This is a genomic window from Microbacterium dextranolyticum, assembly GCF_016907295.1.
Taxonomy (GTDB): Bacteria; Actinomycetota; Actinomycetes; order Actinomycetales; family Microbacteriaceae; genus Microbacterium; species Microbacterium dextranolyticum.
Genome location: NZ_JAFBBR010000001.1, coordinates 2682508 through 2740178 on the forward strand (window position 1 = coordinate 2682508; position 57671 = coordinate 2740178).

Genomic DNA, 57671 nt, shown 5'->3' on the forward strand with positions numbered 1-57671 from the left:
GGCGCCGAGGCGCCGCGCACCACCGTGATCGCGGGCACCGAGGTGCCGGTGGGTGCCGACCTGCTCTTCGCAGCGACCGATGTTCCCGGTCTCGTCGTGCACGCCGAGGTGTGCGAAGACGTGTGGGTGCCCATCCCCCCGTCCTCGACGGCAGCGCTCGCGGGCGCGACGGTGCTGCTCAACCTCTCCGGCAGCCCCATCACGGTGGCGCGCGCCGACGACCGGCATCTGCTGGCGAAGTCGCAGTCGTTCCGCTGCCTCGCGGCCTATGTCTACGCCGCCGCCGGGCAGGGCGAGTCGACCAACGACGTCTCATGGGACGGCCAGACGATGATCTACGAGGCGGGCGCCCTCCTCGCCGAGACCGACCGCTTTCCCGACGGGCCGCGCACCGCTCTCGCCGACATCGACCTCGACCGCCTTCGTCAGGACCGGCTGCGTCAGGGTACGTTCGACGACAACCGCGCCGTGGCCGCGCCTGCGGCATCCGCCGTCCGCCGCATCCCCTTCACAGTGGGCGTCGGCGTCGACGGGTTCGGCGCGGATGCCACCACACTCCATCGACCGCTCGACCGCTTCCCGTTCGTCCCGGACGACGCGGCGCGGCTCGACCAGGACTGCTACGAGGCGTTCACCATCCAGGTGTCCGGCCTCGAGCAGCGCATGCGCGCGATCGGGCAGCCGCGACCGGTCATCGGCGTCTCCGGAGGCCTCGACTCGACGCACGCCCTGCTCGTCGTCGCGCGCGCGATGGACCGCATGGGCCGCCCGCGCAGCGACATCCTCGCCTACACGATGCCGGGGTTCGCGACGAGCGACCACACGAAGTCGAACGCCGTCGCCCTCGCCGAGGCGATCGGCGCGTCGATCGAGACGATCGACATCCGCCCGATGGCGACCGAGATCCTGACGGGCATCGGGCATCCCTTCGCGCACGGCGAGCCCGTGTACGACGTCACGTTCGAGAACGTGCAGGCGGGCGCGCGCACCGACTTCCTCTTCCGCCTCGCCAACCAGCACGGCGGCTTCGTCGTCGGCACCTCCGACCTCTCCGAGCTGGCGCTCGGCTGGGCGACGTACGGCGTCGGCGATCAGATGAGCCACTACGCCGTGAACGCCGGCGTGCCCAAGACCCTCATCCAGCACCTGATCCGCTGGGTGATCGCCCACTCTGACGCGGATGCCGCCACCGACCTCTCCGACGACGCGAAGGCCGTTCTGCAATCGGTCCTCGACACCGAGATCAGCCCCGAGCTCGTCCCCGCCGGCCAGGACGGCAAAGTGCAGTCCACCGAGGACACGATCGGTCCCTACGCCCTGCACGACTTCGCGCTCTTCCACATCCTGCGCTACGGGCTGCGCCCGTCGAAGATCGCCTTCCTCGCGGAGCAGGCGTGGGGGGATGCCACGGCGGGCGCCTGGCCGCCCGGATTCCCGGATGCCGACCGCTACGCCTACGACCGCGCCACGATCGTGCGCTGGCTGCGGGTGTTCCTGAAGCGCTACTTCGGCTTCGCGCAGTTCAAGCGCACCGCGATCCCGAACGGCCCCAAGGTGCTGCCGGCAGGCTCGCTCTCGCCGCGGGGCGATTGGCGCGCGCCGTCGGACGGCAACGCACGGGTCTGGCTCGACGAGCTGAGCGCCGCGCTTCCCGAGCTCTCCGCCTGACGCGCGGCGCGGAAGCTCCGATCGCGCCGGGCGCCGGAGGATCGCCTGCTGCCCGCGTCGAAAACGCGTCGAAATATGTTGCCGACAACATCAAATCTTCATAGCGTGTGCACCACCAACCCACAGGCGTCGCTGTCGACGTAGAGGCGCGCCTCGAGCTGAAAGGTGTTCATCGATGAACTCGCCCTCCCCGCTCGCCCGCAGACGATGGGCGGTCGCTCTCGCGGCATCCCTCGCTGCGGGCGCACTGCTCGCACCGGCCGCCGCCGCTGCGGCGACACCGACTCCGGCACCGGTCACCGTCCTGTTCTCGAACTTCGAGCAGGGCCGCATCGCCCCTTGGGTCGCCTACGGCGACGGCGTCTCGCTGTCGAGTTATCACACGGTGCGCCTGAGCCACGAGACGAGCCTTCGGGTCGCGCAGCGCACGCAGTCCTCGCACGGCGTGACGACCGACATCACCGCTCTGACCTCCGCCGGACAGCGGTACACGGCGGGCGTCTGGGCACGCCTGGAGGCCGGCGCCGCGCCGACCCGGGTGACCATCACAGCCATCGAGAACGGCGAGCGTGCCGTCGCGGTCGCCGCGGCCACAACGGTGACCGCGGACGGGTGGACGAGCGTGGCGGGCGACTACACGCGCGCGGCCGACGCGACGCGAGTACAGATCGTCGTGTCGGCGGAGAGCGCGACCGACTCGTTCCTCATCGACGACGCCCTTCTGACCGCGTACTCGTCGACGGTCGGCGTCATCCCCGACACGAAGCCGCTGAAGGATGCCATGCCCTTCCCCCTGGGAGCGGCGACCTACCAGCGGTTCACCACCGGAGGCCCGGGCGAGGTCCTCTCGCGTCACTTCGATCAGGTGACGCCCGAGAACTACATGAAGCCCGAGGCCTGGTACACGGCCGACCGGTCCTTCGTCACGTCGAACCCCGAAGCCGACGCCCTGATGGACTGGGCGAAGAGCACCGGCGGGCGCGTCTACGGCCACGTCCTCGCCTGGCACAGCCAGATCCCCGGCTGGTTCTTCCAGAACGATCAGGGCGGCGCGCTCACGTCCTCCGACGCCGACAAAGCGGTGCTCCGTGGACGCCTGAAGGCGCACATCGACAACATCGCGAAGTACTTCGCCGACCGCTACGGGCCGTACGGGTCCGCCGGCAACCCGTTGACCGCGTGGGACGTGGTCAACGAGGTCATCGCGGATTCGACCTCCGCGTCCAGCAACGGCATGCGAACGAGCAACTGGTACAACGTCCTCGGCGAGGGCTTCGTCGACGACGCCTTCCGCTTCGCGGACGAGGCTTTCAACCACACCTATGCCGCACCCGGATCCGCGCGACCGGTATCGCTGTTCATCAACGAGTACGGCACCGAGGGCGGCGACAACGCCTCCTCCAAGCTGCAGCGCTACTACGACCTCGTCACACGCCTGCTCGCTCGCGAGGTTCCCGTCGACGGTGTCGGCCACCAGTTCCACGTGAGCCTGAACACCCCTGTCGGCAACCTCGACCTGGCACTGAAGAAGTTCGAGGCGCTCCCCGTCGTGCAGGCCGTGACGGAGTTCGACGTCGCGACCGGGTTCCCGGCCACCGAGCGCCTGCTGATCCGTCAGGGCACCTACGTCGGGCAGGCCTTCGACATCTTCCGCGCACACGACGCGAACAAAGATCTCTACTCGGTGACCGTCTGGGGCCTGGCCGACCTCGGCTCCTGGCGCTACTACGAGGGCGCACCGCTGCTGTTCGACGACTACTACCAGCCCAAGTGGGCCTACGCGGGAGCCATCGGCGCTCCGATCCCCGCGGAGCCGAAGGCGCTGTCGGTCTTCGGCGGCGATGTCGCCCTCGACGCCCACGCGTTCACCGCCCCCACCTGGAGCGCGCTGGCCCGCACAGCGATCCGCGAAGGTTCCGACTTCGCCGCGCGCTGGAGCGCAGATCACCTGACCCTGCATGTGCGCAGCAACGACACGAGCACGAGTGCGGATGACGCCGTCGTCGTGCAGGTGGACGGCGTCGCGTACGAGCTGCGGCGCGACGGGACGGGAGACCTGCCCGGCGTCGCCAAGAACACCGCAACCGGCTGGGAGACGGTCGTCCACGTTCCCGCAGCGGACCTGCGCGCCGGCTCGGCGCTGAAGTTCAACGTCGTCGTCCGCGACGGCGTGAACGAACAGGGATGGAACGCCCCCGGCATCAGCGGGGATCTGACCCTCCTCGAGGATCTGTCCACGGTCGACATCGTCCGCACCGTGTCGGCCCCCGACATCGACGGCTCCGTCGACCCCGCCTGGGCGGATGCCCACCCCGTCACCACCGGCAAGGCCGTGAACGGCACCGACACCGCATCGGCCGAGGTCCGGTCGCTGTGGAGCGGTAGCGATGACACTCTGTACCTGCTGGCACAGGTGACCGACCCGATGATCGACACCTCGGCATCCGCCGCCCACGAGAAGGACTCGGTCGAGTTCTTCGTCGACCTGGGCAACACGAAGTCGGGTGCGTACACGGCCGGCGACATGCAGCTGCGCATCAACGCGAACGGCGAGCGCAGCTTCGGCGCCGGTGACGCCGCGGCCCAGTCGGCACGCGTGGCCTCCGCGGTCGCACGGGTCGACGGCGGCTACATCGTCGAAGCGGCCATCGCCATGAACGGTCATGGCGGGCCCGGTGCGCACGTGGGCCTGGACTTCCAGGTCAACGACGCCGCCGACGGCCGGCGCATCGGGGTGCGGACCTGGGCCGATCCGACCGGATCGGGCTGGAACAGCACCGGGCGCTGGGGCGTCGGAACCTTCGTCACCGGTGAGGATGCCGCACCGATGGCGATCGTGCTGGGGTCCCCGTCCGTCGTCGCGGGTGGCGCGGTGAGCGCTCAGCTCTCGGGCTTCACGCCCGGAGACCTGTTGGAGCTCTCGGTGGAACCGGCCGCGGGCGCATCGACACGAGCGCTCGCTGCGGAGGCATCCGTCCCCGTGTCGACCGTCCCGGTCGCGATCGACGAGAACGGTGGAGCGAGCGTCAGCGTCCCGATCCCCGCCGACACGGCGGCCGGTGACTACACGGTGCGCGCTCGGCAGGTCGGCACACTTCTCGCCGATGCCGCGCTCACGGTGACGGCCCCGACGACTCCCGGCGACGGCGGCGGCACGGACCACGGTTCGGGCACCCCGGGTACGGGCGGCCAGCCGTCCGGAGGTCAGGCCTCCGGGTCGCTGTCATCGACGGGTGGCGACGCCTCGGGACTGATCGGAGCGACCCTCGGCGGCGTGCTCCTGCTCGCGGCCGGCGCACTCCTGCTGCGACGGCGGCGTCTCGTGCGCTGACCGAGCGCGCGCCGACGCTGACGCGACGACGTGCGACGGCGCCCCTCCTCGGCAGAGGAGGGGCGCCGTCTCGCGCGTGCGCGTCCGCGGGTCGCGACACGCCGTCGCCCGCGGACGTCAGTCCTTCGGGAGCACCCCGACGGCGATCGTGATGACCCAGCCGTCGCGCGAGGCATCCGTGAGCGCGTACTTCGCGTTGCGGTCGGGGATCCAGCCCTTCGCGCGGCCGGTGTCGAGCCGGACGTGCTCCGGCGGCACGCGCACGCCGCGGCCGTCTGCTTCGAGGACGGCCTGCACGCGCACCCAGTGCTGCAGCAGGTCGGGAATGTTCGTCTCATCCAGCAGCCGCGAGTGCTTCTGCATCTGCCGCACGTCGGCGGGCTCGGGATGCATGTCGCGGATGTCGATTCCCACGGGAAGCGCCGGGTCGCAGATCGCGACGACCGTGGCGGCCCGATAGCTCGCGGTCACGATCGCGATCGGCAGCTCCTCACCCCCGCGCGAGGCGATCAGGCGGGTGTGGTACCCGAAGCCGCGCGGCGCCTCGCGCTCGATCGTGACATCCTTCGTCTCGCAGCCGAGCTTCGCGGCGATGAGCTCCTTCGCGATGATCCGTCGCCGGTCGTGGACGCTCGTCCCCGGGTCCCACCCCAGGCGTGCCGTGACGCCGTCGGGCGCATCGAGGAGAACCGTCTGCAGGGCCATAGGGAGACTCCGTTCGTGGGGCCGTGGACCCGGGTGGGGGTCCGATCGTGACCATCATCGCGCACTCGTGCACCGCGCGACGACGACGCGTCCAGAAGAAAAAGCGCGACCGCGAGCTTCGGTGCGGCCGGGATGGCAGGATCGGAGGGTGAAACTCCTCGTCGCCGCACTCGCTTCCGAACTCGTCGCCTTCGAGCAGGACCCGGATGGATTCGAACGCCTCGTCACCGGCCCCGGCAAGATGCACGCAACGTATGCGCTGACGCGACGCCTGGACGCCGGGGGCGTCGAGGAGATCGTCGTCGTCGGGACCGCGGGCGCGCTGGATGCCTCTCTCACCGGCGTGTACGACATCGCCGAGGCCCTCCAGCACGACGTGTCGGACATCGACGGCGTCGTCGGCCAGCACGTCTCCCTCCCCGCGCGCGTGGTGACGGGGCGCGGGGACGCGGTCATCGCGACGGGCGACAGCTTCGTGGACGATGCGGATGCCGTGGCATCCATCCGGTCGCTCGGCGCGACCCTCGTCGATATGGAGACCTACTCGTACATCTGGGTGGCGCAGCAGTTCGGCGTACCGATCACGGTGCTGAAGGCCGTGTCGGACAACGCGCAGGACGACGCGATCACCGATTGGCGCGACGCGGTCGCCGCCTGCAGCGTCGTGCTGCGTCGCGAGGTGCGCGAGCGCTACGGGGTCTGAGGGGGACCGCCCACCTGGTTGACGGTAGCCTCGGAGTGCCGCCGCGGGCGCCGCGGCCCGATCCGGAGGACCCCATGTCGACCACCCCACCCACCGGCCCGTTCGATCCCTCGGGCGAGGCGGAGCGGAACACCCCGACGACGCCGTACGACCCGAACACGCCGTACACGCCGCCCACACCCCCGGCACCGAGCCCCGACGCGCAGCCCACCGTGGCATTCGGGCCGGCAGACGGCGCCCCGGCGCCGCAGGCCCCGTCCGCTCCGCAGATCCCGCCGGCAGCGCCGAACGGCTACCCGCCCACCGGCTACCCGCAGCAGCCCGGCTACGCTCCGGCGGGCTTCCCGCCGGCCGCCTACGGCGCTCCCGCTCTCGGCGCACCGGGGGCACCGGGAGCCCCCGATCAGCGGCCCAAGACCCTGGCCTGGACGGCGCTCATCCTCGGCGCCGTCGGCACGCTCCTCGCCCTCGTCGGCTTCGTCCCCGTCCCCTGGCTCGGACTGATCACCGTCTTCGTCAGCGGCTTCGTCCTGCTCGCGGCGTTCGTCGTCGCGTTGGTGGCGCTGATCTCGAAGCGACACGGCGGCACGGCTCTGAGCGTCACGGGTCTGGTCCTGTCCGTCCTCGGCGGCACGATCGGCGCGTTCGCACTGATCATCGCGGCGCTGTTCACCGGATTCTCCACGGCGAACGTGGTCGTCAACGACGGCCTGCCCGCGCCGGCGCCGACCGCGCAGGTCAGTCAGGACCCGTACGACGTCACCGAGACCCCGCTGACCTCCGACGAAGAGGCCTTCATCGCAGAGGTGCGCCCGCAGGTCAACGCGATCATGGCCGACATCGACCCGTCCCTCACCGCCGACATCGTCGAGCAGTCGCTGCCCGACAGCGCTCTGGTCGCGATCGGTCAGGGCCTGCTCGTCACCGGCGAGAGCGGGATCGACACGTACGCCGGACAGATGCAGGCGGGCGCCGGCGACTCCGTGAGCACGGATCAGCTCCGCACCCTCTTCGAGGCCATCTACCAGGCTGCGCAGACGCACCTGAAGTGAGCCACCCCGAAGGCCCGGGCGGCACGTGTCGACACACGTCCCGTCCGGGCCTTCGCGCGTGAGCGGAACCCTGCGCCGCTCCGCGTAGCGTGGAGGCATGAACTGGTCGCCGCTCGCCGCCCGCCGTTCGCCCCTGTTGCAGGTCGCGAAGTCGGCGGTCGCGACCCTGGTGGCCTGGCTCGTCGCCGGGGCGCTGGTCCAGGGCCCTCCCCCGGTGTTCGCGGCGATCGCGGCCCTGCTGACCGTCCAGCCGAGCATCAGCCAGTCGTTCGGTCGCGGCGTGGAACGCACGGTCGGCGTCGTGGCTGGCGTGGTCGTGGCCTCGTCGATCGGCATGATGCTCGGCGCCGGATTCGTCAGTGTGGCACTCGCGGTGGTCGCGGTTTTGCTCATCGCCTGGGCGCTGCGGGCGGTTCCGGGCACGGCGAACCAGATGGCGATCAGCGCGCTGCTCGTGCTGGCCATCGGCACCACCACCCCGCACTACGCCGTCGACCGCATCGTCGAGACCGTCATCGGCGCGGTCATCGGCCTCATCGTGAACATCGCGATCGTTCCCCCCGTGACCCTCGGACCGGCCCGGGAGCGGGTCGCCGCTCTCACCGCCGGCGTCGGCACAGCCCTCGACGACCTCGGCGACGCTCTGCTGTCGCCCCAGACCACGGGCGGCCTCACCGCACTGCTCACCCGTGCCCGCTCGCTGCGTGCCGCCGCGACGGCGGCCGAGTCCGCGCTGGCGGATGCCCGGGACTCGCTCACCCTCAATCCGCTGCGTCGCCGCCGGTCCGAGGACGTCGCCCTCCTCGAGCGCGACGTCCGGCGCGTGTCGGCCATCGCGACGCAGGTCATCGGCATGACGCGCGCGTTCGTGGACGAGTACGACGACACGGTCGCGGGCGACCCATCGGCCGCCGCGATCGCCGAGCAGCTGCACCGCGCCGCGCACGACGTGCGGATGAGCCCCTCCGGGACGACAGCGCCGCCCGAGGAGCCGCCCGCGCTGACGCGGCCTCTCGAGATCGTGCAGGCGCCGCCGACCCACTGGCTGCTGATCGGATCGATGCTCGTCGACCTGCGCCGCATCCACGACGGACTCGCCGAGGCGGACCACCGCTGAGACTCCAGGCCCGTCCGGTCGGGCACTTCGCCGCCGCGAACCCTCAGGCGGCCTCGACCCCGTCCTGACGGATGCGGCTGGGCCCCTCGCCGGTCGCCTCGACGAGCAGCTGCGCGGGGAGCTGTTCCTTCATCGCCTCGACGTGGCTGATCACACCGACGGTGCGCCCGCCGGCCCGCAGATCGTCCAGGGTGCGCATCGCGAGCTCGAGCGTCTCGGGGTCGAGCGAGCCGAACCCCTCGTCGACGAACAGCGTGTCGAGACGGATGCCCCCTGCGCGCGAGGTCACGACCTCGCCGAGCCCCAGGGCCAGCGCGAGCGAGGCGAGGAAGGTCTCCCCTCCGGAGAGGGAGTGCGGCGCCCTCAGCTTGCCCGTGTGCGCATCGAGCACGTCGATGCCGAGACCCGAGGCGCGGCCTCGTGATGCCCGGGCGTCGGAATGGTGGAGCGTGTACCGCCCCGCGGACATCTCCGACAGACGGAGGTTCGCCGCGGCGACGATCTCCTCGAGCTCGGCGGCGAGCACGAACGTCTCGAGATCCATCTTCATCGTGTTGGGGGCGCGCCCCGAGACGGTGTCGGCGAGGCGGCCGACGACCGCGGCCTCAGCCGCGACGCCGTCGACATCGGCCATCGCGTCGTCGATCTGCTGCACGAGCTCGCGCAGGCGGTGCGCGGTGAGATTGGCATCCCGTGCCGCGGCGATCGCCGCGGTGCGGCGCGCGTCGGCGGCCTCGACCGTTTCGGCGGAAGCTGCGACGCCGGCATCCGTGGCCTCCTCGCCGGCGTCGGCCAGGTCGAGTTCGAGCTCGAGCAGGCGCTCACGCGTCGCCCGCAGCTCGGCGGCGTGGGCAGTGAGGCGTGCGTCGAGCTCATCCCGCTCGGATGCCGGGAGAAGAGCCGCGCGCGCCGCGTCGACGGTCTCGAAGCCGCTCGAGGCCAGCCGCGTATCGAGGTCGGCGCGCGCCGACCGTTGCGACCGCTGCCGCTCGGCGGCGGTGTGCACGGCCTCGACGAGGGTGCGCGCGAGCGCGCGGGAGACCTCTCCATCGGCGACGCGCTCGGCGACGCTGCGGAACGATCCACGGGCGTCGGAGATCACGGCGTCGGCGCGCGCGACGTCGGCCCGTGCGGCGGCGAGCGCGTCGGAGCGCTCCGCACGCTGTTCGGCGACGGTCGCGCTCTCGCGTGCCGCGCTCTCGGCGAGAGCGGTGAGAGCCTCGCGCTGCTCCGCAAGACGCACGAGTGCCCGCGCGTCGGACTCCGCCGTCTCGAGCTCGTCGCGGATGAGCAGCAGGGCCGCCTCCACGGCGGCGAGCTCGCGATCGCCCGAGCGGGCCCGCGTCTCGGACAGGAGGTCCCGCGCCGCGCGGGCCGCCTCCGCGGCATCCGCCGCTGCGACCGCCGTCCGGTCGCGCCGGTCTTCGGCGGCGGCGAGGTGGTCGTCGGTGACGGGGTCGCCTGACCGCACCGCCGGATGCGGGTGAGCGAGGGATCCGCAGACCGCGCAGGGCTCGCCGTCGACGAGATGCTCGGCCAGTTCGCCTGCGGCTCCCGCCCACCGGCGGCGCAGCAGCTCCGCCACCGCCGCCGCGGCGAGGGCGGCGTCGTCGCTGGCCGCGAGGTGGCGGCGTTCGGCGGCGTCGCTCGTCTGTGCGAGCGCCGCGGCCTCGCGCGCGGCCTCGCATTGGGCGGCGACCTCGACGTGGCGTCGCCGCAGGTCGTCGACGCGGGCGGCGCCTGCGCGGGCTCGATCGATCTCCGCATCGAGCCGCGCGCGCTCGTCGGGGATCGCCGCGAGACGCGTCGCGAGCTCGGCGAGCGCCTCGTCGAATCGGGTGACCTCGGCGGCCTGCGCCTCGATACGTCCGCGGAGATCGGCCTGAGCGCGCTCGAGCGCGGCGGCATCCGCCCAGCGCGCGAGGTCGGCGGTCAGCTCGTCGATCCGTGCCGCGGGGTCGGCCTCCGGCGATCCGCCGGACGCGACCCACGCGGCGAGAGCGGCTTCGCGAGCCCTCTCCGCCTCCTGCCACGCGCGGTCGGCGCGCTCGAGCAGCTCGATCGGGGCCCGCAGCGTCTCTGCGTACCGTGCCCGATCGTGCCGCGCCCGGTCTGCGTCGATCTCGGGCGCACGCGCGTCCAGGTCGTCCAGCCGCTGCCTGAGCGCCGCCCGCTCGCGACCGCGCCGCGCCCGGTCTTCGAGCGCGGTGTGCGACGCCGCCGCGGCGCGCCAGGCGGCATCGCTCAGCTGCTGCTCGGTCACGGTCTGCTCGACGAGGTAGTCGGTGCGCGTCATCGCGTCGATCAGCGCGACGCGACGAGCAGAGAGGTCGTCGGGTCGGGCAATGGGCGGCGAGTCCGAGGCGGGGTCGTCATCGTCCGTGGGGTGCGGCCCGAGTGCGTGCTCGACGACGAGCGCGTCGGCGAGGCCGATGAGCGTTCGCGCATGACCGCCGGCGGCGTCGAGCCTCTTCTGGGTCTCGCGCCGACGCCGGTCGAGCTCGTCGCGGTACTGCTCGAACCGCCGCGTTCCGAACAGCGCGCGCAGCAGCGTCTGCCGTTCGTCGCCGGGGGCGAGCAAGAAGCGGGAGAACTTGTTCTGGGCGAGCAGGATGACCTGCTGGAACTGCTGCGCCCCGAGGCCGAGCAGCTCTCCGAGGGCGAGACCGACGTCGCGGGGCCGCGCGGCGCGACCGACCCACACGCCGCCGACGAGCTCGTCGAGTTCGGCCCGGGCGATCTCGGTCGTGAGCCCGCCCCCGCGCTTGGCGGGCCGCTCGTAGTCGGGCGATCGCGTCACCCGCCACCGGGCGTCGCCGATCGTGAACTCGAGTCGCACCTCGGTCGGATCGGTGAGAGCGCAGTGGTCGCTGCGCAGACGCTTGTCCGCGCCCTCGTAGCGCGGCACGGTGCCGTAGAGGGCGAAGCTCACCCCGTCGAGAATGCTCGATTTACCCGCCCCGGTGCGCCCCGTGATCAGGAAGACGCCGTCGTCGGCGAACGCGTCGAAGTCGACCCGCTGCGTCTCGCGGAAAGGACCGAACCCGGTGAGCTCGAGCGTGTGCAGCCTCACCCGGCGCCCCCCGCGCCGACATCGCCGCCCGCCGACACGGCCTCGACGGCGCCGGCCGGAATGCGCCCGAGAACGCTCACGCAAGCGCCTCCGCCCGGGTGCGCTCGTCGAGCACGTCGCGCAGGACGTCGCTCTCGCGATCACTCGCGCCCTCGCCCGCACGCACGTGCGCGAGGAACGCATCCACCAGCTCCTGATCGGTGCGCGCAGCGCGCACCCTCTGCACGTAGGTCCGCGCGTCGCCCGTCTGCGCCCCCACCGGTGCGTGCACGACCGCGGCGCAATGGGGGAACCGCTGCTGCAGCCGGCGCAGCGGATCGGCCTGCGGCAGGGCATCCGTGTACTCGACGCTGACCCAGGCCGCCTCCGCCTCGGCATGGGCGGTGTCGGAGAGCAGGTCGTCGAGCTCGCCCCGCAGCGTCATGAGACGTCGGGGCACCGGCAACGGCAGCCAGTGCGCCCCCGAGAAGCCCTCGGCCCCCAGCTCGATCAACCACGACCCGCGCGGTTTGTCGCCCTCACCGAAGGAGTAGTGCAGCGGAGCCCCGGCGTAACGGATGTGGGGCGCCAGCTGCTGTCGCCCGTGGATGTGCCCGAGCGCGACGTAGTCGACCCCGTCGAATGCCGCCAGCGGGACGACATCGAGACCGCCCTGCTGGATGTCGCGCTCGAGATGCGGGGTCGGCTCGACGCCCGCAGCGAAACAGTGCGCCATCGCGACCGACCGCGCGTGCGGATCCGAGCCGCGACGCTCCGCGAGATCGGCGCGGACGAGATCCATCGCGTGCGTCAGAACATCCGCCTGCGAGCGGACGCCCGCCCATTCGTGGCGCAGCAGCGCGGGCTCGAGGAAGGGGATGCCGTAGATGTGGACGGGACCGTCCGCGTCGACGACGGTGACCGGCTCGGCGATGCGGCCAGGGTCCGTGAGCACGTGGATGCCGTCGCGCAGGAGCCCCGCTTGAAACCCCAGACGTGCGGCGGAGTCGTGGTTGCCGCTGGTCACGACGACCTGAGCGCCGGTGTCCGCGAGCGCGCGGAGCGTGTCGGACAGCAGTGTGTAGCACCCCGCCGCGGGGGTGGCCGAGTCGAAGACGTCACCGGCGACCACCACGACGTCGACGTCGTGCTCGCGCACCTGATCGGTCAGCGCCTCGAGCACGCCACGGAGGGCATCGAGCGTCGCGTGGCCGTGGAAGGTCCGCCCGATGTGCCAGTCCGAGGTGTGCAGGATCCGCATGCTCCCACGCTATTCGGGGGCACGGACATCTCCGAACCAACCCGCGGCGATCGGCCGACGCCTCGACCGTCGCGGGGGTCGTGATCGAGCGGCGACGGGCGTTCAGCCGCGGCTCGCCGCGCCGCGCCGGCGCGAGACGAGGTCGGCGACTCCGAGCAGGAAGGCGAGCGAGACGAAGACGGCGACGGAGACCATGCCGTAGGCGTATGCGTCGTGGAACACATCGATGCCGTGCTCGTCCGCGGCCTCGTCGCGGTAGATCGCGGAGTAGAACAGCGAGAGGGCGACCGCCGTGCCGACGGCGGTGCCGATCCGCTGTCCGAGCTGGCCGACCGAACCGGCGAGGCCGCCGGAGCTCGTCGGGATCTCGGCGAGCGTCAGCGTCTGGTTCGGCGCCACGACGAGCCCCGCGCCCACGCCGGCGACGAGCATGACCCCGGCCATCGCATACGCGACGATCTCGGCGGGAACGGTGTAGGCGACCACGGCGAGCACGATGACCGAGGTGAGGACGATCCCCAGTCCCCACACGACGAGAGGCCGGCCCAGACGGGTGACGAGGTTGCCGCCGTACCAGGCGCTCACGGCGCTCGCCAGGGCGAAGCCGATCGAGACCATGCCGGCGAAGACGGGCTCGAGCCCGACACCGAGCTGCAGGAACAGCGTCGTCAGCAGGAACAGCGCCGGGATCGCGGTGAAATAGGTCGCGGCGATCAGCGTCCCGTTGCGATAGGACGCGATCGAGAACAGTCGGAAGGGCACGAGCGGTGCACGACCGGATGCCTCGTAGCGCCGCTCCCACCAGACGAACGCCGCGGCGACGACGCCGAACGCGGCGAGCGTCCACCATCGGCGGGGGTCGTCATCGGGCGAGCCGGTCGTGAACAGGAACGGCCACATGAGGCTGACGATCATGACGGTGAACAGCGCGAGACCGACAGGGTCGAGCTGCAGCCGCCCCGGGGTCGCGCGCCGGGTGGCCGGAAGCAGCCAGACGACACCGGCGAGCACGGCGAGACACAGCGGCACGTTGAGCCAGAAGATCCACCGCCATCCGTCGGTGGGGCCGCCGAGGGCGATCATCAGGCCGCCGAGGGTCGGCCCGATCGCCGTTGCGACGCCGATGGTGGCGCCGAACAGACCGAACGCGCGGCCGCGCTCCGCACCGGTGAAGAGCTGCTGGATGGTGCCGATGACCTGCGGCATCTGGATGCCGGCGGCCAGCCCCTGCACGAGCCGCCCGGCGAGCAGGATCTCGGTCGTGGGCGCCGTCGCGCAGACGATGCTGGTGACGGTGAAAAGACAGAGCCCGATGAGGAAGAGTCGCCGCCGGGAGCGCTGATCGCCGAGCCGGCCGAACGGCACGAGCGCGAGGCCGAACAGCAGCACGTATCCGGAGACGACGATCTGCAGCTGCGTGGACTGCGCGCCCAGCGCCTGCTCGATGGACGGGAGGGCGACATTGACCTTGCTGAGGTCGAGGATCGTGAGCGCCGCGACCGAGACGCACACCCAGAAGGCGCGCCAGCGCTGGCCGCGATCGAGCGGGATGCTGGCGGTCGCAGGAGAGGTCATCGCCCCCAGGCTACCTCCGGCGCGGACACCGGGGACCACCGCACCGGAGACGACGATGGGGGCGGGGCGGCCTGCGCCGCCCCGCCCCCATCTGCCGATCAGCCGCAGGTGGTGGCGTTCGCCGTCACCGTGAGGGACGTCGTGCCGGCATCGCCGGACGCCGTCGCGACGACCGAGACGGACCCGGCGGTCGTCGACGCGACGCGCGTCGAGAACGCGAGCGACATGCTCTTGCCCGCCGAAACCGTGACGGTCCGCGTGCCGTAGCGACCGGTGACGACGGCAGAGACCGACGTGGTGGACGCGTTCGTGACGGTCACGACCTCGACGACCTTTCCGGCCACGCACCGCGTGGTGACTGCCGCCGAGACGTCCGGGCCGAGCGCGAGCGGCGCCGAGGACGACGGCGAGACGCGTCCGTCGGTGTATCCGTCGTAGCTCGCCGTGACCGCGGCGACACCGGCGGGGACCTCGACCGAAGCGGCACCGCCCCGGACGGTCGCCGTCGCCGACCAGGTGCCTCCGGAGAAGGTCACCGTGCCCGCCACGTCGCCTCGGTCGGCGGCCGCGACGTGCGCGGTGACGCTGCGGCCCTCGTGCGAGAGCGTCGTCGTCGAGGCGGTCGCGGCGATGCCGGTCCAGCCGTGCATCGCGTCGAGCACGCCCTGCGAGACGCTCACGAACGCCCCGTGCCGGGGGCTCGCGGGCAGGCCGCCGGGTGCGCGGACGTTCCAGTCCGACCGACGCGAGAGACGGTCGTTCTGGGTGCTGGAGGCGATCGCGTCTCCGTTCGTGACGAACGCGCGATAGCCGCCGGCACTGTAGTTGTCGACGAGGAACACGTAGCCGTCGCCGGTGTTGTTCGGGTCACCGTCGTTGAGCTTGATGATCTCGGGGCCTTCACCGGCCTGGTTGGTCTTGAGCGAGGTCATCCGGGTGTCGACGAGCTGCCACGTCGTGGCCGGGTCGGCCGTCCAGCTCGACTCGGTCGTCGGTGCGGTGAGCACCTTCGAACGCTCGAGGAAGATGTCCTTGCCCGCCTCCAGTGGCCCGGCGGCGCCGTTCTCCTCGTTCTTGGTGAAGCGGTAGTAGTAGTCCCCGATCTTGGTCACCGTCGAGTCGATGCGCGAGTACCCGGTGTCCTGCCACGATGCCGGCGGCGCGGTGAACGTGCGGAAGTCACGAGTGAGCACGGCGAACATCCGGGCGTACAGCTTGTCGGTGTTCGAGTGGCTCGCATCCGAGTAGAGCCGGGAGGCGAAGAACACGACGTAGGACTGCAGATCGTCGTCCCAGTACGCCTCGGGCGCCCAGGTCATGCCCGCGGCCGGCTGGTTGACCGTGATGCCGGTGTTCTCGCCGTTGGTGCGCGTCCAGGTGACGAGGTCGGTGGACTCCCACACTTCGATCTTCAGGCTTCCCTGGGACTGGGCGGGGCCCCATCCGGTGCCGCAGCCGATGCAGAGGTCGGTGGCGACCATGTAGTACTTGTCGCCGTCCTTCGAGCGCAGGATGTACGGATCGCGCAGGCCCTTGGTGTCGGTGGTGGAGGTGATGACCGCCTTGCCGCCGTTGACGGGCGAGAACGTGAAGAAGTCGTTGCCCGACGTGGCCGCCTGGTAGATCTTCTCGTCGCTGTCGGATTTGAAGTAGGCCGCCGCGTAGCCGGCATCGGGCGCAGAACGTCCGTGCTCGGCGACGGTGACCTCGAAGGAGCGCTCCGCCGACGCGCCGTTGAGGTCGGCACGTGCCGTGAGGGTCACGGTGCGGTCGCCCGAGCCGTAGGCCGGGCGCGCGACGAGGCCGCCGCCGCGGTACGGATCGGCCAGTCCCACCGCCGGCGCGGTGTACGCGGCATCCGTGCCGGTCACGAGGGCCGGATCGGACGAGGACCAGGTGATCGCGGCGCCGTTGACGGGGCCGGTGGTCGTGAGCGGCAGGTTCTCGGTGGTCCGCGTCGCGAGGACGATGGCGTCGAGGTCGGCGGCCACGCGCGGCGCCACGACGGTCACGTCGAACGCGAGCGTCGCGCCGAGCGAGGTCGCGGCCGTGAGCGTCACGGGGGTGTCGCTGGTGACGGCCCGAGAGACGACGCCGCTCGTGGAGACGACCGACGGAGCGGAGGAAGACCACGTGAGCCCGACGCCGTTGACGGTCGCCGGCAGGGTGAGGTTCGACGAGACGCTGGTGAGCGAGGTGTTCGCGCCGAGCATCTGGGCGAGAACGTCTCCGCGCAGCAGCGCGGAGGTCGAGGCGCTCTTCTGCTGCGCCGTCGGCATGCTCGCCGTCACCTCTCCGGGGGTCAGGGCGACGTCCCAGAACTTCACGTCGGAGACATCGGCCCGCAGGAGCGGATCGCCCTGATACAACGACCGCCCGAGGTAGCCGAGCACCGAGCCGCTGGGGATGATGGAGCTGAGCGAGAGCGAGTGGGACAGCGTCGAGATCTGCTCTCCGTCGCGGTACAGCGTCAGGGTGTTGCCCGAGCCGACCATCGTCAGCGTGGTGAACCCGGGGTTGAGGCCCCCTCCGGCGGGAAGGCGCGTCTCGCCGTTGCTGCTGCCGCTTTTCACGCGGATCGCCGAGAGCACCTGGTTCGCGTAGCCGCCCTGCGCCGAGCGCGGGCTGAGGAAGATGTGGTTGCCGAGCTGCGTCGTGTTCCACGCGCCCACGCCGTCACCGATGACCCAGCCGAAGTGGTTCGCCGAGGTCTGGGTCGACACCGTGTACTCGACCGTGAAGTCGTTGTCGGATGCCGTGATCAGGCCCTTCGGGAGGGAGGCGTAGCCGTCGGCGCGGAAGCGCAGCACGGCGTCACCGGCGGCATCCGCGAACGACGCGTCGGTGAGTCCGGTCAGGGTGGCGTTGCGGCCGTTGCCCGACACGTCGAGCAACGAGGTTCCGCTGTGCGACATGTCGTAGTGCGCCGAGGGGGCAGGCGCGGTGTCGGCGTACGCCGCCGGCGCGGCGATTCCGACGCCGGTCAGCGCCAGGACGCCGCTGACCGCGGCCGCTGCCCACCGCCGCCCGGTGGATGCCCTCGAAGGGGAGGAAGGTGATCTCATCGTCGGTTATCTCCTTGTTGCCGGACGCTGCTGTGCGTCGATGTCCCGCGCGAAGCGGTCGTTCGCCCGTTGAGGCGGGGCGTCGCCGATGTCCGACATCGTGCGGTGCGGTGGATGCGCCGGCACCGCGCCGCAGGGTCGCCGGAGCGGCGATGACGGGCGCCGCGCGGGGCGGCGGGGACCGTGATGCGGTGGGGGAACCGTCTCATGTGAATGCGTGTACTTCTCTGCACGTCGTCGGACAGGGTGTTAGCGCTCACTTTACTCAGCGATGCGGCACTCCGTCCAGGGTTTCGAGAGTCACGTCTCGGTAACGACACGCCCAATTGTGAGCGGTAACGCGATACCGTGAAAAGTGATGCCCTCACCCCCAGGAGGGCATGGATCCACAATGGAGAGGTTCACATGGCAATGAAGTCATGGCGACGAGTGAGCGCGGCGGGAGCGGCGATCGCCGCCCTCGCCCTGAGCACTCTGGTCCCCGTATCGGCGCTGGCCGCCACGACCCCCGACCCCGACGTGCTCGTGCACTACGACTTCGCCGTCGACGGCGTCGTCACCGACGTCTCGGGTCACGGCAACGACGGCACGATCGTCGGCACGGGCGCGCGGGTGTCGGGAGGGGAGCTCACCCTGCCCGGCGGCGGCGCCGGCAGCGGTGCGGGCTACGTCCGCTTCCCGGCCGGCATCTTCGATGGCAAGGACACGCTCACCGTGTCGACCTGGCTGCGCAACGACACCGGCTCCGGAAACTACGCGGCCATGTTCTTCGGGTCGGGCACCGGTTCGGCCCCGGCGCAGTACTGGCTGCTGAACCCGCGCAACCCCGCGGGCCGCTTCAAGACGGTGATCACCAACGGCAGCCAGCCGTCGTCGCCCTGGAACACCGAGTACGGCATCTCCCCCACCACGGGATCGCAGGGCGTGAACGGACCCACCACAGGCAGCGAGTGGGCGATGTACACCACGGTCATCACCCCGACCTCGATCACCGGCTACTACAACGGGGCCCTGGTGGGCACCGTCGCCACGTCGCGCACCGTGTCGCAGTTCGGCACCGGGCTGGTGGGCTACATCGGACGCTCCACGTACAACGACCCGTACTACAAGGGCGGTGTGGACGACGTCCTGGTCGCGACCACGGCGTATTCCGCGGCACAGGTCGCCGAGCTCTTCCACGGCAACGAGCGCACCTCCGCGGCCCAGACCCAGGCTGCGCTCACCGCGGATGCCGACGCCCTCACCCTGCCGAGCGAGGCGACGAGCGATCTCACTCTGCCCGCCACCGGCGCCACGAACCTGTCGCACATCTCCTGGGCATCCTCGACGCCCGGCGTGATCGCCTCCGACGGCCGCCTCACGCGGCCCGGCGACGGCGAGGGGGATGCCACGGTGACGCTCACCGCCACTTTGACCCTCGCCGGACGCTCGCTCACGCGCGACTACACGGTGATGGTCCCGGCGCTCGACGCGCAGCGCGATCTCGAGCGCTCCGCCGATGCCTTCGACCTCGGCATCCGGGTGACCGCGCAGGACGTCGCCCTGGCATCGCAGTGGCAGGGCGCAACCGTCGGCTGGGCCTCGTCCGCGCCGGCGGTGCTCTCCCCCGCAGGCGCCGTCAAGCGCGGCGACGCGGACGCGACGGCGACCCTGACGGCGACCTTCACGCGCGACGGGCGCACGGCGAGCCGCACCTACGACGTGACGGTGCGCTCGCGCGACGTCGGTCAGGTCGCGGCGTATGTGCGCAGCGGCGACACCGCGCGCACCGACGTGCTGCACCTGGCCGCCGGAGCGGACGGGGCATCCCTCGTCGCCCTCAACAACGACAAGGGCGTCCTCTACCCGACCTACGGCACCGGCACCTCGCGATTCGCCAACCCGACGCTGTTCCGGAAGCCCGACGGCACCTTCGGCCTGGTCGCGAGCGACAACGCCAGCAACGGACGCATCTTCGTCTACTCGTCGAAGGACCTCGTGACCTTCACCGACCAGAAGTGGGCGCTGACGAACACGCAGGGCATCGTCGTCTCGCGCGCCGACGTCCGCTACGACAACGGCACACGGCAGTACCGGCTGACGCTGCGCACCCCGTCCGGTTCCGCGTACGAGGTGACCACCGCGGACTTCTCCACCTTCAGCGCGCCGGTCGCGACCTCGCCGTCGACGGTGCCGAGCGTGACGGGGCTGCCCACGGGAGCGGTCGAGGCATCCGCCCTGCGCGTCAGCCAGGCCGAGCTCACCCGTGTGCAGACGGCGCTCGGTCGCATCGTCAACACTTCGGTCGACGCGGGGCCCGATCTGACGGTGCAGGCCGGCGGCACCCTGGATCTGCCGTCGAAGGTCGACCTCGGGTACTCGGACGGATCGTCCAAGAAGCTCGGAGTGGACTGGGACACCAGCGGCGTCGACCTCTCGCGCGCAGGGAGCTACACCGTGACCGGAACCGTCCGTCAGCCGACGTACGGGGATGCCAAGGGCATCCTCGTCCCCGAACGCGCCGACCCCTGGGTCTACCGCGACGACGAGCGCACGGGCAGCGCCGAGTACTACCTGACCGGCTCCTACCCGACCACCCAGGCCAAGCCCGGGGTCGGCTACGACCGGATCGTGCTGCGGCGCGCCGACTCGATCAACGGGCTGACGACGGCGTCCGAGAACGTCCTGCTGTGGGCGCGGGGCGCCGCCTCGCCCGACACGTCGAACGGCTCGACGGTGGCATCCGACAACTACCGCTACTTCTGGGCGCCGGAGCTGCACCGCATCAACGGCGACTGGTACATCCTGTTCACCTCGAGCAGGAGCTCGAACGTGTGGGACATCCGCCCCACGATCATGCGCGCCCCCGGTGACAGCGACCCGATGGTCGCCTCCAACTGGAAGGTGCTCGGCTACGTGAAGGCTGCGCCGGGCGACTCCGCGGCGTTCACCAGCTTCTCGCTGGACATGACCTACTTCGAGGCGGCGGGCAAGCACTACCTCGTCTGGGCCGAGAAGCCCGGCAGCTCGGATCTGCGGATGGCCGAGATCGACCCGTCCGACCCGACGCAGCTGACGAGCCGGTCGATCCTGCTGTCGACGCCCAATTACGCGTGGGAGCGGACATCCAGCCAGGTCATCAACGAGGGCCCCGCGGTCATCGCCAGCGACCGCGAGGTGTTCGTCTTCTTCTCCGCGTCGGAAGTCAACGAGACGTACGCGGTGGGCATGCTGCGCGCTCCGCTGGACGGAGACCTCATGAACCCCGCGACGTGGACGAAGACGGGCTATCCGCTGCTGACCTCGGACGACTTCGGCGGCGCGCAGAACGGTCCGGGACACAACTCGTTCACGCTCGACGAGAACGGCAACCCCGTGATCGTGTACCACGCGCGCCCGCCCGTGTCGGAATGGCCGGCCGGCGCCGACGGCGGGCTGAACGATCCCAGCCGCCACGCACGGGTGAAGACCGTCCACTTCGCCGTCGACGGCTCCGCCGTGCTGAACCAGACGCGTGAGGAGGAGCTGGCCCCCGCCTTCCGCACGGTGACGCGGACGGTGACCGTCCTCCCCGCTCCCGAGCCGGTTCTGAACGTGACGACGTCGGTCACCACGCGGTGCGTGGCGGGCAAGGTCGTGCAGGTCGTCACGGTCACCAACGGCGAGAGCATCCCCGTGACGCTCTCCGCGACGGGCGCGTACGGAACGAGGTCGTGGGGTGCGGTCGCCGCCGGCAAGACGCTCTCGGCGGCCATCTCGACCCGCGTGGGCGCCATCCCGAGCGGCGAGATCACCGTCCAGGGCTCGGCGACGAAGGACGGCAAGACCGTCCGGTTCGAGCGCTCGACACCGTACACGGCGGTCTCCTGCGGCTGACCGGCACGCGAGACACGGCGGGGGTCGTCCGATCGTTCGGACGGCCCCCGTCCGCGTCTGCGGCGCCGACCGCAGGGTGCCGAGCGGTGCGTCATAGGGTGGAGAGATGCCTTCCGACGACAGCGTTTCCCCCGACCCCGCCGCGGCCGCCGATGCCGTGAGAGACCGCGTGGACGAGATCGTCGACGAGGCGACGGATGCCCTCGACCGTGCCGTCGACGAGGCCACGGGCGTGCCCACCGACGACGGCGACATCGAGGAGTTCACCCACGACGGGTCGACCCTCATCGCCGAGCGTCGGGGCGATCTCGCGTCGCCGCGGACCTTCGTGCTCGTCCACGGCATCGGCATGGGGCGAAAGGTGTTCGCCGACCTCGTGAAGCACCTGCAGGACGGCGCGGTCGTCATCGCGGTCGACCTGCCCGGCTACGGTGAGGCGCCTGAGCCGCCGCGCACCCCTGCCATCGAGCGGATGGCCGACCTCGTGGCCGCCTATGTGGCGCACCTCGGGCGAGGTCCGGTGGTCCTCCTCGGCCACTCCATGGGGACGCAGGTGGTCACGGAGGTCGCGGTGCGGCATCCGGACACCGTCGACCGACTCGTCCTCGTCGCCCCCACCGTCGATCGCCGCCGACGGCGACCGTGGAGCCAGCTGTGGCGGCTGGGCGTCGACCTGTTCGGCGAGAGCGGCAAGGTCCTGCTGCTCGGTGCGCGCGAGTACCTGCGTGCGGGGCCGCATCTGCGCCGCAAGATGCACGCGATGCTCGTGCATCGCCCCGAGGACGCATACCCCCGGGTGCGCGCGGCGACCCTGGTCATCCGGGGCGAGTGGGACGTCGTCGTGCCGCAGGAGTGGTTCGAAGAGGTCGCCGCAGCCATCCCCGACGCGACGGCGTACGTCGTGGCGGGGCACCACCACGAGACCCTCATCCGCACGGCACAGCCCGCCGCCGACGAGCTGCATCGCTGGCTCGCAGACGGGTGAGCCGCCCGCCCGACCGTTCATCCCTCCGACGACCGGAGGGCGAACGGCGGCGGGCGAACGGCTCACCGACCGGTGCTGTTACTCGGTGGTCTCCGACCGATCGACGTGGAAGGTCTCGCTGCGCCCGTCCGGCGTCGTGACGACGACCTCCGCGATACCCTCTCCGCCGGGGAAGACGCGCAGCGTCAGCCCGTCGAGGTAGTCGTAGTCGGGGCGGTCGTCGCGCGCGCCCCACGGCAGCACCGCGCCGCCGCGGACGTACACCGGCAGCGAGTCGAACCCGTGCCGCTCCGCACGCCAGCCGCCGCCGGAAACCTGTTCGCCGCTGAGCAGGTGCGTCCACGTGCCCTCCGGAAGGTAGAACGTCACGTCTCCGGACTCGGAGAACACCGGCGCGACGAGCAGGTCGGCGCCCAGCATGTACTGGCGGTCGAGATAGGCGGTACCGGGGTCGTGCGGGAACTCCAGCGCCATCGGCCGCATGACCGGGATGCCCGTCGCCGAGGCCTCTCGACCCACCGCGTACAGGTACGGCATGAGCCGCAGCTTCAGCTTCGAGAACAGGCGCGCCACATCGACCGCCTCGTCGTCGAACGCCCACGGCACCCGGTACGAGTCCGAGCCGTGGAAGCGGCTGTGCGAGGACAGCATGCCGTACGCCGTCCAGCGCTTGAACACGCCCGGGTCGGGCGTGCCCTCGAAACCGCCGATGTCGTGGCTCCAGAACGAGAACCCGCTCCAGGCGAGCGAGAGTCCGCCGCGCAGCGTCTCGGCCATCGACGCGAAGGTCGAGAAGTTGTCGCCGCCCCAGTGCACCGGCATCGTCTGTCCACCCGTGGTGGCCGACCGCGCGAACAGCACGGCCTCGCCCTCGCCGCGCTCGGAGACGAGCACCTCGTGCACGGCCGCGTTGTAGAGCTGCGTGTACAGGTTGTGCATGCGCTCGGGGTCCGAGCCGTCGTGCCACACGACGTTCGTCGGGATGCGCTCACCGAAGTCGGTCTTGAAGCAATCGACGCCCTGGGCGACGAGCCGCCGCAGGTGCGACTGGTACCAGGTGACCGCCTCGGGGTTGGTGAAGTCGACGAGCGCCATGCCGGGCACCCACAGGTCCCACTGCCACACCGATCCGTCGGGACGCTTCACGAAATAGCCGCCGGCGACGCCCTCGTCGAACAGCGCGGAGCGCTGCGCGATGTACGGGTTGATCCACACCGACAGACGCAGCCCGCGCTCGTGCAGCCGGTCCAGCATGGCATCCGGATCGGGGAACACGCGCGTGTCCCACTGGAAGTCGCACCAGTTGAACTCGCGCATCCAGAAGCAGTCGAAGTGGAAGACCGACAGCGGCAGGTCACGCTCGGCCATGCCCTCGATGAACGAGGTCACGGTCTGCTCGTCGTAGCTCGTCGTGAACGAGGTCGTGAGCCACGTGCCGAACGACCACGCCGGCACGACGGGAGGGCGACCGGTGAGCGCCGTGTAGCGCCCCAGCACGTCCTTGGGAGTGGGCCCGGCGATCATGAAGTACTCCAGCGTCTCGCCCGAGACCGAGAACTGCACGCGCTCGACGTTCTCGGACGCGACCTCGAACGACACGTGCCCGGGGTCGTTGACCAGAACGCCGTACCCGCCGGAGGACACGTAGAACGGCACGCTCTTGTAGGCCTGCTCGCTGGAGGTGCCGCCGTCGGCGTTCCAGATGTCGATCGTCTGGCCGTTCTTCACGACCGGGCCGAAGCGCTCGCCGAGGCCGTACACGGTCTCGCCGACGCCCAGGTCGAGCTGTTCGAGCAGGTAGTGCGACGACGAGGGCACACCCGTTTCGGCACCGGCACTGCCGATCACACCGGTCTCGACGTCGGCGTCGGCGGCGAGACTCGCCCGACCGAGCGCGCGGGTGCCGCTGCCGGTGAGGCGCACGCCGTCGAGCTCGAACGAGAGGTCCCACGGGGCGCCGGGTGCGACACGGGCCGCGAGCGCACCGGTGCGCAGCACGCCGCCCGCCTCGCCGACCTCGACGTCCCCGATGCCCGCCACGGCCCCGGGCAGGTCGAAGCCGCCGTGCCAGCGCCCGCCGGCGTGGTGGGTCGCGCGCACCCGCACGACGCCCTCCATCGGCGAGGACAGCGTGACGGTCAGCAGCGTCCGGTTGAGGACGTCGCCGCGCTTGGCGATGACGCGCGTGGGCGCGTGGATGACCAGGCCCGGCCCGTCGGGGGTCGCCTCGGTGGCGGCGATGTCGAACGCCTCGACGGCGTAGTCGACCTCGACACCGGGACGCATGAGCCAGAATCCATCGGTGAACTTCATTACTTGACTGCTCCTGCCGTGATGCCGCGTGTCAGCGTGCGTTGGAAGATGAGGAAGAAGATGAGCGTGGGGATGATGCCCAGCAGCGCCGACGCACTGATGGTCGTGACGTCCATGAGGCGGTCGCCCTGCAGCACGCTGATGGCGACGGGCACCGTCTGGTTGTCGTTGGATGCCAGGAACGTGAGCGGGATCAGGAACTCGTTCCACGTCCAGATGAAGAAGAAGATGAGCAGCACCGACAGGGTCGGCCGGCTGATCGGGAAGACGACTCGCCACAGGATCTGCCAGCGGGTGGCGCCGTCGAGCGACGCCGCCTCGAGGATCTCCTTGGGGAACGTGCCGTAGACCGAGGAGAGCAGGTACGTGCCGAACGCGGCCTGGACCACCGTGAAGATGATGATCACCGACCACAGGTTGTCGTAGAGGCCCACCGACTTGAACATGTAGTACAGCGGGTAGAGCAGAGCCTCCTGCGGCAGCAGGTTCGCCAGCAGGAAGAGCAGGACGATCCCCGTGCGCCCGCGCACGCGCCCGATGCCGATCGCGAAGGCGTTGAGCATCGAGATCAGGACGGCGAGCACCGCGACGACGCCCGAGATGAACAGGGAGTTGCCGACCTTGCGGGGGAAGTCCACACGCTGCCAGAAGTTGACGATGCCGGTGACGTCGAGGTGCTGCGGCAGCGCGAGCGGACCCGAGGTCGCGTAGTCGATGGGCGACTTGAACGAGTTGACCAGGACGAGGTAGAACGGCGCCACGACGAGGAGCGCCCCGATCGCGACGAGCGCGAGCAGCAGCCAGTCGACGGGCCGACGCCGGGTCATGCCTCCGCGGGCACGGGTGCGGCGCTGGCGCGTCGCAGTGGTGGTGACGAGGGATGCCGAGGCCATCACAGTCCCGCCCTTTCCTTGCGTTCGAGTGAGGTCTGCACGCGGATGAACACGATCGAGACGATGACGACGACGATCGTGAGCACCGTCGCGATCGTCGCGCCGTAGCCGACGTCGCGCTTCGTGAAGAACTCGAGGTAGGCGTAGTACGCCGGCACGAGGGTCGAGCCGGCCGGCCCACCCTGGGTGATGACGTAGACCGGTCCGAAGACCTTGAGAGCGGCGATCGTGCAGGTGAGGGTCACGACGAAGATCTCGGGCCGGATGATGGTCATCGTGATGGCGGTGAACCGCTGCATCCAGTTGGCGCCGTCGAGCTCCGCCGCTTCGTACAGTTCCGGATCGACACGCTGAAGCGCCGCCATGAAGACGACGACGGGGTAGCCGAGCTGCACCCACACCAGCACGACCATCAGCACGATCAGCGCGGACGGCATCTGGCCGAGCCAGTCCACGGGGCCGACGCCGAATGCTCCGAGGATCTGATTGAGCGCACCGTTCTCGCCCGGGCGGACGATCCAGCCGATGACGATGCCCGCGACGGCGACGGGCAGGATCTGCGGGAGGTAGTACGTCGCGCGGAGGAAGCTGCCGACCTTGCCGCCGAACTTGCGTCCGACGACGTCGAACAGGAGCGCCGCGACGGTGAGGCCGACGATCGTGGGGACGACCACCATCGCGAGCACCATCCAGATGGAGTTGCCGAAGGAGGTCCAGAAGTCGTCGTCGGTGAGCAGCTTCGCCCAGTTCTCGAGGCCGATGAACTGCGGGGCCCCCACTCCCCGCCACTTCGTGAAGGTGAGGAACACGTTCCACACGAGGGGGATGACGATGATGATCAGCAGCAGGACGAAGCCCGGCAGCAGGTACAGCCAGTACGAGGCCGTGCTGCCGCTGCGCTGCGGGATGGCGGGTTGTTCGGGAGGCGGCAGAACGCGCGCCGAACGAAGGGGACGAGACATGTCGCTCTCCAGGTCGAGGGGTGGTGGACCGGTGCGGCGCGTGTCTTCACGCGCCGCACCGGCCGACAGGGGTCAGGAGGATCAGCGGTACTGCGCCGTGCCCTCGGTGTACTTCTTGTCCAGATGCGCGTTCGTCGTCGCGACGTCCTGCGCACCGGTCACGAGTCCCTGGAGCTCCTGCACCATGACGTCGTAGAAGCCCGGCGCGGGCCAGTCCGGGTAGAACGACAGGGCGTCGTCCTTGAGCAGTCCGTTGAAGGTGTCGATGAGCTCCTTGCTCTTCGGATCGGTGATGTCGGAGGTGTTGGCTGCGACCGGCACGCCGCCGGAGTTGCCGATGACCGCCTGGATCTCGGGGCTCATCGTGATGTCGATGAACTTCTCGGCGAGGTCCTTGTCCTTCGACTTCGTCGGAACGACCCAGAGGTTGCCGGAGGAGCCGAGCGAGAGCTTCGAGCCGGGGAACCCGGCGAGCGTCCAGGAGAAGTTCTTCGCGTCGCTCACCATGCGGCCATACCACCACGAGCCCGAGACGAAGATCGGCGAGGTGCCGTTGATGAACGAGACGCCCGCGTCTTCGGCCTTGATCGAGGAGACGTCCTTCGCGATGTACCCCTTGTCGACGTAGTCCTTGAGGGTCTGCGACGCGTACGTGGTCTCCGCACCGTTCCAGTCGACCGGGTTCTTGTAGGTCTGGTAGTCGTCGACCCAGGAGCGGTCTGCCTTGGTGAGGGCGAGCTGATACCAGAGCTGCTGCAGCGGGTACTCGGCACCCGCCTCGGCCAGCGGCGTGATGCCCTTCGCGAGGAAGGCATCCAGCACCTTGACGAAGTCGTCGTAGGTCTTCGGCACCTCCAGACCCGCGGCCTTGAACATGTCGAGGTTGTAGTAGACGCCGACGAACTCGCCGTAGTTGGGCACGCCGTACCAGGTGTCACCGCCCATGACACCGTTGCTGGAGTACTTCGCCGTGGTCTGCAGCGACGGCGCGAGCTTCTTGTCCCAGCCGTACTTCGCCACGGCGTCGCCGAGGTCGGAGATGAGCCCCGTGCTGGCGAGGAACCCGGCGGTCGCGTTGCCCTTGTTGAATTCCATCAGGTCAGGGGCCGCATCGGTGTCGAGCACCTGGCTCGCCGTCTTCTGGATCTGCTCGAAGGACTTCTCCTCGATCTTGACCGTCGCACCCGTCTCTTTCTCGAAGATCGGGACGGCCGCGTTCCAGGCCTTCGCCATCGCACTGTCGGAGCCTTCGTAGTGCCAGAGCGTCAGCGTCTTGCCGGCGCCGTCGGTGCCGCCGCCGCCATCGCCGGAGCCGCCTCCGGAGCATGCGGACAGTGCGAGCGCCGCCGCGACGACCGTCCCGACGGCGACGAGCACGCGAGTCGCGCCCGTCCTGGTGTTCTTGCGTGCCATTGTCGGCACTCCTTTCGTTGTGAATCCGCGTGTTCATTGGTGTCCGTCTGCGGTGACGGGCTGCTGCGGCTGGTATCGAAGCGCTTCGACTCGAAGCGCTTCGATACCGGCGGTGCAGAAGCGGGATCTGGAGTTTTCGGAGGAGGAGATCAGGGAAGAGCGCCCCGGGGCGCGACCGACCCGCGGTCGAGGTATGCCGGAGCGATGAGGTGGAGCCCCGGAGCGACAGGGCGCCCCGAGACGAGATCGATCGCGAGATCCACGGCGAGATCGCACGAGCGCGGCGGCACGAGCGGCAGCGCATCGAGGGGCACCGACAGCGACCCGGTGTCGAAACTCGTACCCACGGAGACGATCGAAACATCCGACGGCACGTGCAGGCCGAGAGCGGCCAGCTCGGCGAGCGCGACCTGGTGGACGTCTTCGGGCGCGTGCAGGACGAGTCCGGTCACCCCGGTGGCGACCAGCTCACGGATGAGGCGGCGGCACTCGTCGCGGTTCGTGACGACGTCGCCCGTCGCATGCGCCGTGAGAGTGGCGCGACGCTCGACCGCGCGCTCCTGGGCGGCGCGACGGACGCGAGGAGGGAAGTTCGACCGCTGGTACGCCCGACGCGAACCTCCGAGCAGACCGAGACTCCGGTGTCCCGCGTCGATCAACCGATCGACGGCGCGGCGCGTGGCCTGCTCGAAGTCGAGATCGACGCAAACCATCCCCGCATGGTCGTCGGGAATGCCGATGAACAGCGTGGGGGTCGCCGACCGCCGGGCGATGGCCACGCGCTGGTCGTCGGGGGCGACGTCGAGACAGAGGATCGCGTCGACCAGCCCACTAGCGGCGACACGGCTCATCCCCGCCGAGGCATCCTCGTCGGTGAGCAGGAGCATGTCGTAGTCCGCTCGACGCGCAGCCACGGTCATGGCGTGCATGAAGGCCATGTGGCTCGGCGCGTGACTGTCGGCGCGCAGAGGCTCCGAGAGCGCGAAGATGTTCGTTCGGCTGCCGGCGAGCATCCGCGCGCCGGCGTTGGGGCTGTACCCGAGCTCGCTGACCGCGGCCTCGATGCGGCGGCGCGTCTCGGCGGCGACCGGACGCTTTCCGCTCAGCGCGTACGAGACGGTGCTGATCGATACGCCGGCCGCGCGCGCGACCTCGTCGATCTTCGCCATGGCAACCCCTTCGTAGCTATCGAAACGCTTCCTGGAAGCGCTTCGACGGACACGCTAGATCACCAGCGCGAGCCCCGCAAGGGTTAAGTTGGAATTCACAACTTAAAGATCCGCCGGAAGGATCTCAGGCAGACAATTCCTCCACGAGACGTCGCACGAGTTCCTCGTCCACATCGATGCCCGTGTCGTCGAGGCGACGCCGCACGGCGGTCTCCACCGTCGCGGCATCCTCCCCGGACAGGTCCGCGCGCACCTGGGCCACGAGCCCCTGCAGACGCTCGTCCTCGGTCGCCTCGTTCTGCGCGAGGGCCGGTGAATCCTGGGTCTCCTCGGGCATCAGCGCTCTCCCTCGTCATCGGCGTCGTCCGACGCCAGATCGGGGTCGATGCCCTGAGTGATCTCGGCGCTCTCGACATCGTCCGCGGCGGCGACGTCGTATCCGCTCGCTGCATCCTCGGGAAGACCGGCCTTCGCGCTCTCCGCACGGGATCGTTCGTCCGTCTCGGCGTCGGCGACCTCCGCGCTCTCCCATCCGGTCGCCGGGGCGGCGTCGACCACGCCGTCGGGGAGGTCGGGTCGATCGTTCTGCGGCGCGTTCGCCGCGGCTTCCTGCGACATGTGCTCGCCTTTCGTCGTCGTCAGCTCAGTGTGACCCGCTGCCCGAGCGCCGGGCAGGGGCTTGACGACTCCGACGAGGGGCGGTATCCCTCAGCCGGCCGCGCGGGCGGCGAGCAGATCCGCACGTTCCGGGTGAGCGTCGAACCATTCCGCGACATACCAGCACACCGGGCTCACGACGCGGTCCCCGCGCTGCGCGATCTGCTCGACCGCTCGGGCGACCACCTCCCCCGCGTAGCCGTGACCGCGGAACGTGGGGATCGTGTAGGCGCGGGTGAGCGCGACCGTGCGACCGTCGTCGCGGTAGTCGAGGACACTGACCAGGTCGGCGCCGCGGTACAGCGTGTAGCGCGAGGCATCCGTCTCGTCGGCGAAGGTGAGCTCGGTCATTCCCCCACGCTACGCCCCCTGGCCGCCAGCGAGGCGAGCCAGGCATCCACCTCGCGCTGCCCCCGCAGCCGCACCACCGGGTCTCCCGCGTCGATCCGCGCACGCATGAGCGCTGTCATCACGGGGTGGTTCGTCCATGCCCACCGGAGGATGTTCTTCTCGGGCGCCCATCTCAGCCACGAGGACGGTCGCTCCCTGTTGCCGTGCCACAGGACCTCGCGCGTGACACCACGACGCAGCGTCCGCACGATCACCCGGCGCATGACGACGCGGCGCGGGTGATCGATCCAGACGATCACATCCGCACCGCCGGGCGTGCCGGGCTCGAGCAGGCCGTCGAGGCGGCTCGTCCAGTTGCCGTCCGTGACCCAGCCCTCCGGATGCGCGGCGACGAACGCCCGGACGAGGCCTCGCGCCTCGTCCAGATCACGACGCGTCCATTCGGCGTCCCAGAACACGGCATCGAGTTCCAGGCGCGGCAAGCCCGTCCGCGCCGCCACGAGAGCGGCGAGGTGGCTCTTGCCGGAGCCCGAGGTCCCGACGATGCGGATGCGGCGCGGAGGATCGGGGAGGGCGGGCATCCTTCGATTCTCTCGCCGGGGTCGTGCAGTGACAACCGCGCATTGCGGACACGGTTTGACACGAAGCGGCACTGTTCGTCATAATCGGCCCATGACTGACAACGCACGCACTCTGTCCGCCCGGGAGGCGAACGGAACTGCCGGCATCATGATGCCGCGCGTTGTCATGTGTTGCCGAATGTGTATCTGACGGTCATCCCCGCCGGGTCGCCCCTCCGCTTCTGAACGCGGAGCGCATCGACCCCCGAGTCACCGCTCTCCTCCGCCCACGACGCGGACGTCGGATGCCTCGCACACCGGCCGCTTCCTCGAAGAAGCACGGCCGCTTCTGCAACACCGCTCGAACCCGCTCCAGGCGCACCGCCCGGGTTCACGCCCCGAAGGACTTTCCTCATGTCGACCACCGCCCTGCTCGCCCCCTCCGCCCCCCTCGCCCAGCCGCGTCATCTGCACGCCGTCGAGGATCGCCCCCTCGCTGCCGCCCCGGTTGCTCCCGTCGCACCGACGACCGGCAGCATCCCGGTCGGAACCGCACCCCGCGGCTTCGCCCTCTACGTCGGCATCGACGAGGCGAAGGCCGCGGCCGACGGCGTCTCGCTCTCGACCCTGGTCGAGGCGCTGCGCCGCACGCTCGGTGAGCTCGCCCCCCACGCCGAGACCTACGCCACGGTCGCCCTGGCGCCGACCGCCGCAGGTGGCCGTGACGTCGACGTCGTCCGCCTGGCCCTGCACGAGCCCAGCGCCGTCGCGCGCACCAAGACGACCGAACCCGACGAGGACCACGTTCCCGGCGGCGTCACGATCGACATCTCGCGCCGCCGCGTGCACATCGACGGCGAATCGGCCGCGCTGACCTTCAAGGAGTTCGAGCTGCTGCAGTACCTGGTGCTGCGCGAGGGGCGCACGATCGAGCGCACCGAGCTCGTGTCGTCGCTGTGGAGCCACGCGGACGGCGATGAGGTACCCGGTGAGCGCACGATCGACGTGCACGTGCGGCGTCTGCGCGCGAAGCTCGGCCGCTACGAGGACATCGTCCGCACCGTCCGCGGCATCGGCTACCGCTTCGACCGGCACGCCGACGTCGTGATCCGCTTCGGCCACGGCACGCCGTCGCCCGACCGCTTCTGACCGCGAGTCGACGTCTGCCGTGACCGGCCTGCCCGGTTCCGTCCCGGGCCAGGCATCCTGCTCGGCGACCGCACGATCGGTGTCGGGGGGTCTGACGTAGGGTGACGGCATGACGACGCGGACACGGATGCCCCACCCGGGCGCTCCGGTCCGGCACGATCCGCGGCCGGTGATGCCGCTCCCGCAGGAGGCTCGCCCCGAGGCCCGGCGCGAAACCGAGTATCGTCCCCCCTCGCCGATCGATGTCCCCCGCGCTCTCGCTGCGCATCAGCGCGGCGCGCACGACCCGTCCCACCTGCAGCGGGACGGCGTCGTCTGGCGGGCGATGCGCACACCCCTCGGAATCGCGACCCTCGCGGTGCGCCCCGACCGCGTCCGCGTCCGCGCAGCGGCGTGGGGACCAGGGGCGGAGTGGGCCCTCGATCAGCTGCCGCGCCTGTGCGGCGGAGCGGACGATCCACGCGGCTTCGACGCGCACCACCATCCGCGCGTCGCCGACGCGCACCACCGTCACCCGGCCCTGCGGATCGGTCGCACGGATCTCGTATTCGATGCACTCGCCAGCGCGATCTTCGAGCAGAAGGTGACGGGTCTGCAGGCCTTCGGCGCCTGGCGGATGATCCTCACGTGGTGCGGCGAGCGCGCGCCCGGCCCGACGCCGCGACCGATGTTCGCTCCGCCCGCTGAGTGGCATCTCATCCCGAGTTGGACGTGGCACCGCGCCGGACTCGAGCCGCCGCAGTCGCGCACGGTGGTCGAGGCTTCTCGTCGCCGGGCGTCGGTCGAACGCGCCTCGACGGCGGCATCCGACGGCGAAGAACGCGAGCGCGTGCTCACGAGCCTGCGCGGAGTCGGGCCGTGGACGAGTGCCGAGACCCGCATCCGCGCGTTCGGCGATCCGGATGCCGTCAGCGTGGGCGACTACCACCTGGCGCACCAGGTGGGATACGCCCTCACCGGAGCCCGCGTCGACGACGAGGGCATGCTCGAGCTCCTCGAGCCGTGGCGCGGGCACCGCCAGCGCGTCATCCGACTGCTGATGCTCGGCGGCGCCTTCGAACCGCGACGGGGACCCCGCCTGGCGCCCGAGGACCATCGGTCCCGCTGAGCCGCCTGCGCATCGCACGGACCCGGCGCGCCCCTCTACGCTGAGGTCATGACCCCCGACACCCCGACCACCGGTTGGCCCCGCGGACGCTGGGGATGGATCGCGGGCACCGTGGTGCTCCTCGTGCTGGGCGTCGTCGTCGGTCTCGTCATCGGCAGCGTGTGGCTGGGACTCACCCTCGCCGTGATCGTCTCGATCGGCTGGCTCATCGCGTACGAGTCGTGGCGCGGTCGCACGCCCGGGCTCGACGATCCCTGGGACGACGGCGCCCAGCTCTGACGATCTCGAGCCGGGGCCGAGCAGCGCGGTGGTGGTGCGCCCTACCATGGCGAGCATGATCCCCGCCTCGCGGCCCGCCGCCCTCGCCTATCGCATCGCGGCGTCCGCGGTCATCCTCTGGGGCATCGGCCGCGTCTCGGGGATCTGGGCGGGCGAGCCGACCTGGTCGTCGTTCCTCTACTACACCGTGCTCAGCAACGTGCTGTGCCTCGTCTGGATCGCGGGCTCCGCGATACGGACGCTGTCCGACGCGCGCGCGTCGGGATGGCGGGGACCGTCCACCCCGTCCGCGCGCGGCGCTGCGGCGGTGATGGAGGCGATCACGGTGACGATGCTGATCTACCTCTTCGTGCTCGCTCCCGCGCTGTTCACGCAGCCGGGCGCCTACCGCCCCTTCACGCTCACGGACAACCTCGTCCACATCGTCACACCGGTTCTCGTGATCGTCGACTGGCTGCTGTTCGTGCCGAAGGGGCGCCTGAGAGCGTACGACCCGCTGCTGTGGGCGCTGATCCCCTACGCGTACCTCGTGTTCGCCTTCGCGTACAGCGCGTCGGGCGGTCGATTCGCCGGAGGCACGACCGTTCCGTATCCGTTCATGAACGTCGAGACGCACGGCGTCGGCGGGGTGGCACTGTGGATCATCGGGCTCACTGCGGCCCTCGTGGCCGTGGGGTACGTGTTCGTCGGCGCCGATCGACTGCTCGGCCGGTTGCTCAGGCCGGCGCTTCCTCGTCCTCTTCGGGATTGAAGTTCGACGGCTCGTCGGTGTGACCGGCGGCGACGCCGTCGGGGTCGGCGGGGATCGTTCCGTCCTGTCCGAGCCCGCCGGGCTCGGCGGTGACCTCGGTGTCGTCGGCGCGTGTCTCGTCGTGGTTCTGTTCGCTCATGAGGGTCTCCTTCGGGGATGACCGGGCGAGAGCCTCGCCCGTCCGCTCACGCTACGGCGCGGCGGACGGGCCCACAGGGGGATTGACCCGTGACGGGTCGCGTAGTACCCCGCCTCACATCTCTTCGTGTGTGTCGGGGTCGCCGTCCCACAGCCGCCCGCGTTCGAGCCCCGACACGGCGGCGATCTCGTCGTCGGTGAGCGTGAACCCGAAGACATCGGCGTTCTCGATCTGCCGAGCGGGGGTGGCGGACTTGGGGATGGGCGTCGACCCGAGCTGCGTGTGCCAGCGCAGCACGGCTTGCGTCGGGGTCACCCCGTGGGCGGCGGCGACGTCGTTCACGACCTGTTCGGTGAGCAGTTCGCTGCGCCGCGCGAGCGGGCTCCAGCTCTCTGTGCGGATACCGTGCGCGGCGTGGAAGGCACGCAGCGCCTGCTGCGGGAAGTACGGGTGCATCTCGACCTGGTTCACCGCCGGAGTGACGCCGGTCTCGTCGATGACGCGCGCGAGCATCGCCTCGGTGAAGTTCGAGACTCCGACCGAGCCGACGAGCCCGTCGCGCTGCAGGTCGATCATCGCACGGAAGGTCTCGACGTACCGGTCGACGCTGGGGTTCGGCCAGTGGATGAGGTAGAGGTCGATACGGTCGAGACCGAGGCGGTCGAGGGATGCCCGGGCGCTGCGCTGCGTCTCGTCGTAGCCGTGGTCGCGGCCGGGGACCTTCGTCGTCACGAGCAGCTCGTCGCGGATGCCGCTGCGACGCACCGCCTCGCCGACCTCCGTCTCGTTCTCGTAGTTCACCGCTGAGTCGAGCAGCCGGTAGCCGCCCTCGATCGCCGAGACGATCGCCTGCGTGCCGTCTTCGCCCTGGAGCTTGTAGGTCCCGAAGCCGAGCTGCGGGAACGCGGTGCCGTCGTTGAGGGTGACCGTGGGAATCGTGACCATGCCTCCACGCTACGCCCCCGTGCCCCCGTCAGCGCGCGAGGAAACCCTCGATCACCGTCAGCACTCCGGCATCGGCGTGGGAGGGCGCCCGGTGGCGCGCCACGGCGACGACGTCGGGATGGGCGTCGGCCATCGCGTACGACCAGTCGGCGGCCTCCAGCAGCTCGATGTCGTTGAGGTAGTCGCCGAATGCGGCGGTCTGCGCGGGGGTGACGCCGAGAGCCGCCTGCAGCGAGCGCAGCGCGACCCCTTTCGAGACCGTCGCGTTCATGATGTCGACCCAGTGAGCTCCCGAGACGACGACCTGATGCGTGCGCGCCATATCGGCGAAGGCCGGTGCGGCGTGCGCCTCACCGCCGTCGACGTCGTAGATGGCGAGTTTCAGCACCTGATCGTCGACGGCGAGCAGGTCGTCCACTCGTTCGAGCTTCGCGTAGTACTTCTCGACCTCGGCGACGAACTCGGCCTCGTCGGACTCGATGTACGCCGAGCGTTTGCCGCAGACGACCAGCGCGGCGTGCAGCTCGCCCGCGGCGACGAGGCCGCGCAGCCGCTCGATGACGGATGCCGTGACCCCCGGGTCCAGGGCATCCGAGCTCACCTCGACGTCGCCGCGGACCACGTACGCGCCGTTCTCGGCGATGTAGTCGAGCTCGTCGTCGACGCGCGCGAACATGCGCTGCAGGGTGGCGAGCTGCCGGCCGCTCGCCGGCGCGAACGCGATGCCCCGTTCACGCAGCCGCTCCAGAAGCGTCCAGAGCCCGTCGGGGATCGTCCCATCGGGCAGAAGGAGGGTGCCGTCCATGTCGACGGCGATGAGGCGGATGTCGGGGGTGCTCACCCGACCATCCTCCCAGCCACCCCCTCTCCCCCGCCGCACACAGACCGCGGACACCGGGGGTTATCCCGACCACGGATCCTCCGGCTGCCACCCGTGCGGCCGTCCCGTACGCCGCCCTAGCGTGGAGACATGTCCTCCGCACCGCCTGTCGCATCGCCGGCCGATCCCACCCCGAGCCCTCCGCCCGCAGCCGCCCGCGTGCGCTTCTCCGCCCACCTGGGCGCCGTCGCGCAGCTCGCCGCCGTGGGGTTCGTCGGCTCGCTGTACTTCGCCGCCCTCGTCTCGCTCCTCGCTCTCGGGTTGAGCCTCCTGCCCGCGCTCGGCATCGGCCTGCTGTTCCTCGTCGCCTTCGTCTACGTGCTGTGGAGTGCGGCGTGGCTCGAGCACGAGCGGGTCGAGGGGCTCTACGGCTTCGGCATCCCCCTGCTCCGCGCCCGTCAGAGCGGTCGGCCGGGTTTCGGTGGATGGCTGCGGACCCTGTGGGCCCAGGCGACCGACGGAGCGATGTGGCGAGGCGTCGCGTCGGCGGGGATCGCCACGATCCTGGGCCTTGTCACGCTGTCGCTGATCAGCGCTCTCGCCACATGCCTCATCCTGCCGTTCGCGCCGCTGCTCGAACACGAGCGGGCGAACTGGTACCTGCCGCTGGTCGACGTGCCGATCCCCCTCGAATGGGCGGTCGTCGCCGGCATCCTCGGGGTGATCGTCTGCGCCGCCCTGCTCGTGGGCATCGCACTGCTGCACGCTGTGATCACCCGTGCGATCCTCGTTCCCAACCGCGAGGCTGCGTTCCTCGAGCAGGCGCGCGCCGCGGGCACGCAGCGCGAGAGCGCCGTGCGCGCCGGCGAGCTCGAGCGCACCCGCATCGAGCGCGATCTCCACGACGGCGTGCAGCCGCGGCTCGTCTCGGTGGCGATGACGCTCGGACTCGCACAGCAGAAGATGGACGACGACCCGGATGCCGCGAAGGCGCTGGTCACCGAGGCGCACACCTCGACCAAGGCCGCGATCACCGAGCTGCGGCAGCTCGCGCGCGGCATCCACACATCGGTCCTCGACGACCGCGGACTGGACGCGGCGCTCAGCGCCCTGGCCGCCCGGTCGCACGTGCCTGTCCTGCTCGATGCGAGGCTTCCGGAACCGACGAGCGGGCGATGCAGCCGCACGGCCGAGGCCGCCGTGTACTTCGCGATCGCCGAGTCGCTCACCAACGCCGCCAAGCATTCGAGAGCCGGTGAGGTACGTGTGACGCTCCGGTTGCGCAACGACGAGGCGGTCGGCGGGCGACCGACGCTCTGGGCGCGGGTCGAGGACAACGGCGTCGGCGGCGCGCGGATCCTCGCCGGCGGCGGCCTCGACGGCATTGCGAACCGCATCACCGCGGCGGGCGGCGTCTCACGCTTGGACAGCCCGATCGGCGGCCCGACATCGCTGGAGGTGAGCGTGCCGTGCGCATCCTGATCTGCGAGGACTCCGCCCTCCTGCGCGAAGGGCTGGTGCGCCTGCTGGCCGACGCGGGCCACGATATGGTCGCCGCCCTTCCCGACGCGCGCGAGTTGCCCGAGGCTGTCGCGGCCACCGACCCCGAGCTGTGCATCCTCGACGTCCGCCTGCCGCCGACGCACACCGATGAAGGCATCCGAGCCGCGCTCGCCCTCCGCGCCGCGCACCCGGGCCTTCCCGTGCTGGTGCTCAGCCAGTACGTCGAGGAGCGATATGCGAGCGAGCTCATCACCGGGCAGTCCGCGGCGCTCGGCTACCTGCTGAAGGACCGCGTCGCCGACGTACGCGAGTTCCTCGACGCGGTCGCCCGGATCGGCGAGGGAGCCACGGTGCTCGATCCGGAGGTCGTCGCCCAGCTGCTCACCCGGCGCGCGCTCGATGACCGGATGGCGCGCCTCACCGATCGCGAGCGCACGGTCCTCGCACTCATCGCTGAGGGCAAGAGCAATCAGGCCATCGCCCGGACGCTGTTCGTCACCGAGGCGAGCGTCGAGAAGCACATCACCTCCCTCTTCCAGAAGCTCGACCTCGAGCAGGACGAGCACGGCAACCGGCGTGTGCTCGCGGTGCTCGCCCATCTCGAACACGGCCACCACGCCGGCAGCGATGCCCTCCCCCAGAACGGAATCCCGACATGACCACGACGCTCACTCCGCCGCCGCTTCCCCCGACGCCGATGGGTCCCACCGGTCCCGGCGGCCCCGGCGCATCGGGTGCAGGCTCGACACCGGCGCCCCCGGGCGGGCCCCGGTCCTCGACCCGGGTCGTCGCGATCCTCGCGATCGTCCTCGGAGTCGTGATCATCATCGGGTCGCTCGCCTCGGCGGCGTTCTCCGCGATCCGCACGAGCACGCGGGGGTCGGCGCAGCTGACCGCGGATGCCACCGGCATCCGCACCCTCGACGTCGACATCTCGGCGGGCGACCTCACGATCGTCTACCGCGGCGACGAGGTCGCCCTCGCCGTGCGGGGTGACACGGACGCATGGCGCCTGGATCGCGACGGCGACAGCGTGCGCGTGCACACGGACCGCCCCTGGTGGAACGGGTGGCGCGTGTTCGACGGCGAGGACTCCGCTGTACTCACCCTGCCCAGCGCTCTGGAGCACACCGCGCTCGATGCCGAGCTGAAAGTCGCCGCCGGAGTGCTGCGCACCGATGCGACCTTCGATGAGCTCGCGGTGCGTCTCAGCGCCGGATCGGTGGAGGTGCGCGGCAGCGCACGCACCGTGGATGCCGAGGTCTCGGCCGGCCGGGTCGTGTTCGATCTCGCGGGCGCCGACAGCGCCGACCTGCGGCTGAGCGCCGGTGCGATCACCGGTTCGCTCACGGGTGCCGCGCCGAGCACCGTGGCCATCGACGTGAGCGCGGGCCGGCTCGAACTGACACTCCCCCGCGACGTCTACGCCGTCTCGACCGATGTGTCGGCGGGCACCGTCGACAACGGGCTGCGCGTCGACCCGACGTCTCGGCACCGCGTGACGGCGAGCGTGTCGGCGGGAGCCGCGGTGCTGCGCGACTGAGCGCTCTCGAACCACTGAGGCCTCCTGGCCCGCCCGCGCATCCTGAACGTTCGCTGTGCGATCGATATGGGATGCGCAGACGCCCGAGCAGCCGTTACCTTTCCGTTATACAGTCGTCTCATCGCCGGTCCCTCCCCACTCCGGGTCGGCGAAGCAGACTCCCCAGGTCTGCGATTCCTCTTGGTGCAATGTGGTGCAACGGGACGCAGGGCCGGTCGGCGAACACGCCGTCCGGCCCTTCTCTCTTTTCCGTCCACGCCACCGACCGCACCCGGGTTTTCTTCCCGCGGCCGTGCTGCCGCGACCGAGGCTCGCGCGCTAGCGTGGAGCCCGTGACCACGCCGATCGATCCCACTACCACTCCCGCCTGGACCGAGCTGTCGGCCGAGCGCGACGCCCTCGTCCCCGACCTGCGCGGCTGGTTCCGCGACGACGCCGACCGCGCCCGCCGCTTCAGCTTCGAGCTGGCCGACCTGCACGTCGACCTGTCCAAGAACCTCGTCGACGACGAGATCCTCGCCTCGCTCGTGCGCCTCGCCGAGCAGACGGGCGTGGCCGACCGCTTCGCCGCCATGCTCCGCGGCGAGCACATCAACACCACGGAGGACCGTGCCGTCCTGCACACGGCGCTCCGCCGCCCCGCCGGGGCATCCCCCGCACTGCATGTCGACGGGCAGGACGTCGACGCCGACGTGCAGTCGGTCCTGGATGCCATGACCGCCTTCGCCGACCGGGTGCGCTCGGGCGAGTGGACCGGCATCACCGGCAAGAAGGTCCAGACCGTCGTCAACATCGGCATCGGCGGGTCGGACCTCGGCCCCGCCATGATCTCGGCGGCGCTCGAACCGTACGCCACCGCCGGCATCTCGGCACGCTTCGTCTCGAACATCGACCCGTTCGACCTCGCCCACAAGACCGCCGATCTCGACCCCGAGACGACGCTGTTCGTCGTGGCATCCAAGACCTTCACGACCCTCGAGACCCTCACCAACGCGCGCCTCGCCCGCGATTGGCTGTGGGCGGGCCTGGAGGCATCCGGGGCGATCGACGGCGGCGACGAGGCGCGCACGGATGCCGTCGCCCATCACTTCGTCGCCGTCTCGACCGCTCTCGAGAAGGTCGCCGCCTTCGGCATCGACACCGCGAACGCCTTCGGCTTCTGGGACTGGGTGGGCGGACGCTACTCCGTCGACTCGGCCATCGGCCTCTCGCTCATGATCGAGCTCGGCCCCGACAGCTTCCGCGAGCTGCTCGCCGGCTTCCACGCGGTCGACGAGCACGTGGCGTCGACACCCCTGGCATCCAACGTGCCCGTTCTCATGGGCCTGCTCAACGTCTGGTACACGAACTTCCTGGGCGCGCAGTCGCACGCTGTGCTGCCGTACGCGCAGCAGCTGAGCCGCTTCGCCGCGTACCTGCAGCAGCTGACGATGGAATCCAACGGCAAGAGCGTCCGGTGGGATGGCTCGCCCGTCACGACGCAGACCGGCGAGATCTTCTGGGGCGAGCCGGGCACCAACGGCCAGCACGCGTTCTACCAGCTGATCCACCAGGGCACGCGCCTCATCCCGGCCGACTTCATCGCGTTCGCAAACCCGGCCTACCCTCTGAAGGACGACGGCCGCGACGTGCACGGCCTGTTCCTGGCGAACTTCCTCGCGCAGACGAAGGCACTCGCGTTCGGCAAGACCGCCGAAGAGGTCGAGGCCGAGGGCACGACCGGCGCCCTCGTCGCGGCACGCACGTTCCCGGGCAACCGCCCGACGACGTCGATCTTCGCCGCCGCGCTGACCCCGCGCGTCCTCGGCGAGCTGATCGCGCTGTACGAGCACATCACCTTCACGCAGGGCGTCATCTGGGGCATCAACTCCTTCGACCAGTGGGGCGTCGAGCTCGGCAAGCAGCTCGCCCTGCAGATCGCCCCGGCGATCGAGGGCGATGCCGAGGCCGCCGCGGCACAGGATGCCTCGACCCGCGCGCTTCTGGACTACTACCGCACGCACCGCGCCTGACGCACCCCGGGGCGGGGGTGGGCGGGCCTGCGGCCCCGCCCACCCCCGCCCCGTCTCGTCCGCGTCCGCGTCCGCGTCAGCGTCCGCGTCGCCGGCGCGAGAAACCACATCCCGCGCGAGAAACACCGTGGTGCCTGGTTTCTCGCGACGGTTGTGGTTTCTCACGTGCGCGGCGGGGCCGTGAGGGACGAGGCGAGAGATGCCTCAGGCGGGGACGGGTTCCGCGTCGCGAGAGGGGGGCACAGCCGCCAGATCGGTCGCGGCGTGGGTCACGCTCGCCGCCCGGAAGTGGCCCAGCACCGAGAGCAGCAGGCCCCCGACGGTCCACGCGGTGAGAACGAGCCAGCCGAGCGAGGCATCCGCCTGGGGGAAGTACGACGCGTCACGCAGGAGCGTCGCTGCCGCCCCCGGCGGGAACAACTGGCCGACCGCGCCCCAGGCGCCCGGCAGGAACTCGCGCGGCATGGTCGCCGACGAGATCGGGTTGGCGAACAGCAGCATGACGACCGGCCCCACGGCGATCCCCGGGCGTCCGATGAGGGCGACGGCACCCGTGATCGGCGCGGCGATCGCGGCGAGCGCGAGCGCGATGACCGCGGCCTCGACCCAGAAGTCGCCCTGCAGCGCACCGAACCAGCCGGCGAGGATGCCCGTGAGCGCGACGCCGCCGAGCGCCGAGTAGATCAGCACGGCGACGACACGACGCATCGCTCCGACGATGAGCATCGAGATCACGATCCCGCCGATCATGCCGCCCATGACGAGCGGGAACATCGCCGCGGCGAGGCCCGTCCCTCGCGGATCGGAGCTCGCCAGCGGCACGACGTCGGTGACGGTGACCGCGATGTGTGCGGGCGCGGGCGCACCGGCGGCGGATGCCGCAGCGGCCGCCGCCTGGTTGGTCTGGGTCTCCAGCGCGCCGGCGAGAGACATCAGCATCTGGTTCGCGGTGATGTTGGCCGCCGACGCGGTCAGCACCTCCGGAGTGGCTCCCGCAAGGATCGCCCCGTAGACCTCGCGCCTCTCGATGGCGGTGACCGCCGCACCGCGATCATCGACGCGCTGCAGATCGAAGACACCGGGTTGCTTCTCGGCGAGAGCCGTTTCGAGCGAGGCCGCGGCGGAGTCGGCTCCGACCACGGCGACGGGCAGGTCTCGAGGCGCGGCGGTGGCGCTCGGCCAGGCGAAGGCGAGCACGACGATGCAGACGACGGCGGCGAGCGCGACGGCGACGGCCGTCACGCGGCCGAGCGGGGTGTGCGGCGCAGGTGTGCGCGCCGCGATGGATGCGGACATGAGTTCCCTTCCCATCACAATAAAAAACGAATGCTCGTTCTTTATACGCCATCGGCGTAGGATCGACAACGTCATCACAAAGGAGTCGGCATGCCGAAAGTCAGCGACGAATATCGACTCGCTCGACGGGAGGAGATCCTCGACGTCGCGATCCGATGCTTTCGCGCGAAGGGGCTCGCACGCACCTCGATCGCTGATCTGACGGCATGCTCCGGGCTGTCGGCGGGCGCGATCTACGGCAACTTCCCCGGGGGCAAAGAGGAGATCTTCCACGCGGCGGCCGCGCGGATCCTGCGATCCCGGCGCTCCGAGCTCGCGCAGCGCAAAGGCGACGGCGCGCTCTCGCCTGCGGCGATCATGGCAACCCTCGTCTCCGGCGTCCGATCCGAGCCCGTCACCCTGGGCATCCTTCCGCAGCTGTGGGGCGAGGCGGCCGTCGACCCCGAGATCCGGGCGTTGGTGCAGAGCGTGTTCCTCGAGCTGCGACGCACGATCCGCGATGCCGTCGCCGAGTGGGCCTCGGACAACCCCGACCGAGTGAGCGGCGACCCGCACTCCTGGGCGGATCGGGTGACCCCGGTGCTGCTCTCGAGCGCGCCGGGCTTCATCCTGCAGCAGACCCTGTTCCCCGACTTCGACGGAGACGCGTACCTCGAGACCCTGCTCGAGATCCTCCCCCACTGAACGACGTCAGAGGTCGCCGACGCGCGTGTGGAATCGCTCGCCGTCGGCGCTGAAGATGCTCAAGACCTCTGACGGGCCGTCCGCGGTGGCGCTGATCGAATGCGGCAGCCGCGTGTCGAACTCCGCCGCCTCACCGGGGTCGATCAGGTGTTCGGCGCCGTCCAGCGCGAGCCGCACGCGGCCGCTCAGCACGTAGAGCCACTCATAGCCGTCGTGCACCCGCGGTGAAGGCGCGCCCGCCCTCGCGGGGTAGACGATCTTGACGGCCTGCACCGGGGAATGGGCCAGTGTGAGCGGCGCGATGACCATGCCATCGCGACGCTCCACGGCGCGATGGACGCGCGGATCGACCGTCTCAGCGGGCAGCAGATCGTCGATTCGGATGCCGAGTGCCCGCGTGAGCGGCAGCAGCAGCTCCAACGACGCCTGTCGCTTGCCGGACTCCAGTCGCGAGAGGGTGCTCGCCGAGACGCCCGCCAGGCGAGAGAGGTCGTCGAGCGTCCACGCGCGCGCCCGACGGGCGGCCCGCAGTCGCGGGCCGACCTGGTCGAGTGCCGTCGTCATGCGCTCCATCTTGCCATTTCTGCATATCCATTTGCACAGAGCGGACGCCGGCGCGCACGCTGAAGCCATGAACGATCAGACGTGGGACGCCGTCATCATCGGCGGCGGGGCGGCCGGACTCAGCGCAGCGCAGATGCTCGGGCGCGCACGTCGTCGCACCCTCGTCATCGATGCCGGCGAGCCGCGCAACCGCTTCGCCGCCCACATGCACGGGATCCTCGGCCACGACGGGCTCGATCCCCGGGAGCTGCTCGCCCGCGGGCGAGCAGAGGCTGCCCGCTACGGCGTCCGCATCGAGGTCGGCACGGCCGTCGCGGTGCGCGACACCGGCGCCGACCTGAGTGTCCGACTGGAGGGCGGCGCCACCCTGCGCACCCGTGCGGTGGTCATCGCCTCCGGCATCCGCGACGCCCTGCCGTCCGTCCCCGGGCTCGCGGAGCGGTGGGGCAGAGAGGTCCTGCACTGCCCGTACTGTCACGGGTACGAAGTCGCCGACGGGGCTCTCGGCGTGCTGGTCGCGTCCGACCGGGGCATCCATCAACTCGAGCTCGTCCGGCAGTGGAGTGCCGACATCACGGCCTTCACGTCGAACGTCGAGCCCCTGGACGACGACGTCCGCGCGCGGCTCGTCGCCCGTGGCATCCGGATCGTCGAGGCCGCCGTGACGGACGTCGATCCGGACGGCGTCGACCGCCCGCTGGCGATCACCACGGCCGACGGAGCGCGACACCCTCTCGACGCCCTGTTCGTCGCCCCCGACCCCGTGCCGGGTCTCGGCTTCGCCGATGCCCTGGGTCTCGCCCGCACCGATGCCCCGGGGTCCCCCCTCGCCGTCGACGCCGTCGGCGCGACCAGTCATCCGCGCGTCTGGGCGATCGGGGGCGCCGTCGCACCGGCGGCGACCGTGCCCGTCGCGATGGCGGGCGGATGCCTGGCGGGCGGCGCCGTGAATGCGGCCCTCGTCGCCGACGACGTCGCCGTCGCGGTCAGCGAGCGTGCTCGGGAGCGAGCCCGCGCCTGGGAAGCCCGCTACGCGACGGCGAGCCAGACCTGGTCCGGCCGGGTGAACGCGGCGCTGGCCACGATCGCCGGAACGCTCACGCCGGGGAAGGCACTCGACGTCGGGTGCGGGGAGGGCGGCGATGCCCTCTGGCTGGCTACGGAGGGCTGGCACGTCGTCGGCGTGGATGTCTCCGCGACGGCCGTGGCCCGTGCCGCCGCGGCGGCCGACGAACGCGGGCTGGCCGATCTGGTCGCCTTCACGACCGACTCGATCGATGCGGCCGCGCCCGCCGAGAGCTTCGACCTCGTGACCTCGTGCTTCCTGCATTCCTGGGAGGACGATTTTCCGCGGATCGCGCTTCTGCGTCTCGCCGCGGATCGGGTCGCCCCGGGCGGACACCTGCTGATCGTGTCGCACGCTGCGCCCCCGCCGTGGGCGCAGCACGTGCACGACGTGCCTGCGCCGCGCCTGCGTCCGCCGGACGAGGAGCTGCGACTGCTGGCCCTCGATCCGACGGAATGGACTCCCCGCATCGTCGAGGTACGCCGTCGGGACGCCCGCGACCCCGACGGCGCCGCCGCGGTGCTCGAGGACGGCATCCTGCTGCTCCAGCGGAGCGTGGCATCCATCTGAGCGCCCGAGGCGCGACCGCGAGGCGCGAGGCGCGAGGCGCGAGAAACCATCGCCGACGCGAGAAACCTCGGCGGGGGGTGTTTCTCGCCACGAACGGTGTTTCTCGCCGCCACAGCCACCCCGCCCCGGCACGCCTGCGCACCCCCGCCGAGCGGCCCATGCGCGCTCGGCGGGAATGGGACCTCCGACGGATGCCGGATACACCGCGAGGCCGACGACATCGACCCCGGGGCCGCGAACACTGGAGTCATGAACACTTCCGTACTGTCCGCCACCGGCCTGGTCAAGAAGTACGGCGAGCTCGTCGCGCTCGCCGGTGTCGACGTCTCGATCGCCGCGGGCGAGTCCGTCGCGATCATGGGGGCCTCGGGCTCGGGCAAGACCACTCTGCTGCACTGCCTGGCCGCGGTACTCCCGGCCGACGCGGGCTCGATCCGTCTGACCGTCCCCGGTCAGGCCCCGCGGGAGATCGTCGGCATGAGCGAGAGCGAGCGTTCGGCGGTGCGCCGCGCGAGTCTCGGTTTCGTCTTCCAAGAGCACCTGCTGCTCCCCGAGCTCACCGCGGTCGAGAACGCGGCACTGCCCCTCCTGCTGCAGGGCACCCCGCGCGCGCAGTCCGAGTCGCATGCGGCGGGATGGCTCGCCGTTCTCGGCCTCGCCGGCATGGAGCAGCGGCGGATCGGCCAGCTCTCCGGCGGTCAGGCGCAACGCGTGGCGATCGCCCGAGCTCAGGTGACGGGTGCGCCGCTGGTCTTCGCCGACGAGCCGACGGGGGCGCTCGACTCGCACACGTCGGATGACGTGATGAATGCCCTGCTGTACGCGACGACGGCGCAGGGCCGGAGCCTCGTCGTCGTCACCCACGACACGGCCGTGGCCGCTCGCTGTGACCGCACCCTGCGGATGGTCGACGGGCGCATCGTCGCCTCCGGGCATCCGGATGCCGCGGCGGCCCCCGCCCGCATCGGCGCTCCGTCGGGATCCACCGCGTCGACGACGGAGGGCCGGCGATGAGCGCCGCAACCCTCGTCATCCCTCCGGCGCCCGCTCCCGCGCGACGGGTCGGCGGTCCCGCACGCACCATCGGTCTCACGGTGATGCTGGCACGACCGGCCCGCCAGGGAATCGCGGCGCAGCTTCTGCCGGTGGTCGCGTTCGCGGTCACCACGGCGCTGTTGCTGATCGTCGCGGGCGGCGTGCACATGTTCTTCACCGACGCCCGTGCCGCCGGTGACACGGCGATGCTCTACCAGGTACTGAGCGCCCTCGCGCTCGTGCTTCTCACGGTGCCGATCGCCACCCTCGGTGCCGCGGCGGCGCGACTGTCGGCGCGACGACGCAACGATCGCCTCGCGACTCTTCGACTGCTCGGGGCGAGCGTGGCGGAGGTGAGCGCGATGACGGTGCTCGAAGCGGCGACGACGGCGCTGGCCGGCGCCATCGCGGGTGTCGCCCTCTCCGTGGCACTCCTGCCTCTTGTCGAGCTGCTGCCCTTCTTCGGCGGCCCCGTGGGCGCGGCCGCGCTCTGGGCCGGCCCCGCCATCGCGGCCGCCGCGGTCGTCGGGGTCGTCGCGATCGCGACGGCGAGCGCCGCATGGGGTCTGCGTCGAGTACACCTCACGCCTCTCGGCGTACGCCGTCGCACCGACCCGCCGCGGCGCCGCACGGCCGTCCTCATCGGCGGGGTCCTGGCGCTCATCGCCGTCGCGCTCCTGGCGGCGAACGTCAACGTGCTCGCTCAGCTGTGGGGCTCGGCGGTCACGATCATCGTGCTCCTCGGCCTGTTCGCCGGCGCCCTGCTCCTGGTGAACGTGATCGGCGCTCCGATCACCGCCGCCCGTGGCCGCGCGATGGCACGGTCGACGTCGTCCCCCGCGAGACTCATCGCCGGTCGCGAGCTCGCGGCGCACGCCGCCGTCGCCTGGCGGCGCGTGTCGGGGATCGCGATGATCTCGTTCATCGCGGTCGTCGGCGGGTCCGGGGCGAGTCTTGCGACGATGGGCGGCACCGAGGGCGCGGACGTCGTGATCTTCGACGACATGCGCACGGGGGTCCTCGTGACCCTGGGCATCGGCTTCGCGCTGCTGGCATGCTCGGTGGGCGTGACCCAGGCCGCCTCCGTCCTCGAGGATCGGGAACTGATCGTGGGACTGGACCGCCTGGGGATGCCCGCGCGCGAGCTCGACCGCGCACGCTCGCTCGCCGTCATGGTGCCGCTGCTGTGGGCGGCGCTCGGAGGCGCCGCGGTGGGAGGTGTCCTCGCGTTCCCGTTCGTCGGGGCCACGATCCTGTTCGCCCCCGTATCGATGCTGATCATCGCCGGCACCTTCGTCGCGGGCATCCTGCTCGTCCGGCTGTCGCTGCTGGCCACCCGACCTCTCGTGACGGCGATGCGTCGCGGCGCTTAGGGCGAAGCCAGTTCCGCACCGGGCGGCGGGCACGGCCCGCCCGCTCACCGCAGGGCGGGGCGGTTCCAGACGCCGGGTTCGTCGAACTCGCCGTAGCGCACGTCGAGTCCCTGCGCGCCGCCGAGAGACGCCGTGCACACGAGCAGCGACTGCGTGGGGTAGCCGAACGGCCGGTTGTCGCGCACGATCGCACGATCGTCGACGGGGCCGACGCCGCTCGTGCGCTGCAGCACGTCCAGCCATCCCTCCATCCATCGCTCATCGTCCGGGGCGGTCGCGCCGAACTCCTCGCGCCACGCCGCGATCCGCGCGGTGCGCGGGTCGTCGAGGTCGTCGTGCGCGATCATGTGGATGCCGGGGTCCAGCCGCACCCGACGCAGCGCCTCGCCGTCCCACATCGTCACGGCGGCTCCCTCGGGCCCCAGCTCGACGAGGTTGAACCCGTGCGTGCGCGGCGGATCGGCGAGCGGATGCCCGGTGACGGCGTCTAGCACGATCGCGCCCCGCGAACGCGGCGGTTCGCCGTCCGTCAGGATGTCGGCACGGTTGAGGATGACGGCGAGTCGCCCCGCCGCGGCGTCCGCGGCCAGCCACGCTCCCCCGGCGCGACGATCGCGCACGCCGATGACGTCGGGCGTCTCCGGCCACCACGCTCCGAGCGGGTCCCACGTGCGGGCGGGGTCCTCGTCGCGCACGGCGAGAAGGCGCACGGGGTCCCCCGAACCGTGCGGGACGTGGACGATGACGGTGCACATGCCGGTCGTGGCCTCTCCCCGATCCGGCCCGCGCGAGCGCGTGGCAGGATCGGACCATGTTCGTTGTCGTGGGCGTGACGGGCGGCATCGCCGCGTACAAGACGGTGCACCTCGTGCGTGCACTCGTGACGAACGGGCACGAGGTGCACGTTGTTCCCACCGCCGATTCGCTGCGCTTCGTCGGCGCGACGACCTGGGAGGCGGTCAGCAGGCATCCCGTCACGACCAGTGTGCACGACGACGTCGCGCAGGTGCGCCACGTCGCCCTGGGAACCTCCGCCGACCTCGTGATCGTCGCCCCCGCCACCGCGAACACGGTGGCGCGTATGGCCGCGGGGATCGCCGACGACCTGCTCGGGGTGACCCTGCTCGCCACGACCGCGCCCATCGTGGTCGCCCCCGCCATGCACACCGCCATGTGGGAGCATGCGGCGACGCGGGCGAACGTCGCCACCCTACGGGAGCGCGGCGTGCACGTCGTCGGCCCCGCGGACGGCCCGCTCACCGGCGGCGACAGCGGCCCCGGTCGGATGGCCGAGCCCGACGAGGTGCTCAGCGCCGCCCTCGCCGTCGTGACGAAGCAAGACCTCGCGGGGCTCACGGTGGCGGTCTCGACGGGCGGCACCCGCGAGCCGATCGACCCGGTGCGTCACCTCGGCAACCGCTCTAGCGGGCGCCAGGGCGTCGCCGTGGCACGAGCGGCCGCCGAGCGCGGAGCCCGTGTGCGCCTGGTCGCCGCACACGTCGACGAGGGCGTGCTGACCGATGCCCTCCACCCGAGGATCGAGATCGCACGGGTGTCGACCGCCGCAGAGCTCCGGCAATCGATGCACGCGGCAGCCGACGGCGCCGATGTGGTGGTCATGGTCGCCGCCGTCGCCGACTATCGCGTGGCGCAGGTCTCGGATCACAAGCTGAGGAAAGAAGATGGGGCTCCGGTCCTCGAACTGGTCGAGAACCCCGACATCCTCGCCGAGCTGGTCGCCGCGCGTGAGCCCGGCCAAACGGTCGTCGGCTTCGCGGCCGAAACAGCCGACAGTGAGGACGAGCTCCTCGAACGCGGACGACGCAAGCGCAGCCGCAAGGCGGTCGACCTGCTGGTGGTGAACCGGGTCTCGCACGACCGCGGATTCGAGTCCGCCGACAACGACGTCACCCTCGTCGACGCGCACGACGAGGTCGTCTCGCACGCTGCCGGCTCGAAACGTCTGGTGGCAGACACCCTCTGGAATGAGGTGGTCTCCCTCCGCCGGTGAGCGACAGGCGGACAATGGAATCGGACCGCATCTCGGTGATGCGGCTGCACGCCGATCGACGACGCCACGGCGGGGTCGATCGGCGTTTTCGCGTGGCACGGAGGTGTCACGCCGGACCACGAAGGAGAACATCATGTCCACTGCCAAGGTCGCCCTCGTCACCGGTGCCGGTCAGGGAATCGGCCGCGGAATCGCGCTGAAGCTCGCTGCCGACGGCTATGACATCGCCGTCGCCGACCTCGCGTTCCAGGAGGAGAAGGGCCGCGCCGTGGTCGCGGAGATCGAGGCGCTCGGTCGCCGCGCGATCTTCGTCGCCGCCGACGTCTCCCAGAAGGAGGACGTCGTCGCCGCGGTGAACGCCGCCGCCGAGCAGCTGGGCAGCTTCGACGTCATCGTCAACAACGCGGGCATCGCCCAGGTCAAGCCGATCCTCGAGGTTACGGCCGAGGAGCTCGACAAGATCTTCTCCATCAACGTCAACAGCGTCGTGTTCGGCATCCAGGCCGCCGCCGCGAAGTTCCTCGAACTCGGCGTGAAGGGCAAGATCATCTCCGCCGCCTCGATCGCCTCGATCAAGGGCTTCCCGATTCTCGGCGCCTACTCGGCATCGAAGTTCGCCGTGCGCGGCCTGACGCAGGTGGCGGCCCAGGAGCTCGCTCCCCAGGGCATCACGGTCAACGCCTATGCCCCCGGCATCGTCGGCACGGGTATGTGGGACCTCATCGACGAGAAGCTCTCGGAAATCAACGGCAAGCCCCGCGGTCAGAACCTCAAGGAGAACGTCGAGAGCATCGCGCTCGGCCGCATCGAGACCCCCGAGGACGTCGCGGGCGTCGTCTCGTTCTTCGCGAGCGAGAAGGCCGACTACGTCACCGGTCAGGTGCTGCTGGTCGACGGCGGCATGCTCTACAACTGAGCCACGCAACGACGGAGCGGCCGGGGACCTCGTCCCCGGCCGCTCCGTCGTTTCTTCGGCGGGAGTGTCGTGCGGCGACTCGTCGCCGCACGACATGTCACGCCGTCGGCAGGTGCCGCCGCCAGCTGAGCGCGACGACTCCGACACTCAATGCGGCCAATGCCGCACCGGCGAGGAACATCGTGGTGTACGGGATCCATGCGCCGAGCGCAGCCAGGATCGCCGGAATGAAGAATCCGAGGTAGGTCAGCGAGTAGTACACCGCCGTCAGCCCCGCAAGATCTCTCGGACCGGCGATCCGCTGGATCTCACGCAGACCACCCACCAGCAGCATGCCGTACGAGGCGCCGAGCGCTGCTGCGGCGATGAACGCCCAGACGAGCGAGTTCAGCTCGACCGCGACGGCGGCGAGCGCCATCGAGGGCACGGTCACGGCGAGCGCGACGCCGATCCCGCGGGCCGACCGGGGATCGTCGATCTTCGCCGCGAACCGCTGCACGGCCACACCGCATCCGAGGGCGACGACACAGAGCAGTCCGGACATCCCGATCTGCAGCCCGGGCGCTTGCGCCATCATCAGTCCGGGAAGGATCGCATACGCGCTCGCGGCGGTGCCGAACACCCACGGCGCCATCGGCACCACGACCAGCAGGAAGCGACGGTGCATCGCGGCGGGGATCCGCAGGTCGGCCCACAGCGCACCGGCATCCTCGCGCCGCGGACGGCTCTCGGGTGCGCTCCACAGCAGGAGGAAGGCGGCGAAGGTGATGAGGATGTGCAGCAGGTAGGGCGACGCCGTCGGAATCGGCCCGAACTGGCCCAGCGCGGCCGCGAAGCCTGCGCCGAGCGCGAAGCCCGAAGTGAGGGCCAGTGCGGCGCGCGAGGCCCCCCGACCGTCCACGGAGCGTGTCGTGAACGGCGGCTCGGAGAGCTCCTTCACCCAGCTCGTCCCGACCGCCATCACCAGCCCGAGGGCGATGCCCGAGAGCACGCGCCCGGCGAACAGCATTCCGATGGATCCAGAGCCGAAGGCGAGCAGCGCGCTGCCGGCGATCGCGATGAGCGGCGCGGGCACGAAGAGGGGCCGTCGACCGTAACGGTCCGACAGCGGTCCGCCGAGCAGCAGCGCGGGCACGATGCCGAGGACATATGCCCCCAGCAGCACATTGACGGTGAACGCACTCATCTGATCGATCTGCCGGTACATGACGAGCAGTGGGGTGAACTCGTTGCCACCCCAGGCGACGGCGAACAGCGCCGCGCTGACGCGCATCCACGGCACGATGGCGGTGCGCTCGCCTGCGACGGCGACGGCGGATGTCTCGGTCATTTCAGGATCTCCCGGTGAGTGGTACGGATGTGCCGGCCGACGCCGACCTCGAAAGCGGTCTCGTCGCGGTCTGCGATGAGTCGGATGAGCAATTCATGGTCGGCGAGCACCTGCTCGGCGCGTTCGTCGCGGCGCCACAGCGATCGCGCCAGCATCCGCCGTTGGCGATCGCGGAGCGTGGCGAAGAACTCCGACAGCAGCGCGTTGCCGCCCGCGGCGACGATCCGCGCATGGAACGCGGTGTCGGCCTCGGCGAGGCGGGACAGATCGCTGTGGACGTATGCCTGCCGCTGCTCTTCGAGAATGTCGCGCAGGTCCGCCACGACGTCTTCGACCCGCGACGGTTCGCGCACGAGCCGCCGCACCGCGTCGGTCTCGATGAGGATGCGCGCCTCGACGATGTCGTCGAGCTCGCGGGGAGCGATTTCGCGGATGAGAGCGCCCCGTTTGGGGTACAGGCGCATCCATCCCTCGGCTTGCAGCCGCAGGAACGCCTCGCGCACCGGGGTGCGACTGATCCCCAGCTCGTCGGCGATCGTCCCCTCGCTGATCATCGTCCCCCCGGGCAGATCTCCGTCGAGGATCCGCTCCTTCACCTTCGCGTAAGCCGCGTCGGCCGCGGAGGCCTCCGCGTGCACCTGGTTCATCCGAACGCACTCCTTCACATCAAGAACAACATAGATACTAGATGCATTTCACTAGCATGCAAAAGACCCCCTCGGCATCCGATGCCGAGGGGGTCTTGCGCGACCTGACGAGTGCGGGTCAGGACTTCTTCTGCACGTCCAGCAACGCCTGACCGTGCGAGACGGGCCCGAGCGTCGCGGGATCGACGGTGTCGAACGTGTCGCCGTTCAGAACGATGACCGGAGTGATGAGCGGGTAGCCCGCCTTCTCGATCACGGCACGGTCGAAGGTCACCAGCGGGGTGCCGGTTTCGACGCGGTCGCCGTTCTTGACCTTGACGTCGAAGCCTTCGCCCTTGAGGTTCACCGTGTCGATCCCGACATGGATCAGCACCTCGGCGCCGTTGTCCAACTGCAGCCCGAAGGCGTGGCCGGTGGGCTGCGCCGCCACGACGACGCCTGCTCCCGGGGCGTAGACCGTGTCACCGGTCGGTTCGATCGCGACTCCGGGGCCCATGACACCACCCGCGAAGACGGGGTCGGGCACCTGATCGAGGGCGACAGCCGTGCCATCGAGCGGCGAGGCGACCTGGATCAGGGCGCCGACGTCCGGGGCTTCGCCGTGCGCCGCGGTGGCGACCGCGGTCGCCGTGCCCGCCGCTGCGGTGCCCGCACCCCCCGGAAGCAGTTCGCCGCCGCCCGCGACACCCGACACCGCCTGCGCCTCGTCCGAGACACGTCCGGCCGCGCCGGCCGCCGGCGCTCCGGCGCCCGCAGCCGCCGGCTCCGGGTTCTTGTAGCCCGAGACGATGACGAGCATCATCGCGACCACGAACGCGCCGGCGACGGCGATCAGGTAGAGCCCGATCGGGTCGAAGGCGGGGATCGTGAGCAGCGACGTGAAGACGAAGGCCTGCGTCGTGATGCCGTTCTTCAGACCCAGCACGAGCGATCCGATGCCGATGATGAGACCACCCGTGAGGCATCCGACCAGCATGCGCGGGTAGATGCGCTTGTACCGCAGATGGATGCCGTACAGCGAGGGCTCCGAGATGCCGCCGAGCAGACCTGCGGCGAGTGCACCGGTCGCCGTCTGCCGCATCTGCTTGTCCTTCTCGCGCCAGGCGAGGACGAGCACGCCGGCTGTCGCACCGAAGCACGCGAAGTTCCACGCGCCCATGGGGCCCTGGATGAAGTCATATCCCAGGGTCTGGATGTTCAGCAGCATGATCGCGTTGATCGGCCAGTGCAGGCCCAGCGGAACCATGAACGGGTAGGCGAGCGGGATGACGATCGCGAAGATGAAGGGCGAGAACGTGTTGATCGCACTGAGCGCGTTCGCGAGGGCCGCGCCGGCGTACACGCCGATGGGACCGATGAGGAAGGCCGTGAGCGGGATCATCACGAGCATCGAGATGAACGGCACGAAGATCAGCTGGATGTTCTCGGGAATGACCTTCTTGAGCCCCTTGTAGACGAGGCCGAGGACCGCCGCCATCAGCAGTGGCGGGAAGACCTGCGAGCTGTAGTCGAAGATCGTGAGCGGCATACCGAACACCTGCACGGTGGTGATGTTCGAGCCCAGGAACGTCGTCTGCACGGCATCGTCGGTCTTGCCGAGTGCGGTGAAGCCGGGCAGCATCGTGACCGCCATGATGGCGAAGCCGACCCACGGATCGGCGCCGATCTTCTGCGACGCGTTGTAGGCGACCATGAGCGGCAGGAAGATGAACACGCACTGCCACATGAGGTTCACGAACGCCCACGACGGCGGCAGCACGACACCCGGCGCGTTCCATGCCGGGATCCAGCCGAGCGTCGCCGCCAGCGCCATGAAGGTGATGAACAGGGATGCCCCGAGCAGAGCCCCCAGGATCGGACGGAACGAGTCGGAGAGGAACTCGAACAACGTGTCGAGCCACGCGTTCGTGCCGCGCGGGCCCTTCGCCCGTTCGCGCGCCTTGATGTCGGCGTCGCTCTCACCGGAGCCGGCCTCGGCGGCCCCTCCGCCGCCGGCCATCACGGGAAGCGCCATGATGTCGTTGTAGACGGTCTGCACACCCCCGCCGATGACCACTTGGAACCGATCGCCGGCCTGCGGCACGGCCCCGAGCACACCCGGAATCGCCTCCGCACGGTCTTTGTCGGCTTTCTCGCCGTCGCGCAGCTGGAAACGCAATCGTGTTGCGCAGTGCGTGAGGCTCGCGATGTTGCCGGGTCCACCAACGGCGTCGACGATGTCGGCCGCGGAATTGGATGCCATGGGTCCTTCTCCCTGTTTTCGCGCCTGTAATGTCGCTGTGTTCGCGACTCTATACCGGCCCTCGGGCCCCGGAAAGGCGGGCCGCGTCCAGCGCGGAGCTCCCCTCGAGGGCAGTTCCTGACCATCGTCCCATACAGGGAACGCCCAGGTTTCATACCCGTTCCGTCCAGAAACTGTTGCCAATCTGTGACCTTCGTGTCCACCCGAGGACGCACGCCGCACGCGCACCCGAGCGCCGCGGCGCTGATGCACCGGAAGTACTCCCTTTATGTCTCGTAACGTTCTCCGCTCCGCCACGCCTCTTCTCGTCTGCGCCGGCCTCGTCGCCGGGATGTTCGCCACCACCGGCGCGGCCTTGCCGCAGGCATCGGAAGGAGCCGGCATCGACGCCTCCGCGTCCACGCAGACGCATTCGATCGCCGCTCCCCTCAGCACGATCGCCTCGCGCGCGCAGAGCACGCTGGATGCCGCGCGTCAGGCGATCGCCGACGCACGCACGGTCGGCACCGACGTCTCCACCTCCGGCCTGACGGTGAACACCACGGCGACGGTCATCGACACCGACCAGCTCGACGCCTTCGTCTCGAAGCTCAATGTCGTCGATGTGACCCCCACCCTGCTCGTCCCCACCCTGACGGCGAACGCCGCCGCCGAAGTCCAGTCGGTGCAGGAGAAGACGGCAGCCCTGCGCGGTCAGCTCGACGCCGCGAAGGCGAAGAAGGCCGAGGAGGAAGCCGCGGCGAAGGCCGCCGCCGAAGCCGCCGCTGCCGCGCAGGCAGCCGCTGAGGCCGCCGCTGCGCAGGCCGCCGCCGAAGCCGCCGCCAAGGCCGCAGAAGAGAAGGCCGCCGCGGAGAAGGCCGCCGCGGAGTCCACGTCGTCGTCCTCATCCTCGTCGTCGCGTTCGTCGACAGCCTCGGTGAACGTCAACGTCGACCCCGGTTCAGCGCAGGGTATCGGCCGCTCCATGGCCGCCGGGTATGGCTGGGGAGACGACCAGTTCGCCTGCCTGCTGTCCCTGTGGAACCGCGAGTCCGGCTGGCGCGTGAACGCCGCCAGCAGCAGCGGTGCGTACGGGATCCCCCAGGCGCTCCCCGGCAGCAAGATGGCTTCCGCCGGCTCCGACTGGGAGACCAACCCGGCGACGCAGATCGCGTGGGGGCTCGGCTATATCTCCGGTCGCTACGGCACGCCGTGCGGCGCATGGGACCACTCGGAGTCGTCGGGCTGGTACTGATCCGACGCCGCATCATCGACGGAGCGGGTCCGGGCACAGCCCCGGACCCGCTCCGTCGTCTCGCGTCGACTCGCCCGCGAGCGCGACGCGTCGTAGGGTGGCGTCGTGACGTGGAAGACGCGCGCCTCGCGCACGGTGTACGACAACCGTTGGATCCGGGTCGACGAGCACGAGGTCACCGGACCCCACGGAGACGGCATCTACGGCGTCGTCGAGATGCAGCAGCCGGCGGTGTTCGTCGTCGCCCTCGACGATGATGAGCGGGTGTGCCTGATCACGCTCGAGCGTTACACGACCGGACTCTCGATCGAAGTGCCCGCGGGAGGCTCGGACGGGGAGGAGCCACTGGTCGCCGCCCAGCGCGAACTGGCCGAAGAGACCGGGCTCGCGGCGCGGGAGTGGACCCTGCTCGGGCGCATGAACGCACTGAACGGCATCGCCCGCGCCCCCGAGTACGTGTTCCTCGCGCGCGGCGTGGAGCACTGGGCTGAGGCGTCCGCGGCGAGCCGCGACGAGGAGGGCATCGAATCCGTCCGCTGGGTCGCGTTCGACGAGGCTCTCACGATGATCTCCGACGGGCGCATCACCGACGGCGAGACGATCGCCGCCCTCGCCTACGCCGGCATCCGCCTCGGCCGGTTCGCCTGAGGGGCGCGGCCTCGCCGCCGGCGGTCAGCCCTGGCGCCCCTTGAAGCGCGGGTTCTGCTTGTTGATGACGTAGACGCGTCCTCGGCGGCGCACCACCTGCGCGCCGGGTTGCTGCGCCAGGGACTTGAGGGATGAACGAACCTTCATGTCTCTCCTTATTGAGAATTGTTTTCAATAAGAGGCTAGAGTGATCGACGTCCATCCGTCAACACGAGAGCGAGCCCCGTGGAACCCGTCCCCCTCATCGTCACCGGTCTGTGCACGCCCGAGCGGAAGCGCTATTCGGCAGGGTTGGCCGCCGCGACGCGACGCGGCCTGATCGAGATCCCCGGCGGCCACGCCGCCGTCGGCGGGTCCACCCCGACGCGTATCACGCCCGCCGCCGGCGATCTCGGCCACGTGGTCGTCGACGTGGATGTCGACGTCGACGTCCGCCACCTCGACGTGGTGATGGGTTCGCCGGCACCGCCGATCGTCTGCGTCATCGATGCCCGCCACCTGATCGACGATCTGCGGGACGGATCGCCGCTCGACCCGCGGGCGCCCGCGGGCGACGACCGTGGCGATGTCGGGGCACGGGCCCGTCGCGCCGCCACTCTGCTCGAAGCGGCCGAGTCCGTCAGCATCGTGCAGTGGGAGTCGGTGGACACACCGCGACTCTCGCTGCTGATGGCGCTCGCCTCCCATCTGGCGCCCCGCGCGCGCGTCCGCCTGTCCCGCGGTCCTGCAGACGACGTGCGGGCGCTCTTCGCCGCGCGGACGCTGCCGTCCACCCCCGACGAGGTGCTCGAGCGGGCCGGCTGGGTGCACGCCCTCAACGACTCGCACGACCCGCACATGACCGACCCGCGGGTCACCACGTTCCGGTACGAGAGACTGCATCCTTTCCATCCCGCACGCCTCGCCTCGGCGCTCGACCGGATCGACGCCGGACGCTCGGGGCTGCTCGTGCGCTCGGCAGGGTTCTGCCGCATCGCGTCGCGCCCCGGCATCCTCGCCCGATGGGACCAGGTCGGATCCGCGATCTGGATCGACCCGCTCGATGCGGGGCCGTCCGCGGACGGCACCGCGCAGGACATCGCACTGACCGGACTGGATCTCATCGTCGGCGATCTCGTC

General features: G+C 70.6%; 48 protein-coding genes (2 of these 48 only partly in view). 24 read left to right on the forward strand and 24 right to left on the reverse strand.

The features are described 5' to 3' along the window. Together JOE64_RS12210 and JOE64_RS12215 are read left to right on the forward strand one after the other, a co-directional pair. A protein-coding gene (locus JOE64_RS12210; RefSeq protein WP_204964506.1) for an NAD(+) synthase crosses the window boundary here: on the forward strand, positions 1 to 1668 show its 3' portion. Its footprint begins 426 nt before the window's first position; 1668 of the gene's 2094 nt are visible here — the last part of the coding sequence; its start codon lies beyond the left edge, outside the window; the stop codon is at positions 1666 to 1668. A gap of 175 nt (positions 1669 to 1843) precedes the next feature. Continuing rightward, positions 1844 to 4999, forward strand: coding sequence for an endo-1,4-beta-xylanase (locus tag JOE64_RS12215; protein ID WP_204964507.1), 3156 nt, complete (start codon positions 1844 to 1846; stop codon positions 4997 to 4999). A gap of 117 nt (positions 5000 to 5116) precedes the next feature. Here JOE64_RS12215 and JOE64_RS12220 read toward each other — a convergent pair whose 3' ends face one another. Beyond that, complete coding sequence (locus tag JOE64_RS12220) at positions 5117 to 5704, reverse strand: 4'-phosphopantetheinyl transferase family protein (RefSeq protein ID WP_204964508.1); 588 nt, start codon at positions 5702 to 5704, stop codon at positions 5117 to 5119. Positions 5705 to 5852: 148 nt separating this feature from the next. Between JOE64_RS12220 and JOE64_RS12225 the strand changes: the two genes are divergently transcribed. The 3 genes from JOE64_RS12225 (at position 5853) to JOE64_RS12235 (ending at position 8576) form a co-directional block, all read left to right on the forward strand. Beyond that, positions 5853 to 6407, forward strand: a complete 555-nt coding sequence (locus tag JOE64_RS12225) for a nucleosidase (protein WP_204964509.1) — start codon at positions 5853 to 5855, stop codon at positions 6405 to 6407. Positions 6408 to 6481: 74 nt separating this feature from the next. Next, positions 6482 to 7459, forward strand: a complete 978-nt coding sequence (locus JOE64_RS12230) for a DMT family transporter (RefSeq protein WP_204964510.1) — start codon at positions 6482 to 6484, stop codon at positions 7457 to 7459. Positions 7460 to 7556: 97 nt separating this feature from the next. Beyond that, a complete protein-coding gene (locus JOE64_RS12235) occupies positions 7557 to 8576 on the forward strand; it encodes an FUSC family protein (protein WP_204964511.1) in 1020 nt (339 codons plus the stop codon). 43 nt (positions 8577 to 8619) lie between these two features. On the opposite strand, the gene JOE64_RS12240 is transcribed toward JOE64_RS12235, so the two are convergent. From JOE64_RS12240 to JOE64_RS12255, 4 genes are all read right to left on the reverse strand, one after another. After that, on the reverse strand, positions 8620 to 11649 hold the full coding sequence (locus JOE64_RS12240; RefSeq protein WP_204964512.1) for an AAA family ATPase: 3030 nt from the start codon (positions 11647 to 11649) through the stop codon (positions 8620 to 8622). Between the two features lie 76 nt (positions 11650 to 11725). Beyond that, the gene (locus JOE64_RS12245; protein WP_204964513.1) at positions 11726 to 12889 is read right to left on the reverse strand and encodes an exonuclease SbcCD subunit D; all 1164 of its coding nucleotides are present in this window, start codon (positions 12887 to 12889) and stop codon (positions 11726 to 11728) included. 102 nt (positions 12890 to 12991) lie between these two features. Further along, positions 12992 to 14464 (reverse strand): MFS transporter, encoded by a 1473-nt coding sequence (locus JOE64_RS12250; protein ID WP_204964514.1) that lies wholly within the window; start codon positions 14462 to 14464, stop codon positions 12992 to 12994. Between the two features lie 98 nt (positions 14465 to 14562). Further along, complete coding sequence (locus JOE64_RS12255; RefSeq protein ID WP_204964515.1) at positions 14563 to 17529, reverse strand: immunoglobulin-like domain-containing protein; 2967 nt, start codon at positions 17527 to 17529, stop codon at positions 14563 to 14565. A gap of 405 nt (positions 17530 to 17934) precedes the next feature. On the opposite strand from JOE64_RS12255, the gene JOE64_RS12260 reads away from it, so the two are divergent. Both JOE64_RS12260 and JOE64_RS12265 read left to right on the forward strand, forming a co-directional pair. Continuing rightward, entirely contained in the window at positions 17935 to 21384 is a 3450-nt protein-coding gene (locus JOE64_RS12260; RefSeq protein ID WP_204964516.1) for a family 43 glycosylhydrolase, read from the forward strand. Between the two features lie 106 nt (positions 21385 to 21490). Next, positions 21491 to 22369, forward strand: coding sequence for an alpha/beta fold hydrolase (locus JOE64_RS12265; protein WP_204964517.1), 879 nt, complete (start codon positions 21491 to 21493; stop codon positions 22367 to 22369). A gap of 78 nt (positions 22370 to 22447) precedes the next feature. On the opposite strand, the gene yicI is transcribed toward JOE64_RS12265, so the two are convergent. The 9 genes from yicI to JOE64_RS12310 all read right to left on the reverse strand — a co-directional run bounded on the left by yicI (position 22448) and on the right by JOE64_RS12310 (position 30708). Next, positions 22448 to 24682 carry an alpha-xylosidase gene (gene yicI, locus JOE64_RS12270; RefSeq protein ID WP_204964518.1) on the reverse strand — a complete coding sequence of 745 codons (2235 nt, stop codon included), beginning with the start codon at positions 24680 to 24682 and terminating at the stop codon, positions 22448 to 22450. Beyond that, positions 24682 to 25575, reverse strand: coding sequence for a carbohydrate ABC transporter permease (locus JOE64_RS12275; protein ID WP_204964519.1), 894 nt, complete (start codon positions 25573 to 25575; stop codon positions 24682 to 24684). Before JOE64_RS12275 ends, yicI begins: the two co-directional genes overlap by 1 nt. Then, positions 25575 to 26537 carry a carbohydrate ABC transporter permease gene (locus JOE64_RS12280; RefSeq protein ID WP_204964520.1) on the reverse strand — a complete coding sequence of 321 codons (963 nt, stop codon included), beginning with the start codon at positions 26535 to 26537 and terminating at the stop codon, positions 25575 to 25577. The genes JOE64_RS12275 and JOE64_RS12280 overlap by 1 nt, the downstream gene beginning before the upstream one ends. 81 nt (positions 26538 to 26618) lie before the next feature. After that, a complete protein-coding gene (locus tag JOE64_RS12285) occupies positions 26619 to 27950 on the reverse strand; it encodes an ABC transporter substrate-binding protein (protein WP_204964521.1) in 1332 nt (443 codons plus the stop codon). A gap of 149 nt (positions 27951 to 28099) precedes the next feature. Next, entirely contained in the window at positions 28100 to 29119 is a 1020-nt protein-coding gene (locus JOE64_RS12290) for a LacI family DNA-binding transcriptional regulator (RefSeq protein ID WP_204964522.1), read from the reverse strand. 124 nt (positions 29120 to 29243) lie between these two features. Continuing rightward, complete coding sequence (locus JOE64_RS12295; protein ID WP_204964523.1) at positions 29244 to 29456, reverse strand: hypothetical protein; 213 nt, start codon at positions 29454 to 29456, stop codon at positions 29244 to 29246. Then, a complete protein-coding gene (locus JOE64_RS12300) occupies positions 29456 to 29737 on the reverse strand; it encodes a hypothetical protein (protein ID WP_204964524.1) in 282 nt (93 codons plus the stop codon). The genes JOE64_RS12295 and JOE64_RS12300 overlap by 1 nt, the downstream gene beginning before the upstream one ends. Before the next feature lie 90 nt (positions 29738 to 29827). Beyond that, entirely contained in the window at positions 29828 to 30127 is a 300-nt protein-coding gene (locus JOE64_RS12305) for a GNAT family N-acetyltransferase (protein ID WP_204964525.1), read from the reverse strand. After that, the gene (locus tag JOE64_RS12310; RefSeq protein WP_204964526.1) at positions 30124 to 30708 is read right to left on the reverse strand and encodes a P-loop NTPase family protein; all 585 of its coding nucleotides are present in this window, start codon (positions 30706 to 30708) and stop codon (positions 30124 to 30126) included. Before JOE64_RS12310 ends, JOE64_RS12305 begins: the two co-directional genes overlap by 4 nt. 393 nt (positions 30709 to 31101) lie before the next feature. Here JOE64_RS12310 and JOE64_RS12315 point away from each other — a divergent pair, with 393 nt between their 5' ends. From JOE64_RS12315 to JOE64_RS12330, 4 genes are all read left to right on the forward strand, one after another. Next, positions 31102 to 31836 carry a winged helix-turn-helix domain-containing protein gene (locus tag JOE64_RS12315; protein WP_204964527.1) on the forward strand — a complete coding sequence of 245 codons (735 nt, stop codon included), beginning with the start codon at positions 31102 to 31104 and terminating at the stop codon, positions 31834 to 31836. 109 nt (positions 31837 to 31945) lie between these two features. Next, positions 31946 to 32944, forward strand: coding sequence for a DNA-3-methyladenine glycosylase family protein (locus tag JOE64_RS12320; RefSeq protein WP_372432891.1), 999 nt, complete (start codon positions 31946 to 31948; stop codon positions 32942 to 32944). Between the two features lie 48 nt (positions 32945 to 32992). Continuing rightward, entirely contained in the window at positions 32993 to 33223 is a 231-nt protein-coding gene (locus JOE64_RS12325) for a hypothetical protein (RefSeq protein WP_204964528.1), read from the forward strand. Positions 33224 to 33278: 55 nt separating this feature from the next. Then, positions 33279 to 33974, forward strand: coding sequence for a Pr6Pr family membrane protein (locus JOE64_RS12330; protein WP_204964529.1), 696 nt, complete (start codon positions 33279 to 33281; stop codon positions 33972 to 33974). Here JOE64_RS12330 and JOE64_RS12335 read toward each other — a convergent pair. From JOE64_RS12335 to JOE64_RS12345, 3 genes are all read right to left on the reverse strand, one after another. Continuing rightward, positions 33940 to 34113 carry a hypothetical protein gene (locus tag JOE64_RS12335; RefSeq protein ID WP_204964530.1) on the reverse strand — a complete coding sequence of 58 codons (174 nt, stop codon included), beginning with the start codon at positions 34111 to 34113 and terminating at the stop codon, positions 33940 to 33942. The genes JOE64_RS12330 and JOE64_RS12335 overlap by 35 nt on opposite strands. Before the next feature lie 114 nt (positions 34114 to 34227). Next, on the reverse strand, positions 34228 to 35058 hold the full coding sequence (locus tag JOE64_RS12340; RefSeq protein ID WP_204964531.1) for an aldo/keto reductase: 831 nt from the start codon (positions 35056 to 35058) through the stop codon (positions 34228 to 34230). A gap of 28 nt (positions 35059 to 35086) precedes the next feature. Further along, positions 35087 to 35899, reverse strand: coding sequence for a Cof-type HAD-IIB family hydrolase (locus JOE64_RS12345; protein ID WP_204964532.1), 813 nt, complete (start codon positions 35897 to 35899; stop codon positions 35087 to 35089). A gap of 129 nt (positions 35900 to 36028) precedes the next feature. Between JOE64_RS12345 and JOE64_RS12350 the strand changes: the two genes are divergently transcribed. From JOE64_RS12350 to pgi, 4 genes are all read left to right on the forward strand, one after another. Then, entirely contained in the window at positions 36029 to 37360 is a 1332-nt protein-coding gene (locus tag JOE64_RS12350) for a sensor histidine kinase (protein ID WP_204964533.1), read from the forward strand. Next, a complete protein-coding gene (locus tag JOE64_RS12355; RefSeq protein ID WP_204964534.1) occupies positions 37348 to 38040 on the forward strand; it encodes a LuxR C-terminal-related transcriptional regulator in 693 nt (230 codons plus the stop codon). Before JOE64_RS12350 ends, JOE64_RS12355 begins: the two co-directional genes overlap by 13 nt. Next, positions 38037 to 38924 carry a DUF4097 family beta strand repeat-containing protein gene (locus JOE64_RS12360; RefSeq protein WP_204964535.1) on the forward strand — a complete coding sequence of 296 codons (888 nt, stop codon included), beginning with the start codon at positions 38037 to 38039 and terminating at the stop codon, positions 38922 to 38924. The genes JOE64_RS12355 and JOE64_RS12360 overlap by 4 nt, the downstream gene beginning before the upstream one ends. Positions 38925 to 39256: 332 nt before the next feature. After that, a complete protein-coding gene (gene pgi / locus JOE64_RS12365; protein WP_271202481.1) occupies positions 39257 to 40936 on the forward strand; it encodes a glucose-6-phosphate isomerase in 1680 nt (559 codons plus the stop codon). A gap of 204 nt (positions 40937 to 41140) precedes the next feature. On the opposite strand, the gene JOE64_RS12370 is transcribed toward pgi, so the two are convergent. After that, positions 41141 to 42232, reverse strand: a complete 1092-nt coding sequence (locus tag JOE64_RS12370; RefSeq protein WP_204964537.1) for a hypothetical protein — start codon at positions 42230 to 42232, stop codon at positions 41141 to 41143. Between the two features lie 90 nt (positions 42233 to 42322). Between JOE64_RS12370 and JOE64_RS12375 the strand changes: the two genes are divergently transcribed. Next, positions 42323 to 42916 (forward strand): TetR/AcrR family transcriptional regulator, encoded by a 594-nt coding sequence (locus JOE64_RS12375; RefSeq protein ID WP_204964538.1) that lies wholly within the window; start codon positions 42323 to 42325, stop codon positions 42914 to 42916. A gap of 6 nt (positions 42917 to 42922) precedes the next feature. Here the strand turns inward: JOE64_RS12375 and JOE64_RS12380 are convergent, their stop codons facing one another. Beyond that, positions 42923 to 43480 carry a helix-turn-helix domain-containing protein gene (locus tag JOE64_RS12380; RefSeq protein ID WP_204964539.1) on the reverse strand — a complete coding sequence of 186 codons (558 nt, stop codon included), beginning with the start codon at positions 43478 to 43480 and terminating at the stop codon, positions 42923 to 42925. 67 nt (positions 43481 to 43547) lie between these two features. Between JOE64_RS12380 and JOE64_RS12385 the strand changes: the two genes are divergently transcribed. From JOE64_RS12385 to JOE64_RS12395, 3 genes are all read left to right on the forward strand, one after another. After that, on the forward strand, positions 43548 to 45116 hold the full coding sequence (locus JOE64_RS12385) for an FAD-dependent oxidoreductase (protein ID WP_204964540.1): 1569 nt from the start codon (positions 43548 to 43550) through the stop codon (positions 45114 to 45116). 249 nt (positions 45117 to 45365) lie between these two features. Further along, on the forward strand, positions 45366 to 46130 hold the full coding sequence (locus tag JOE64_RS12390) for an ABC transporter ATP-binding protein (RefSeq protein WP_204964541.1): 765 nt from the start codon (positions 45366 to 45368) through the stop codon (positions 46128 to 46130). Further along, on the forward strand, positions 46127 to 47524 hold the full coding sequence (locus JOE64_RS12395) for an FtsX-like permease family protein (protein WP_204964542.1): 1398 nt from the start codon (positions 46127 to 46129) through the stop codon (positions 47522 to 47524). The genes JOE64_RS12390 and JOE64_RS12395 overlap by 4 nt, the downstream gene beginning before the upstream one ends. 44 nt (positions 47525 to 47568) lie before the next feature. On the opposite strand, the gene JOE64_RS12400 is transcribed toward JOE64_RS12395, so the two are convergent. Further along, positions 47569 to 48279, reverse strand: coding sequence for an NRDE family protein (locus tag JOE64_RS12400; protein WP_204964543.1), 711 nt, complete (start codon positions 48277 to 48279; stop codon positions 47569 to 47571). Between the two features lie 56 nt (positions 48280 to 48335). Between JOE64_RS12400 and coaBC the strand changes: the two genes are divergently transcribed. Continuing rightward, complete coding sequence (gene coaBC / locus JOE64_RS12405; RefSeq protein ID WP_204964544.1) at positions 48336 to 49535, forward strand: bifunctional phosphopantothenoylcysteine decarboxylase/phosphopantothenate--cysteine ligase CoaBC; 1200 nt, start codon at positions 48336 to 48338, stop codon at positions 49533 to 49535. A gap of 133 nt (positions 49536 to 49668) precedes the next feature. Beyond that, positions 49669 to 50451, forward strand: a complete 783-nt coding sequence (locus tag JOE64_RS12410) for an acetoin reductase (RefSeq protein WP_204964545.1) — start codon at positions 49669 to 49671, stop codon at positions 50449 to 50451. Positions 50452 to 50548: 97 nt separating this feature from the next. On the opposite strand, the gene JOE64_RS12415 is transcribed toward JOE64_RS12410, so the two are convergent. The 3 genes from JOE64_RS12415 to JOE64_RS12425 all read right to left on the reverse strand — a co-directional run bounded on the left by JOE64_RS12415 (position 50549) and on the right by JOE64_RS12425 (position 54670). Beyond that, a complete protein-coding gene (locus JOE64_RS12415) occupies positions 50549 to 51781 on the reverse strand; it encodes an MFS transporter (protein WP_204964546.1) in 1233 nt (410 codons plus the stop codon). Further along, on the reverse strand, positions 51778 to 52428 hold the full coding sequence (locus JOE64_RS12420; protein ID WP_204964547.1) for a GntR family transcriptional regulator: 651 nt from the start codon (positions 52426 to 52428) through the stop codon (positions 51778 to 51780). The genes JOE64_RS12415 and JOE64_RS12420 overlap by 4 nt, the downstream gene beginning before the upstream one ends. A gap of 118 nt (positions 52429 to 52546) precedes the next feature. Continuing rightward, positions 52547 to 54670, reverse strand: coding sequence for a glucose PTS transporter subunit IIA (locus JOE64_RS12425; RefSeq protein WP_204964548.1), 2124 nt, complete (start codon positions 54668 to 54670; stop codon positions 52547 to 52549). 268 nt (positions 54671 to 54938) lie between these two features. Between JOE64_RS12425 and JOE64_RS12430 the strand changes: the two genes are divergently transcribed. Next, positions 54939 to 55904 (forward strand): aggregation-promoting factor C-terminal-like domain-containing protein, encoded by a 966-nt coding sequence (locus JOE64_RS12430; RefSeq protein ID WP_204964549.1) that lies wholly within the window; start codon positions 54939 to 54941, stop codon positions 55902 to 55904. Between the two features lie 105 nt (positions 55905 to 56009). Further along, entirely contained in the window at positions 56010 to 56552 is a 543-nt protein-coding gene (locus tag JOE64_RS12435; protein WP_204964550.1) for an NUDIX domain-containing protein, read from the forward strand. A gap of 24 nt (positions 56553 to 56576) precedes the next feature. Here the strand turns inward: JOE64_RS12435 and ykgO are convergent, their stop codons facing one another. Then, complete coding sequence (gene ykgO / locus JOE64_RS12440) at positions 56577 to 56699, reverse strand: type B 50S ribosomal protein L36 (protein ID WP_204964551.1); 123 nt, start codon at positions 56697 to 56699, stop codon at positions 56577 to 56579. Between the two features lie 78 nt (positions 56700 to 56777). Between ykgO and JOE64_RS12445 the strand changes: the two genes are divergently transcribed. Further along, positions 56778 to 57671: the 5' portion of a CobW C-terminal domain-containing protein gene (locus JOE64_RS12445; protein WP_204964552.1), read on the forward strand. Its footprint extends 129 nt past the window's final position; the window shows 894 of its 1023 coding nt (coding positions 1-894); the start codon lies at positions 56778 to 56780; its stop codon lies beyond the right edge, outside the window.

Coding starts and splice junctions, on each gene's coding strand:
- JOE64_RS12215 (WP_204964507.1), top strand. CDS start 1,844: ATGAACTCGCCCTCCCCGCTCGCCCGCAGACGATGGGCGGTCGCTCTC.
- JOE64_RS12220 (WP_204964508.1), bottom strand. CDS start 5,704: ATGGCCCTGCAGACGGTTCTCCTCGATGCGCCCGACGGCGTCACGGCA.
- JOE64_RS12230 (WP_204964510.1), top strand. CDS start 6,482: ATGTCGACCACCCCACCCACCGGCCCGTTCGATCCCTCGGGCGAGGCG.
- JOE64_RS12235 (WP_204964511.1), top strand. CDS start 7,557: ATGAACTGGTCGCCGCTCGCCGCCCGCCGTTCGCCCCTGTTGCAGGTC.
- JOE64_RS12245 (WP_204964513.1), bottom strand. CDS start 12,889: ATGCGGATCCTGCACACCTCGGACTGGCACATCGGGCGGACCTTCCAC.
- JOE64_RS12250 (WP_204964514.1), bottom strand. CDS start 14,464: ATGACCTCTCCTGCGACCGCCAGCATCCCGCTCGATCGCGGCCAGCGC.
- JOE64_RS12255 (WP_204964515.1), bottom strand. CDS start 17,529: ATGAGATCACCTTCCTCCCCTTCGAGGGCATCCACCGGGCGGCGGTGG.
- JOE64_RS12260 (WP_204964516.1), top strand. CDS start 17,935: ATGGCAATGAAGTCATGGCGACGAGTGAGCGCGGCGGGAGCGGCGATC.
- JOE64_RS12265 (WP_204964517.1), top strand. CDS start 21,491: ATGCCTTCCGACGACAGCGTTTCCCCCGACCCCGCCGCGGCCGCCGAT.
- yicI (WP_204964518.1), bottom strand. CDS start 24,682: ATGAAGTTCACCGATGGATTCTGGCTCATGCGTCCCGGTGTCGAGGTC.
- JOE64_RS12275 (WP_204964519.1), bottom strand. CDS start 25,575: ATGGCCTCGGCATCCCTCGTCACCACCACTGCGACGCGCCAGCGCCGC.
- JOE64_RS12280 (WP_204964520.1), bottom strand. CDS start 26,537: ATGTCTCGTCCCCTTCGTTCGGCGCGCGTTCTGCCGCCTCCCGAACAA.
- JOE64_RS12285 (WP_204964521.1), bottom strand. CDS start 27,950: ATGGCACGCAAGAACACCAGGACGGGCGCGACTCGCGTGCTCGTCGCC.
- JOE64_RS12290 (WP_204964522.1), bottom strand. CDS start 29,119: ATGGCGAAGATCGACGAGGTCGCGCGCGCGGCCGGCGTATCGATCAGC.
- JOE64_RS12295 (WP_204964523.1), bottom strand. CDS start 29,456: ATGCCCGAGGAGACCCAGGATTCACCGGCCCTCGCGCAGAACGAGGCG.
- JOE64_RS12300 (WP_204964524.1), bottom strand. CDS start 29,737: ATGTCGCAGGAAGCCGCGGCGAACGCGCCGCAGAACGATCGACCCGAC.
- JOE64_RS12305 (WP_204964525.1), bottom strand. CDS start 30,127: ATGACCGAGCTCACCTTCGCCGACGAGACGGATGCCTCGCGCTACACG.
- JOE64_RS12310 (WP_204964526.1), bottom strand. CDS start 30,708: ATGCCCGCCCTCCCCGATCCTCCGCGCCGCATCCGCATCGTCGGGACC.
- JOE64_RS12315 (WP_204964527.1), top strand. CDS start 31,102: ATGTCGACCACCGCCCTGCTCGCCCCCTCCGCCCCCCTCGCCCAGCCG.
- JOE64_RS12320 (WP_372432891.1), top strand. CDS start 31,946: ATGACGACGCGGACACGGATGCCCCACCCGGGCGCTCCGGTCCGGCAC.
- JOE64_RS12325 (WP_204964528.1), top strand. CDS start 32,993: ATGACCCCCGACACCCCGACCACCGGTTGGCCCCGCGGACGCTGGGGA.
- JOE64_RS12330 (WP_204964529.1), top strand. CDS start 33,279: ATGATCCCCGCCTCGCGGCCCGCCGCCCTCGCCTATCGCATCGCGGCG.
- JOE64_RS12335 (WP_204964530.1), bottom strand. CDS start 34,113: ATGAGCGAACAGAACCACGACGAGACACGCGCCGACGACACCGAGGTC.
- JOE64_RS12340 (WP_204964531.1), bottom strand. CDS start 35,058: ATGGTCACGATTCCCACGGTCACCCTCAACGACGGCACCGCGTTCCCG.
- JOE64_RS12350 (WP_204964533.1), top strand. CDS start 36,029: ATGTCCTCCGCACCGCCTGTCGCATCGCCGGCCGATCCCACCCCGAGC.
- JOE64_RS12360 (WP_204964535.1), top strand. CDS start 38,037: ATGACCACGACGCTCACTCCGCCGCCGCTTCCCCCGACGCCGATGGGT.
- JOE64_RS12370 (WP_204964537.1), bottom strand. CDS start 42,232: ATGTCCGCATCCATCGCGGCGCGCACACCTGCGCCGCACACCCCGCTC.
- JOE64_RS12375 (WP_204964538.1), top strand. CDS start 42,323: ATGCCGAAAGTCAGCGACGAATATCGACTCGCTCGACGGGAGGAGATC.
- JOE64_RS12380 (WP_204964539.1), bottom strand. CDS start 43,480: ATGACGACGGCACTCGACCAGGTCGGCCCGCGACTGCGGGCCGCCCGT.
- JOE64_RS12385 (WP_204964540.1), top strand. CDS start 43,548: ATGAACGATCAGACGTGGGACGCCGTCATCATCGGCGGCGGGGCGGCC.
- JOE64_RS12390 (WP_204964541.1), top strand. CDS start 45,366: ATGAACACTTCCGTACTGTCCGCCACCGGCCTGGTCAAGAAGTACGGC.
- JOE64_RS12395 (WP_204964542.1), top strand. CDS start 46,127: ATGAGCGCCGCAACCCTCGTCATCCCTCCGGCGCCCGCTCCCGCGCGA.
- JOE64_RS12400 (WP_204964543.1), bottom strand. CDS start 48,279: ATGTGCACCGTCATCGTCCACGTCCCGCACGGTTCGGGGGACCCCGTG.
- coaBC (WP_204964544.1), top strand. CDS start 48,336: ATGTTCGTTGTCGTGGGCGTGACGGGCGGCATCGCCGCGTACAAGACG.
- JOE64_RS12410 (WP_204964545.1), top strand. CDS start 49,669: ATGTCCACTGCCAAGGTCGCCCTCGTCACCGGTGCCGGTCAGGGAATC.
- JOE64_RS12415 (WP_204964546.1), bottom strand. CDS start 51,781: ATGACCGAGACATCCGCCGTCGCCGTCGCAGGCGAGCGCACCGCCATC.
- JOE64_RS12420 (WP_204964547.1), bottom strand. CDS start 52,428: ATGAACCAGGTGCACGCGGAGGCCTCCGCGGCCGACGCGGCTTACGCG.
- JOE64_RS12425 (WP_204964548.1), bottom strand. CDS start 54,670: ATGGCATCCAATTCCGCGGCCGACATCGTCGACGCCGTTGGTGGACCC.
- JOE64_RS12430 (WP_204964549.1), top strand. CDS start 54,939: ATGTCTCGTAACGTTCTCCGCTCCGCCACGCCTCTTCTCGTCTGCGCC.
- ykgO (WP_204964551.1), bottom strand. CDS start 56,699: ATGAAGGTTCGTTCATCCCTCAAGTCCCTGGCGCAGCAACCCGGCGCG.